Genomic DNA, 57,671 nt, shown 5'->3' with positions numbered 1-57,671 from the left:
ATTGTGGATATCATCATCCTATGAATGCATGGGAACGTCTTGATAGTATATTGGACGAAGGGTCATTCCGTGAGTATGACAAAGAAATGGTTTCATTAAATCCACTCGAGTTTCCAGATTATGAAGAGAAACTAGAGAGCGATCGTAAGAAGACTGACTTGAACGAAGCGGTTGTAACTGGTGAAGGAACAATTGATGACATGCTTGTTGTTGTTGCAGTAATGGATTCTCGTTTTCGAATGGGGAGCATGGGCTCTGTTGTAGGAGAAAAAATTGCCCGTGCGGTTGAAAAGGCATACGACTTACAAGTTCCATTTATTATCTTTACTGCTTCGGGTGGTGCCCGTATGCAAGAAGGGATATTAAGTTTAATGCAAATGGCAAAAACAAGCGTAGCTTTGAAAAAGCATAGTAATGCAGGAGGATTATTTATTTCTGTTATGACTCACCCAACGACGGGCGGGGTTTCAGCGAGTTTCGCTTCACTTGGTGATTATAATCTTGCAGAACCAGGGGCGCTGATCGGATTTGCTGGTAGACGTGTAATTGAACAAACGGTGCGTGAGAAACTACCGGAAGATTTCCAAACGGCAGAATTCTTACTAGAACATGGTCAATTAGATGCGGTGGTACATCGTGATGATATGAGAGAATCGCTTCGTAAGATTTTAGAAGTTCATCAAGGAGGGGAAATGGCTGTATGGCAGAGCTAGAATTTGAGAAACCAGTTGTTGAGCTAAGAAATAAGATTCGTGAACTGAAAGACTATACGAAAAACAGCCAGATGGACTTCAGTGAGGAGATTCGTATTTTGGAAGACAAGCTAGAAAATTTAGAGGAAGATATATACGGCAATATGAAAGTATGGGACCGTGTTCAAATTGCTCGTCATGCAGAACGACCGACAACGCTCGATTATATTGAGCACTTATTTACTGATTTTTTTGAATGTCATGGAGATCGTCTATTTGGCGATGATGCAGCGATTGTCGGCGGCATTGCGAAGTATAAAGGGATGCCTGTAACTGTAATCGGGCATCAACGCGGAAAAGATACGAAAGAAAATATTCGCCGTAATTTTGGGATGCCTCACCCAGAAGGATATCGAAAAGCATTGCGTTTAATGAAGCAGGCGGAAAAGTTCAATCGTCCAATTATTTGTTTTATTGATACGAAAGGAGCTTATCCTGGTAAAGCTGCTGAAGAACGTGGTCAAAGTGAAGCGATCGCCCGCAATTTATTTGAAATGGCAGGCTTAACGGTGCCTGTTATTTGTATCGTTATCGGCGAAGGTGGTAGTGGTGGTGCACTAGGTCTTGGAGTAGGAGATTACATTCATATGCTAGAAAATTCCACTTATTCTGTTATTACGCCAGAGGGTGCAGCGGCAATTCTTTGGAAAGATGCAGGAAAAGCAAAGGAAGCTGCAGAGGCGATGAGAATTACAGCAGCAGATTTGAAAGAATTAGGTGTAATTGACGAAATTATTCCAGAGGCAAAAGGTGGAGCACACCGTAATGTTTTGAAACAGTCAGAAAATATAGATTTAATGCTTAGAAAAACTTTTGAACAATTAAACGGAATTTCGAAAGATGAATTAATCGAAAAACGTTATGAAAAATATATGAAAATTGGGCAAGTTTCGTTTTCAAACGCTTCCATTTGGATAAAATAAGAAAAGCGTGCGTTCCACTTCGCGAATGCACGTTTTTATTATGAAAAGACACATCTTCTCCATTGTATTTTTATATTTTTTCGTGTTATTTTATTATAAGGCAAATAATCTTTATGAGGTGAGTACAAATGAAACGTATTGGTGTATTAACAAGTGGTGGAGATTCACCTGGTATGAATGCTGCCATTCGTGCAGTTGTTCGTAAAGCGATTTTCCATGATATTGAAGTATATGGTATTTACCATGGATACGCTGGATTAATTTCTGGTCACATTGAAAAATTAGAACTAGGTTCTGTTGGCGATATTATCCACCGCGGTGGTACGAAATTATATACAGCAAGATGTCCTGAGTTTAAAGACCCAGAAGTACGACTAAAAGGTATCGAGCAATTAAAGAAACACGGTATCGAAGGACTTGTTGTTATTGGTGGAGATGGTTCTTACCAAGGCGCTAAAAAATTAACTGAACAAGGATTCCCATGTGTTGGTGTACCAGGTACAATCGACAATGATATCCCTGGAACAGACTTTACAATTGGTTTCGATACAGCTTTAAATACTGTTATTGATGCAATTGATAAAATTCGTGACACAGCTACATCTCATGAACGTACATATGTTATCGAAGTAATGGGACGTCACGCTGGTGATATCGCATTATGGGCTGGTTTAGCTGATGGTGCGGAGACAATCTTAATTCCAGAAGAAGAGTATGACATGGATGAGGTTATCGCTCGTCTGAAACGCGGTAGTGAACGTGGTAAAAAACACAGTATTATCGTTGTAGCTGAAGGTGTTGGAAGTGCAATTGACTTCGGTAAGCACATTGAAGAAGCAACAAACTTTGATACTCGTGTAACTGTATTAGGTCACGTACAACGTGGTGGATCACCAAGTGCACAAGACCGTGTATTAGCAAGTCGTCTTGGTGCAAGAGCAGTTGAATTGTTAATTGCTGGTAAAGGTGGACGTTGTGTAGGTATTCAAAATAATAAACTTGTTGATCATGACATTATCGAAGCGTTAGCTCAAAAACATACAATCGATAAAGATATGTGTCAATTATCTAAAGAATTATCCATCTAATCGGCGTAATGTCGGATATTTGGGAACGGTTTCATAATTTTCGGAGGTGCAATATGCGTAAAACTAAAATTGTATGTACTATAGGTCCTGCTAGTGAAAGTATTGAAAAATTAGAGCAATTAATCGAAGCAGGTATGAACGTTGCTCGTTTAAACTTCTCTCATGGTAGCCATGAAGAACACGGCGCTCGTATTAAAAACATTCGTGAAGCTTCAAAGAAAACTGGTAAAACAGTTGGTATCTTACTTGATACAAAAGGTCCAGAAATCCGTACTCACGACTTCGTAGACGGACAAGCTGAGCTTGTGACAGGTGCAGAAGTAGTTATTTCTACTGAGCAAGTATTAGGTACTGCAGAGAAGTTCTCTGTATCTTATGCTGGTCTTTATGACGATGTAAACCCAGGTTCTCGTATTCTAATCGATGACGGTCTTATCGAGCTAGAAGTAATCGAAAAAGCTGACGGAAACATCCGTACAAAAGTTCTTAACAGCGGAACTGTAAAAAATAAAAAAGGTGTTAACGTACCAAACGTAAGCATTAAGCTTCCTGGTATCACTGAAAAAGACGTAAAAGATATCATCTTCGGTATCGAGCAAAAAGTTGATTTCATCGCAGCTTCATTCGTACGTAAAGCAGCTGACGTATTAGAAATCCGTGAATTACTAGAAGAGCATAACGCTCAATACATCCAAATCGTACCAAAAATCGAAAACCAAGAGGGTATCGACAACATCGATTCAATCTTAGAGGTTTCTGACGGTTTAATGGTAGCTCGTGGTGATATGGGTGTAGAAATTCCACCAGAAGAAGTACCATTAGTACAAAAACGTCTAATCAAAAAATGTAACGTGTTAGGTAAACCAGTTATTACTGCAACACAAATGTTAGATTCTATGCAACGTAACCCACGTCCAACTCGTGCGGAAGCAAGTGACGTAGCTAACGCAATCTTCGATGGTACAGACGCAATCATGCTTTCAGGTGAAACAGCTGCTGGACAATACCCAGTAGAAGCAGTAACAATGATGGCTAACATTGCAGTACGTGTTGAAAAATCATTACAATATGAAGATATGTTCAAAAAACGTATTAAAGAGTTCACTCCAACAATTACAGATGCAATTAGCCAATCTGTTGCGCATACAGCACTTGCTCTTGATGTAGCTGCAATCGTAGCTCCAACAGAAAGTGGATATACTGCGAAAATGATCTCTAAATACCGTCCAAAATCTCCAATCGTAGCTGTAACATCTGACGAGCAAGTAGGACGTCGTCTTGCACTTGTTTGGGGTGTACAAGCATTTATGGCTGAGAAGCGTGCAGCTTCTACTGACGAAATGTTAGATACAGCGATTCAAACAGGTATGGATGCAGGTCTAATCGGACTTGGAGACACTGTAGTAATCACTGCTGGTGTTCCAGTTGCTGAAACTGGTACAACAAACTTAATGAAAATCCACGTTGTTGGTGAAGAAGTTGCTAAAGGACAAGGAATCGGTCGTAAAGCTGCAAAAGGTAAAGTAGTTGTAGCGAAAACAGCTGCTGAAGCTGTAGCAAACGTAAACGAAGGTGATATCCTTGTTACAACAAGCACTGATAAAGATATGATTCCTGCAATTGAAAAAGCTGCTGCTCTAGTTGTAGAAGAAGGCGGCCTAACAAGCCATGCGGCTGTTGTAGGTGTATCAATCGGTATTCCTGTTATCGTTGGTGTAAACGGCGTAACAGCAACTTTAAAAAATGGCCAAGAAGTAACAGTTGATGCAGCACGCGGAATTGTTTATAATGGACATGCGGAAGTGCTATAAGTAATACGGAGAGAAGGATCGGAGTCCTTCTCTTTTTTTTTACACAAAAATGAGGTGAAACTAGCTTTAAACGTCTGAAATTGCTTTTAAAAGCTGTTTGTTATGAAGTTTGATGGGAAAGTGCGTTTAGCTTTTATATGGTGTATATGGACGTTGTGAGGGTGTTTAAAGTGATAGGATATGAAAGGAGTGTAGAACTATGAAGTGGTTACTATTCTTGTTTATATTAATACCGGCTATTGAGATTACAGTCTTAATTGGATCGAGTCATGTAATAGGTTTGTGGTCTACGTTCGCTATGATCGTATTTACAGGCGTTGTAGGTGTGTATTTGGCGAAAAGACAAGGGTTTAAAGTACTTGGAGAGATTCAATCTAAGTTGAATAGAGGAGAAATGCCAGGAGCAGCGGTTTTAGATGGTATTTTTATCTTTGTAGGGGGTATTCTTTTAGTGCTTCCTGGATATGTAACGGATATAATGGGTTTTATCTTTGTTATTCCTGTGACGAGGGCTTTGTTGAAACCGTTTGTTATGAAGTGGATGGAATGGAAGTTTAGAAAGAACTCTACTATTATTGTGCAGAAATAGTACTTAGATCATAGCGATCTAAGTACTATTTTTTTATCTGCAACAGGATGAGAGGGTGGTTAAAGTTCAGTTAACGAAAGATGTGTTTTAATATGCGGCGAATGTGACGGTTAATAATCGATGGGGATAGGATCCTTGTAGATTAAAGTTTTACTTTATTGTATTTGTTGTGTATTTTTTCGATTTGAGGAGTTATTAGCTCTTAATCAGTGTGTTTAAAGTGGGAATCTGAACTTAAGATTGTTTTTGTATGTAAAAGAATGAATTGGAACGAAAAAAGTTAAATAAGAGCAGGGAAATGGTCAGTTTAAGTCTTATTATGTGCTATTTTGTATATTTATTCATTTACATAAAAAGTAATAAATGTAAGTAATAATTATAAAATTAATAGAATAAATATGTAAAAACACCACGAAATATGCGTTTTTTATGCAAAAAAACAAGAGAATTATCTTTTTTGAGTGCAATTCTCTTGTTTTATGTAATGAGTATGAAAAATAAGTACAAGGAATAATCAGTGGGAATTTCCCACTGATTACATGTAAGTTTTTGGTTGTGTATGAATTAGAAACTATTATTTTGAAGGTGAGCCTTTAATATATTTCCACAAATCATGGAATACACGAGCTTTGTGCAATGTATTAAGTAGTACTAAGGTGACTGGACCGATGATTAATCCTAAGAAGCCAAAGAGCTTAAAGCCGACAAAGAGAGCAATCAGTGTTGCTAATGGATCAAGACCGATATTAGATGAAAGTACCTTTGGCTCCATAATTTGTCTTTGGACAATCACGACGATGTATAAAATGAGAAGACCGATGGCGAAAGCAGTGTCTCCAGTGAAAAATACGTATATAACCCAAGGAACGAAGACAGCTCCTGTTCCTAAATACGGGAGTAAATCTACAACCCCTGTAATAATCGCGATAGTAATGGCGTATGGTACGCGTAATATTAAAAGTCCGATTAGTACAATAACAGTTGTCATAGATACGAGTGTAAGTTGTGCTTTAACAAAACCGAATAAAGCTTTTCTTAAATCCACAAAAATAGTTTTTCCATAGCCATGAACACGGTTGGGCAAAAACTTTCTTACTTTCTGAGCAAGACGATGCCAATCGTAACTAATGAAGAAAGTGGCTAATAAAACGAATACAAGTACAGTTAAAGTAGTTGGTAGTGCACTAATGAAATTTGTTAACCCGCTTATAATAGCGGTTAAAAGTTCTTTCATTTGCGTCGTTGCTTCGGTTCCTAAGTTTTGAATGTTTTGTGTAATCGTATAGCGCTGCGGTTCCCCAAGATGATTAAATTTAGAGATTAAATCATCGTAGAGAGGCATAATATGATTAAGTGCAAACTGCTGAGCGAATGCAACGATATCCGGAAATTTTACTGTAACAAGTTGTAGTAAGTATGTTGTGGCAGATATTGCTTCTGTTACAAGATATGTAACGAGTCCGACGATAGCTCCAAATACGAGAATTAAGCTAACGAGTACTGCGAGTGCGCGAGGAAATTGTAGTTTTTGATTCAGGAAATTGACGACAGGATTAATTAAATAAGCAAATGCGAAAGCGATAATAAAAGGATAGATAAGTCCTGACATATATAGTAATGCATAGAACCCGGCTACCGTCGCTATAATGACAAATACGAGTCGCAATATCATATATAGTAAGTTTCGATTCAAAGATGTATACCTCCCATTCCAATTTGGATTATCCTAATTCGTTCAACTTATAACGAGTGTGCCCCACTGATTAAAGTTTCACTTTATGTTATAGTGGAATGATGGATTTTCCTGCTTTTTCAGTATGTGAGTGACTGTGAAAGCTTGGTGTTGATGCTTCTACTATATGGTAAAAACTTCATTTTCTCTTCTTTTTATTTTACCTGTTTCTAATTAGAAAAGAAAGGAGAGACGCCCGTTTTTTAAAATGTATACATGCTTACATTTGGATGGTGAAAGTCTCAGTTTGTCATTTTAAAATGCGTAAAAAAATGAAGTGATTCATGTTGAATAGGCATCGATATAGCATGTATAACGATAGGTTTAAAGGTATTTTTGTTTGGAAATGAGTTCATTATTTTCAGAAAGGAAGTGCAAACATGATTAGTCAGTCAACGTTATTTTTATTCATACTACTTATTATAGGACTTATTGCGAAAAACCAATCGCTTACTGTAGCTATTGGTGTGTTATTTCTATTAAAATTTACATTTCTAGGGGATAAAGTCTTTCCTTATCTACAAACGAAAGGGATTAACCTCGGTGTTACGGTTATTACAATAGCAGTACTCGTACCGATTGCGACGGGGGAAATAGGATTTAAGCAACTTGGAGAAGCAGCGAAATCGTATTATGCATGGATTGCTTTAGCTTCAGGGGTAGCAGTTGCTTTGTTAGCAAAAGGTGGCGTACAATTATTAACGACAGATCCTCATATTACAACTGCGCTCGTTTTCGGGACAATTATAGCAGTTGCTTTATTTAATGGGGTCGCTGTAGGTCCATTAATTGGGGCTGGAATTGCCTATGCAGTAATGAGTATTATACAGATGTTTAAATAAGGAATTTTATAGTAATATAAAATTTTTGAATTCTTTCTGTTCACAAAAGTCAGATAATTGTTTATAATAGGATTAGAAACTTTGAAAAGTTACATAACAGCAGAGACTTTACACCAGATAAAATAAAAACAACATAAAACAATTTTATAATGATATTGTTTTATGTTGTTTTTATCATAAAACTCTTCGGAATTCATTTTCCTCACTAACTTGTTGTTTTGAGCGTGAGGATTCGGGGAGACATTCACGCTCATGCTTTCCATGTAGACAATGGACAATAAGAGGGGAACATCGCAACAAATTTGCATGATCGTGCATTTTGCTTGCCTAAAGAGTGAACGGGCGTTCATAATTCAAAAGGGGAGCAAATAGATATAAGAAGCAAGGTTGGGAGAATTTTCAGGAAAAGGAGAGAATGTCATGACTGTTATTCGAGGTTTAGAAGGGGTAGTAGCAACAACATCATCTGTGAGCTCTATTATTGATGATACATTAACTTATGTTGGGTATAATATTGATGATTTAGCTGAGAATGCTACATTTGAAGAAGTAGTGTACTTATTATGGCATCGCAAGCTTCCTAACGAGCAAGAACTAGCGAAATTTAATGAGATTGTATCGGAATACTATAAAGTTCCAGGTGAGATTTTAGCATATTTGAAACAAGTAGATTTAAAAATCGCACATCCGATGTCTGTTTTACGAACTGCAATTTCCATGCTATCATTATACGATGAGAGCGCTGAAATTATGGATGAAAAGTCCAATTATTTGAAAGCGGTTAAATTACAGGCTCAAGTGGGTACTTTAGTTGCTGCTTACGCAAGAATCCGTAAAGGTTTAGATGTTGTTGAGCCTAGAAATGATTTATCATTAGCTGCAAACTTCTTGTACATGTTAAATGATCGCGAGCCAAATGAAGTTGAAATTGAAGCTTTTGATAAGGCGCTTGTACTTCACGCAGATCATGAGTTAAACGCTTCTACATTTACTGCACGCGTTTGTGTAGCTACACTTTCAGATGTATATTCTGGCATTACAGCAGCAATCGGTGCGTTAAAAGGTCCTCTTCACGGTGGGGCAAATGAAAATGTAATGAAGATGTTAACTGAAATTGGCGAAGAAGAAAATGTAGAATCATATATTCATAATGCTCTTCAAAATAAAGTGAAAATCATGGGCTTTGGCCACCGTGTATATGAGCAGGGTGATCCGCGTGCAAAACATTTACGCGAAATGTCTAAGAGATTATGCGTGCTTTTAGGAGAAGAGAAATGGTATAATATGTCTATCAAAATTGAAGACATTGTAACAAAAGAAAAAGGTCTTCCACCAAATGTTGATTTCTATTCAGCTTCTGTATACCATTGTTTAGGAATTGACCATGACTTATTTACACCTATTTTTGCAATTAGCCGTATGTCAGGCTGGTTAGCTCATATTCTAGAACAATATGAAAATAACCGTTTAATCCGTCCGCGTGCTGATTATAATGGACCAACACATCAAGTGTATGTTCCAATTGCACAACGATAAGCGAATAACACTATTTTGATAGTGAAAATACGCTTTCAAAAGTCTGATTTTTTCGGAAAGATGTAATGATTAGAATATTTTAATTTGACTAACGGTTTGAACTGAGGGGTTATTCCCTCAGTTTCATACATATGAAATTTCAAACATGGGGGTTATCACATTGACGACAGGTGAAAAAATTACTGTAACTAATGGTGTTATGAATGTACCAAACAATCCGATTATTCCATTTATCGAAGGAGATGGAATTGGTCCTGATATTTGGGCAGCTGCATCTCGTGTACTAGAAGCAGCAGTTGAAAAAGCTTATGATGGTGAGAAGAAAATCGTTTGGAAAGAAGTGCTTGCAGGGGAAAAAGCATTCAACCAAACAGGCGAGTGGTTACCAGAAGAAACTTTAAATTTAATTCGTGAATATTTAATCGCGATTAAAGGTCCACTTACAACTCCAGTTGGCGGTGGTATTCGTTCTCTAAACGTAGCACTTCGTCAAGAATTAGATTTATATGTATGTCTACGTCCAGTTCGTTATTTTGAAGGTGTTCCTTCACCTGTAAAACGTCCGGAAGATACTGATATGGTTATTTTCCGTGAAAATACAGAAGACATTTATGCTGGAATTGAATATGCGCAAGGATCTCCAGAAGCAGAAAAAGTTCTTGCTTTCTTAAAAGAAGCAATGGGTGTTAATAAAATCCGCTTCCCAGAAACATCTGGTATTGGTATTAAACCAATCTCAGAAGAAGGGACAAAGCGTCTTGTTCGTGCTGCAATTCAATATGCAATTAACGAAAAACGCTCTTCTGTTACATTAGTTCATAAAGGAAACATTATGAAATTTACAGAAGGTGCTTTCAAAAACTGGGGTTACGAAGTAGCGGAACAAGAATTCGGCGACAAAGTATTTACTTGGGCTGAATATGATCGTATCGTTGAGAAAGATGGCAAAGATGCAGCGAATAAAGCGATGGCAGACGCTGAAGTGGCTGGAAAAATCATCGTAAAAGATTCTATTGCAGACATCTTCTTACAACAAATTTTAACTCGTCCACGTGAGTTCGATGTTGTTGCAACAATGAACTTAAACGGAGACTACATCTCTGATGCACTTGCTGCACAAGTAGGTGGAATTGGTATTGCACCTGGTGCAAACATTAACTATGTAACTGGACATGCTATCTTTGAAGCTACGCACGGTACAGCTCCAAAATATGCAGGTTTAGATAAAGTAAACCCATCTTCAGTTCTTCTTTCTGGTGTATTATTATTAGAGCACTTAGGATGGAACGAAGCTGCGAAATTAGTAACTGCTTCAGTTGAGAAAACAATTGCTTCAAAAGTAGTAACTTATGATTTCGCACGCTTAATGGAAGGTGCAACAGAAGTGAAATGTTCTGAGTTCGCTAATGAACTTATTAAAAACATGGATGTAGCGATAATCAAAAACGCATAATTAAAGCGGGGGGTAAATTATGACAATCAAACGCAAGAAAGTTTCAGTCATCGGTGCAGGATTTACAGGAGCAACAACAGCATTCTTATTAGCACAAAAAGAACTTGCAGATGTTGTATTAGTGGACATTCCACAGCTGGAAAATCCAACAAAAGGGAAAGCGTTAGATATGTTAGAAGCGAGCCCAGTACAAGGTTTTGATGCTAACATTATTGGAACATCTGATTACGCAGATACTGCTGATTCTGACGTTGTTGTGATTACAGCAGGTATTGCGCGTAAGCCTGGTATGAGCCGTGATGATTTAGTAGCAACAAACTCCAAAATTATGAAAAGTATTACGCGCGACATTGCAAAACATTCACCAAATGCAATTATTGTTGTGTTAACAAATCCAGTTGATGCAATGACATATTCTGTATTTAAAGAAGCTGGATTCCCGAAAGAGCGTGTTATCGGTCAATCGGGCGTATTAGATACAGCTCGTTTCCGTACATTCATCGCACAAGAATTAAATCTTTCTGTGAAAGACATTACAGGATTTGTTCTTGGTGGACACGGTGACGATATGGTACCTCTTGTACGTTATTCTTATGCAGGTGGCATTCCGTTAGAAACGTTAATTCCGAAAGAGCGTTTAGAAGCAATCGTAGAACGTACCCGTAAAGGTGGCGGCGAGATTGTAGGCTTATTAGGAAACGGTAGTGCATATTACGCACCAGCTGCTTCTTTAGTTGAAATGACAGAAGCAATCTTAAAAGATCAACGCCGTGTATTACCGGCTATTGCGTACCTTGAAGGTGAATACGGTTATAGTGACCTTTACTTAGGGGTACCAGTAATTCTAGGTGGTAACGGAATTGAAAAAATTATTGAATTAGAACTTCTTGCAGATGAAAAAGAAGCGTTAGATCGCTCTGTAGAATCTGTACGTAATGTTATGAAGGTTCTTGTTTAATCATTAAATATAAGTAGAAAAAGATTCGGGGCCCCGAATCTTTTTCTACTATTTATACAAATGTTTTTTTGAAATAACATGAAAACACTATCATTTGTAATATCCTATAATGAAACTGTAGATTTATACTATACATTGCCCTCATCATAGTAAATGTCGGATCAAGTATCGCTTTTAGTAGGATAATAAGGTGAAAAAATCGGAGGGGGTTGTAACATGTTAAAGAAAAAAGTTCAAATTGGTCGTAAAATGGATGAAATTACAGTAGGAGAGAAATTATCTATCACTGAAAAAATTGAGGATAAAGATTTGTTATTGTACTTAGGGTTAACGAATGATGCCAATCCATTATATATTCAGCATGATTACGCATCCCAAACTCCGTATGAAAAGCCGATTGTACCAAGCATTATGCTAATTGGAATGATTACAACGGCAGTTACGAAATATTTACCAGGTCCAGGTAGTCATATTACGAGAAAGGACCTTACGTTCGTGAAGCATGTTCACCATTATGAAACGTTACAAATCCACTTTGAAGTTGTGGCTGTTTCTGAGGAGGAACATACAATTGATATGCTTGTATCTGCTCATGATGAAAAAGGGGATACTGTTGTGAAAGGCTCATTAACAGTAACACCACCTTACAAATCAGTCTCTATTATGGAAAAAGCATTAGATAATTTTTAAAACATGAAAATGTGAATAGCGCTAGCATACCTTTCATAAGGGGGCTAGCGCTATTTTTAGTTGAAGAATCCCTCTTTGAACCCTTCAGCAAAATCTGAACACCCCGTTTTAATCGTATCCCAGCTCGGTACGTTAAAAGTAAGGAAACATGTTACTAATAAAGTTAAAATAGATAGTAATATTCGCATAATAGCTCCTTTATTGCATTTATTAATATATTAAAAATAATAATATATTAATTGGTAATTAAAGTCAATTAAAGGTTTTTTTTAAGATGAAGTGGAAGAGAGAAGACGTTATCTTTGAAACGATAAGAGAAGCTGAAGTATGGGCGGACGGGGTTGCGAATGAAATGTATGGAAGACTATTTGATGGATATGAAACGCTAGATTATAAAATAGCGTACGCTGTATCTTTTTCTTAGCGCAAAGTCGAGAATATCATATCCATACGAGTATTGAATTTAATAAAGATATAGAAGTGTATAAAGTATGGATCACTACAAGTTAATTGCGCAATCCGAATCCATGAATAGACAATTATATTGAGAGGGACCTTGTTTTCTAGTATGATGAGAATAACGGGGAAAATACTAGGATGAAGAAGGTTTCAAGTCTATAACTTGGAGGAAAAGAATGAACAATCGTATTTTAGTAGTTGATGATGAGGAGTTTATCTTAACTTTAATCGAATTTAATTTACAACAAGCTGGTTTTGAAGTGATAACAGCGATGGATGGAGAAATGGCGCTTCAAAAAGCGACAACAGAACGTCCAGATTTAATTATATTAGATTTAATGCTTCCAAAAATGGATGGTATGGAAGTATGTAAAGAATTACGATTGCAGCGCGTTATGACGCCGATTTTAATGTTGACAGCAAAAGATGATGAGTTTGATAAGGTGCTAGGTCTTGAACTTGGGGCGGATGATTATATGACGAAGCCATTTAGTCCAAGGGAAGTTGTCGCGCGTGTGAAGGCAATTTTACGCCGCACGAAATTACAACAAGAAGAGCAAGTTACAGAATCGTCAGATGAAGAGAGCATTACAATTGCTGAACTTAAAATTTTACCGGAGTTTTATGAGGCTTATTTCCAAGGAAGAAAGCTTGAATTAACACCAAAAGAATTTGAACTACTTGTTTATCTTGCGAAAAATAAAAGTCGCGTATTAACGCGTGATCAATTATTAAGTGCTGTATGGAATTATGATTTCGCTGGTGATACACGAATTGTTGACGTTCATATTAGCCATTTGCGCGATAAAATTGAACAAAATACGAAAAAACCGACGTACATTAAAACGATACGTGGTTTAGGATATAAATTAGAGGAGCCAAAAGGGGATGAATAAATTTCGTTCCAGGCTTCTTTTTACATTTGTTTCTCTTATTGTTTTTATTTTAGTCGGACTCGGTTTATTGCTGGAAACCGTGTTTGAAAACTATTATATAGATCATGCGAAAGAGAGAATGGTAAAAGAGACAGAGTATGTTGCGGTATTAGCAGAAGAACAAGGTTTTGATGATGTTTTAAAAAATCCATATATATTTAAAAAGCTAGAAGAAAAAATTCAGGCTTCTATTGCCTTTGTAGATGAGAAAAAGAAAGTTCAATATAGCGGGGGAGAACCGTCTGCTTTTAGCCAAGGGATAATAAAAGAACTTTCCTCTGAAACAACGAAACAAAGAAATAAAGTCATTACGAAAGAAACAGATCAAAATAATGAATTTTACCATGCGGTGTTCGTGCAAGATGTAGCAGGGAAACAAGGATACATTTTTGTGAAGAGCACAATTGAGCCTTTGAAAGACGTTCATCAAAAAACGTGGGGATTATTAATTATCGGATTTGTTATTGCGTGTCTTGTAGTCGTATTTTTAGGTATGAAAATTACAGGGCAATATATTAGGCCGATTGAGTCCGTTACGAAAGTTGCCATCGAATTAGCGAAGGGTAATTATAAAGCACGCGCTTATGAAAGTCATTCGGATGAAACGGGAATGTTAAGTAAAGCGATTAATATTTTAGCTCGTAATTTACAAGAGATGACACTTGAGCAAGAAATGCAACAAGATCGTCTGCATACGTTAATTGAAAATATGGGAAGCGGAATGATTTTAATTGATAGCCGCGGTTATATCAACCTTGTAAACCGTTCGTATAAGGAAACTTTCCACGTCACAGATGAAGAATATTTAGATCGTTTATATTATGAGTCGTTTCATCATCCGGAAATTATAGAGCTTGTGGAAGAAATCTTTATGACAGAAGTGAAAGTGCGCAAACAAATGTTATTGCCACTTGGAATTGAGCGAAAGCATTTCGAGGTATATGGAGCACCGATTATCGGGACGAACCATGAATGGAAAGGGATTGTCCTTGTATTCCATGACATTACTGAGCTGAAAAAGTTAGAACAAATGAGAAAAGACTTTTTAGCGAATGTTTCTCATGAACTAAAAACGCCGATTACTTCTATTAAAGGTTTTTCAGAAACACTTTTAGACGGTGCTATGGATAATAAAAAATTCTGCGAACATTTCTTGCACATTATTTTAAAAGAAAGTGAACGTATGCAAGGATTAATTGAAGATTTATTAGATTTATCAAAGATTGAGCAACAAGGATTTAAATTGAATATGGGTACCGTTGATATGAAGGGACTTCTTGAAGATATTCATATGGTGCTTGATAATAAAGCGGGAGAAAAAGAAATCTCTTTACAAGTAAATGCATTAAAACGTGTCTCTGTCATTGGAGATCCAAGTCGTTTGCAGCAAATCTTTATTAATTTAATGAATAACGCAATCGTATATACACCGGCTGGAGGCGTTGTTTCTGTAGAATTAGCAGAAGATAAATATAATGCTTATATAAAAGTGTCGGATACTGGAATTGGTATTAGTAAAGATGAAATTCCACGTATTTTTGAACGCTTTTACCGAGTGGATAAAGCGAGGAGTAGAAATACTGGTGGTACAGGTCTTGGGTTATCAATCGTAAAGCATTTAGTCGAGGCCCATCACGGTACGATTACAGTGGATAGTGAAGTAGGAGAAGGGACAACCTTTACAGTTGTTTTACCAAAATCAGCAACTGAAAAATAGGATGAAGGATGTTTACAATATATTAACAATGGCTTAATTAAATATTAATAAAGCTCTGTTAATATAATACATGAAAACCCCTTCATCCAAGGAGTAATTTTGGACGAGAATAGTTAAGCTATTCTCGTCACTTCCCTTTATGCCAATATAAGTCTGTTTTATATATGAAAGAAAATATCCGTTATTTTTCTTCTCTCTATTAGTCGTGTTAATATAGAGAGAGGAAAGAAACGGTTTTTTTCTGTGAAAAAAATCATTTCAAATTTGTATGGGGAGGTTTCTGATTTGGAAAAAAAGGTCGTATTAGTAGATGGTAATAATATCGCGTATCGTGCTTTCTTTGCACTACCGCTTTTAAATAACGACAAAGGTATACATACGAACGCAATTTACGGTTTTACAATGATGTTAATGAGAATATTAGAGGAAGAAAAACCGACGCATATGTTAGTTGCATTTGATGCGGGTAAAACAACGTTCCGTCACAAAACGTATAGTGAGTATAAAGGAGGACGTCAAAAGACTCCGCCTGAGTTATCAGAGCAATTCCCATTTATTCGTGAGATGCTTGATGCATTCAATGTACCGCGTTATGAATTAGAAAATTATGAAGCGGATGACATTATGGGAACGCTAGCGAAAGAAGCGAGTGAACAAGGAGCTAGTGTAAAAGTTATTTCAGGAGATAAAGATTTACTTCAACTTGTTTCTGATAACACGCTTGTATGTATTCCTCGAAAAGGGATTACGGAAGTAGATGAATATACGAAAGAAGCTTTATTTGAGAAATACAGCTTATCACCGAAGCAAATTATCGATATGAAAGGTTTAATGGGAGACCAATCAGATAATATTCCAGGTGTACCAGGAGTTGGTGAAAAAACTGCGATTAAATTGTTAACACAGTTTGGAACGGTTGAAGAAGTGTATGAAAATATAGATCAAGTAAGCGGGAAGAAATTAAAAGAAAAGCTGGAAGCAAATAAAGACCAAGCTCTTATGAGTAAAGATCTTGCAACGATTATTACAGACGCACCGATTACTGTGCATGTGGATGATATGGAGTATAAAGGATATGAGCCAAGTGATGTCATTCCAATGTTCGAGAATTTAGGATTCACATCTCTTTTAAATAAATTAGGTGTTACTCCAGAAGAAACGGCTCCAGCTGAATTAGATGATATTACATTTGATATTGTGGAAGAAGTTACAGAAGAAATGCTTCAGCAAGATAGTGCGCTTATCGTTGAAGTACAAGAAGATAATTATCATAAAGCAGATATTCAAGGTTTCGGTATTCAAAATGAAAACGGATGTTACTTTATTCAGACAGACATTGCACTTAAGTCAGATGCTTTTAAAGAGTGGCTTGCAGATGGAGAAATGAGAAAGTATACATTTGATGCGAAGCGTGCGATCGTTGCACTGAAATGGAACGGTATAGATGTGCAAGGGATTGACTTTGATCTATTAATTGCTGCTTACTTACTTGACCCGGCTGATACAGATAAAGATTTCCGTACTGTAGCGAAAATGAAAGAAACACATGCTGTGAAATCTGATGAAGAAGTTTACGGAAAAGGTGCGAAGCGTGCTGTTCCAGAGTTAGAGATAGTAGCGGAGCATGTAGCTCGTAAAGTGCATGTATTATATGATGTGAAGCAAACATTCGTTGAAGAGTTAGAAAAGAATGAGCAATATGAACTGTTTACAGAGTTAGAATTACCACTTGCACGTGTATTAGCTGATATGGAAGTAAAAGGTGTAAAAGTTGATACAGAACGTCTTCGTAATATGGGAGAAGAACTTGCAGGTAGATTAAAGGAAATGGAACAGGAAATTTATAAGCTGGCGGGAACAGAATTTAATATTAATTCACCGAAGCAGCTTGGTGTTATTCTGTTTGAGAATTTAAACTTACCGGTTATTAAGAAGACGAAAACAGGTTATTCTACGTCAGCTGATGTACTAGACAAGCTGATGGATCACCATGAAATTATTCCAAACATTTTACATTACCGTCAATTAGGGAAACTAAATTCAACTTATATTGAAGGTTTATTAAAAGTTGTACATGAAGATTCATCTAAAATCCATACTCGTTTCAATCAAGTATTAACGCAAACGGGCCGATTAAGTTCAACGGATCCAAACTTACAAAATATCCCGATTCGATTAGAAGAAGGAAGAAAGATTCGTCAGGCATTCGTTCCATCAGAAGAAGGATGGATTATGTACGCAGCGGATTATTCACAAATTGAACTTCGTGTATTAGCTCATATTGCAAATGATAAAGGGCTAGTCGACGCGTTCCAACATGACATGGATATTCATACAAAAACAGCTATGGATGTATTTGGCGTTGAAAAAGATGAAGTAACTTCAAATATGAGACGACAAGCGAAAGCTGTTAACTTCGGAATTGTGTATGGTATTAGTGATTATGGTCTTTCACAAAACTTAGGAATTACAAGAAAAGCAGCAGCGGAATTTATTGAAAAGTATTTAGAAAGTTTCCCTGGTGTACAAGAATACATGGATGACATCGTAAAAGATGCGAAACAAAAAGGATATGTAGCTACATTATTAAATCGCCGCCGTTACATTCCGGAAATTACGAGTCGTAATTTTAACTTGCGTAGCTTTGCTGAGCGTACAGCTATGAATACACCAATTCAAGGTACTGCAGCAGATATTATTAAAAAAGCGATGATTATTATGGCAGATCGTTTAGAAGAAGAAGGATTACAAGCGCGTCTTCTATTGCAAGTACACGATGAATTAATATTTGAAGCACCAAAAGAAGAAATTGAAAAATTAGAGAAGCTTGTACCAGAAGTAATGGAGCATGCAATTGAACTCGCAGTTCCGTTGAAAGTTGATTATTCTTACGGTCCAACTTGGTACGACGCAAAATAAGGAAGTGATGAAATGCCTGAATTACCAGAGGTTGAAAACGTCAGACGGACACTTGAAAATCTTGTAACAGGAAAAACGATTGAAGATGTTATTGTTACTTATCCGAAAATCGTAAAACGACCGGATGATGCAGAAATCTTTAAAGAAATGCTAAAAGGCGAGACGATTGAAAATATAAAGCGAAGAGGAAAGTTTTTGCTTTTATATGTAACAAATTATGTCATTGTTTCACATTTGCGTATGGAAGGTAAGTTTTTACTGCATCAAGAGGATGAGCCAATTGATAAGCATACGCACGTCCGTTTCTTATTTACAGATGGAACTGAATTACATTATAAAGATGTGAGAAAGTTTGGTACGATGCATCTCTTTAAAAAAGGTGAGGAAATGAATCAAATGCCTCTTGCTGACTTAGGTCCGGAGCCATTTGATGCTGAATTGACACCACAGTATTTACAAGAGAGATTGCAAAAGACAAATCGTAAAATAAAAGTTGTATTGTTAGACCAGCGTCTTTTAGTAGGACTTGGAAATATATATGTAGATGAAGTTTTATTCCGTTCTCAAATTCATCCAGAACGAGAAGCGTCGTCTTTAACAGTAGAAGAAATTGAGCGAATTTATGAGGCGACTGTTACAACGTTAGGCGAAGCAGTGAAGCGTGGCGGAAGTACAATTCGAACGTATATCAACTCACAAGGGCAAATTGGCTCATTCCAAGAACTTCTAAATGTATATGGAAAAAAAGGAGAACCGTGTGTGACTTGCGGTACGATATTAGAAAAAACAGTTGTTGGTGGAAGAGGAACGCATTACTGCCCAATTTGTCAGCCAAGAATATAGAAAAGAGATAACATCGGATAGGCATTTGTCATATACATACAGCAGAGCTATGTATAAGGGAGGAGCTTACCGATGTACCTTTATTTATCTCTTATTTTATTAGCTTTTACATTAAGCTTAGATAGCTGTAGTGTAGGGCTAACATATGGTTTAAGAAGCGTAAGAATTCCACTAAGATCAATTGTAATTATCGGGATGTGTTCAGCGGCTGTTATGCTTGTTTCAATGGGAATTGGACATATGATCGCGAAAGTATTTTCACCCGTTATCGCAACGCGTATCGGTGGGCTTGTTCTTATTGGAATAGGAATTTGGGTATTATACCAATTTTTTCGAAGTGAGAAAAAAGAAGAACCGAAGCAAGAGGAGAAGGTATGGAAATTAGAGATTGCCTCGCTTGGGTTAGTCATTCAAATTTTACGGAAACCGACTGTAGCAGATTTCGATAAATCAGGCACCATTTCTGCAGGAGAAGCGTTACTTCTTGGTATCGCTCTTTCTGTAGATTCATTTGGTGCTGGAATTGGTGCATCTTTATTAGGGTATGCACCTGCTATGATGGCGATATTAGTTGCAGTGATGAGTTCTTTGTTTTTATTTATTGGAATGAAACTTGGAACGGTTTTATCAAATATGAAATGGTTGCAAAAATTTACATTCCTGCCTGGGGTATTACTCATTATTATTGGAATTTGGAAAATGTAAGTACGGGCGTGGAACATTAGTTTCGCGCCTTTTATTATGAGGAGGATTATATGATGACAGTAGTAATTGGATTAACGGGAGGTATTGCAAGCGGAAAAAGTACAGTATCTCAAATGTTTCGCGAGCTAAATATACCAGTTATTGATGCAGATATTATTGCGCGAGAAGTTGTAGAACGAGGAAAGCCAGCATATAACAAAATTGTAGAAGTGTTTGGAACAGAAGTATTACAAGAAGATGGAGAACTAGATCGTCCAAAACTAGGAAGTGTCGTTTTCTATAATGAAGAGAAACGATTGCAGTTAAACAAAATTGTTCATCCTGCAGTGCGTGAGGAAATGAATAGGCAAAAGGAAATGTACATAAAAGAAGGTATGCAAGCGGTTGTGTTAGATATTCCTCTCTTATTTGAAAGTAAATTAACAAGTCTCGTTGACCGCGTTTTAGTTGTAGCAGTTAAGCCACATACGCAATTAGAACGTTTAATGAAGCGAAATAATTTTTCAGAAGAAGAAGCGACAGCTCGTATTCAATCTCAAATGCCGTTAGAAGAAAAAGTGAAACATGCAGATGAAGTGATAAATAATGATGGCACAATTATGGGAACGAAAACACAATTACAGGGGATTTTAAAGAAATGGAACATTATTGACTAAAAAATTGTGAAATTAATGAAAATGCTTAGTGACATATCCCCTTTTTGTGTTATACTATTATTGGGATTGGAGATAAATAGTATAACGCATTCAAGGGGGATAACATATTATGACTCGTGTGGCAATTAATGGATTTGGACGTATTGGGAGAATGGTATTTCGTCAGGCAATAAAAGAAAGCGCATTCGAAATTGTAGCAATCAATGCAAGCTATCCATCTGAAACGTTAGCACATTTAATTAAATATGATACAGTTCACGGCAAGTTTGACGGAACAGTAGAAGCATTTGAAGATCACTTATTAGTTGATGGGAAAATGATTCGCCTTTTAAACAACCGCGATCCAAAGGAATTGCCTTGGACAGATTTAGGTGTTGAAGTTGTAATTGAAGCAACTGGTAAATTTAATTCAAAAGAAAAAGCAATTCTTCACGTTGAAGCTGGAGCGAAAAAAGTTATTTTAACAGCGCCTGGTAAAAATGAAGATGTAACAATTGTAGTAGGTGTGAACGAAGACCAATTAGATATTACAAAACATACTGTTATTTCAAATGCATCTTGTACAACAAACTGTTTAGCACCTGTTGTGAAGGTGTTAGATGAGCAGTTTGGAATTGAAAACGGTTTAATGACGACAGTTCACGCTTATACAAATGACCAAAAAAATATTGATAACCCACATAAAGATTTAAGAAGAGCACGTGCTTGCGGACAATCAATTATTCCGACAACGACAGGTGCTGCGAAAGCGCTAGCAAAAGTTCTTCCGCATTTAAATGGAAAACTTCACGGTATGGCACTTCGTGTACCAACACCAAACGTGTCTCTTGTTGACTTAGTAGTAGATGTAAAACGTGATGTGACAGTTGAAGCTATTAACGATGCATTCAAAACTGTTGCAAACGGTGCGTTAAAAGGCATTGTAGAATTCAGCGAAGAGCCTTTAGTATCTATTGACTTTAATACAAATACACACTCAGCTATCATTGATGGTTTATCTACAATGGTAATGGGTGATCGTAAAGTGAAAGTGCTGGCTTGGTATGATAACGAGTGGGGCTACTCTCGTCGTGTTGTAGATCTTGTAACGTTAGTTGTTGACGAATTAGCGAAGCAAGAAAATGTGCAACATATTTAAGTGAATAAGGGAGAGGGCAAGTGGAAGATTTGCCCTCTTTTTTTTATTTTTTTCTGAAAAGGAAAAAAATTATAGGAGTATATTTTTGAAAGTGGACATACCACGAAACGTTGGGGTTACTGTATTTGTGAATCATTTATTTTTTTTAGGGAAAAGTAAAGAGGAAAATATGACAGAAAATCGAAAAAACTGTTGTTGCAAAATGAAAATAAACAAAGTATACTAACACTCGTAAACTTAAGAGCTGAGGTACGTAGTCACTACTTAAAGGGTTAGGACCTCTCTGGACTAACTTTCCCCCGTGGTAGTGGAGCAAGCCAAATTGCAAATTAGTTTTCAATTCGAACAGTTAGAATAAATTTACAAGGGGGAACTGTAGAATGGATACTATGGATACGATGGGTCGTCACGTGATCGCTGAACTTTGGGATTGCGATTTCGACAAGCTTAATGACATGCCGTATATTGAACAATTATTTGTGGATGCAGCACTAAGAGCTGGTGCTGAAGTGCGTGAGGTTGCTTTCCATAAATTTGCACCACAAGGTGTAAGTGGAGTAGTAATTATCTCGGAATCACATTTAACAATTCATAGCTTTCCGGAGCACGGTTACGCAAGTATTGATGTTTATACTTGTGGGGATCGTATTGATCCAAATGTTGCTGCAGAATATATTGCAGAAGGTTTAAACGCGAAAACGCGTGAGAGCATCGAGCTTCCTCGAGGCACTGGTAGCTTCGAAATTAAGCAGAGAGAAACAAAAGCTCTTTAAAAAAGAACATAATTGATTTAAAATGTAAAGAGGTGTATAATGCACCTCTTTTTTAGTTTATAAAAAAGGGAAAATATAATGTACTCGTTAGTTGAATAAATGGAGCTCTTACGAATAAGTTAACAACGCATCTATCATCGTATTTTTTTAAACGAGATAATAATGCGCTTAAACTTAAAGTGGTAAGAGAGTTAAAATGAGTTATATAATAATGTATATATATTGTCAGATGAAGTAAGTAGAGAAAAAATAAAGAGTATAGTGTAAAGGAGTGAATATATTGCGTTGTCCATCCTGTTCTCATAATGGTACAAGAGTGTTAGATTCGCGTCCGGTAGACGAGGGGCGCTCTATTCGAAGAAGGAGAGAGTGTGAAAGCTGTTTAAGCCGCTTTACGACATTTGAAAGAGTGGAAGAGTCACCTCTTATCGTTGTAAAAAAAGAAGGAACACGAGAAGAGTTTAATAAAGAAAAGATTTTACGTGGCTTAATTAAAGCGTGTGAAAAAAGACCAGTATCTTTAAGACAATTAGAAGAAGTGACTCAAAGTGTGGAACGTGAACTTCGTAATTTAGGTATATCAGAAGTGAAAAGTGATATGATTGGTGAAATTGTTATGGAAGAACTACGTGATATCGATGATGTTGCTTACGTGCGTTTTGCTTCTGTATATCGCCAATTTAAAGATTTAAATGTATTTATTGAAGAATTAAAAGATATACTGCAAAAAGAAAGAGAGTAGAATCTGTATCGTATTCTCTTTACATACCGTAAGTAATGAGATAAGAGAGCTAGAAGCGAAAGCTAATAGCTCTTTTTCGCTAATAAATTATATAGTGAAGATTGGATGAGAGAAAGGAAAGCAAGAATGGAAAAACAGTCATGGATGGAGCTATTGCCGATTGATCGTTATAAAGTAAGTGCGAAAGGATTATTGCATAATTACGACCGAAAAGTGTTAACGATGTTATATCAGCCGTTAATAGGTAGTAGAGCTTTTAGCTTGTACATGACGCTATGGGGAGAGTTAGAACAAGATCGTGTATTTGGAAAAGAGAATACGCATCATTCCCTTATGGTGACCATGCAAATGCAACTTCCCGAAGTATATGAGGAACGAGTAAAGTTAGAGGCAATTGGACTTTTGAAAGTATATATTAAGAAAGAAAAAGATATTCGAATGTTTATATATGAGCTGCAACCACCTTTATCTCCGAAGCAGTTTTTTGATGATATTGTTTTATGTATCTTTTTATACAATCGATTGAGTCGGACAAAATATAATCAAGTAAAGCATTATTTCTTAGAAGAAGAATTTGATTTTGCATCTTATGAAAATGTTACGCGTTCTTTTAATGATGTGTTTGGTTCGTTTAATCCAGGGCAGCTTGAGCATGCGCAAGAAGACCTTCGTATTCCAAAAACGACAGCTATGCCAAGTAATGAAAAGGGAGACGCTCCAAAAGTTTGGAATGATTTCTTTGATTTCTCCTTATTTGTAGATGGCTTGTCCGCTCTTGTTCCTAAAAAGGCGATTACAGATCAAGTGCGAGAATGTGTCATTACACTTGCTTACGTGTATGATGTAGATGTGTTATCGATGCAAAATATCGTTCTTGGTGCGGTGACAGAGCTGCAGACAATTGATATCGAAAGGCTTAGAAAAGGAGCGCGTGATTGGTATCAGTTCGAAAACGGACAAGCGTTACCTGTATTAAGTGAAAGAGTACAGCCTCACGCTGCACGTATGATGAAAGAAAAAGAGCCTTCTACGCAAGAAGAGATGTTAATCAAACAGTTAGAGGAAATCTCACCAAAACAACTATTGAAAGAAATCTCTGGCGGTGCAGAGGCAACGAAGGCTGACTTGCAAATCGTTGAAGATGTAATGATCAATCAAAAATTAACGCCAGGTGTTGTGAATGTACTTATTTATTACGTTATGCTACGCTCAGATATGAAACTTGCGAAAACGTATGTGGAGAAGATTGCTGGACATTGGGCACGTAAAAAGGTCGGCACAGTAGCTGAAGCAATGGCGTTAGCGAAAGAAGAAAACCGTCAATATCAAGAATGGGCTGAGACGAAGAAGAAAGGCCGTACGTCGAAGAAAACGGTACGAAAAGAAATGGTACCAGATTGGCTGAAAGAAGAGCCGAAAGAACAAGAGAAAGAAACTGTGAAAAAAGATGTAAGTGCTGAAAAAGGTGCAAGTACGTTAGAGGACGAACGAAAACGATTAGAAGAAGTGTTAAAAAAATATAAGCGTGATTAATAGAAGAGAATGAACGCTCTTTGAGGTGAAAAAATGGAGCATATTCAAAATTCATTTGCAAAGTTAATGGAAAATGAAAATTTTAAAAATAGATATGAAGTATTAAAGGCGGAAGTAATGGCACATCCGCGTGTGAAAGAATTTATAGACGAACATAAAGGGGAAGTAACAACGTCTATGATTGAACGCAGTCTTGTGAAATTATACGAATATATTGGACAAAGTGTAGGTTGCGCGGATTGTCCGGATCTAGGTTCGTGTAAAAACATGCTGCAAGGATATGAGCCAAAACTCGTTATCCAAGGGAAGATGATTGATATTCAATATGATCGTTGCGTTAGAAAAGTAGCATATGACGAGAGGAAGAAATATGAAAAGCTCGTTCAAAGTGTATATATGCCAACTGATATTTTACAAGCAACGATGGAAAACTTAGACCCTTCAGATTTAGATGCGCGTATTGATGCAATTGGTGCAGCTAATGAATTTTTAAGTACATATGAACCTGGTAAAAAAGTACAAGGTTTATATTTGTACGGTAAATTTGGTGTAGGGAAAACGTATTTATTAGGAGCAATTGCGAATGAGCTTGCTCGAAAGAAAATAAGTTCAATGCTCGTATATTTCCCTGAATTTTTACGTGAAATTAAAAGTTCAATTCAAGATAATTCGATTGGGGAAAAGATTGATGCGGTGAAACGCGTACAAGTTTTAATGTTAGATGATATTGGAGCAGAAGCGATGTCAAGCTTTGTGCGTGATGATGTACTCGGTGCAATTTTGCAATTCCGTATGTTAGAAAACTTACCGACGTTCTTTACGTCTAACTTTGATTTTAAACAACTAGAACATCATTTAACATATACGCAGCGCGGTGAAGCGGAAGAAATGAAAGCAGCTCGTATTATGGAGCGAATTAAATATTTGGCGAAACCAATACCGATTGGCGGGAAAAACCGTCGTCATAAGTAAAGAGCAAGCTGAGAAGCTTGCTCTTCTTTTGTAGTTAAACGCTTTTTAAAGTAGCCGAATGATAAAATGAAAAGTTCTTATTGAAAATTCCTAGTAGCTTGTATCATTTTTTTCTCCCTCCCTTAATATATATAAAATTAGCAAGCCATATCGAGTGGATTTTCTAACGATAAGAAATGTAATTCTACTAAGAGTGAACTTTCACGCGGGACGGACTCTTATAGGATTTGTAACGTATAGATACAGTCCTTTAGAGCAGGGATAAAAGGGGGGACAAAAGTGATTGAAATTTGCTTCGAAGAAAAAAATGATGCTATGCACGTATATAGACAACTATTGAAAAGAGCGGAACTGTTATATAAGGAAACGAGTGTGTATTTACAGGAACAAAAAGTGGTGATTCACATACCAGTATGTGAATCAAATTATATTGAAAAGATTTTATTGCCAGTAATGGTATATTTCATTGTGAATGTGAAACAAAATGAGTGGATATATACAATCTTAAAAGAGAAGTTTTTTTATGAAGAAGAGGAAGAATGCCATCAAATATTGCATATGGCACAAGAGATTTTAAAAGGAAGAAGAAAAGGAATTGCTCGTGAATTAACACGTCACACATTTGAATCATATATTAAATCCTCTTTAAATAACTGGCTTTGTGATCCGCTTTCATTCTCGTTTTCATCATATGTTCGTTTTCGTCTTCGTACATATAGGGAAATGGTAGCTAAGCTTGCTGAAGTGGCAATTGATGAGTATAAGTTAGAACAAGAATATCAAATGTTTATTGAGACGCTCCGGCAACAAGTCCGTAGCCGGAAATCACGTTTGTCATGTGTACATCTTATTTTTGATGAAAGTTTTATTTTCTATGATGATAAAGGTAGACGTTTAAAACAAGAGAAATTGGTTCAATATATAGATGAAGACTTATTAAAACAAAAGGATGTATATATTGATACGAAAGTAATTGCACCACTTCTTTCTATTTCGCCGAAAAAAATTTATTTGTATACGAAAGAACAAGACCATAATATGATTATTACTTTGCGAAATGTATTTCAAGAACGGGTACAATTACATGGATTACATGAGTTTGAGCGCAATGTGAAAAATTTAAAAAATAAAGGTAACGCCCTTGATTTTCTAAGTTTTTGAGCATATAATTACCTACATAAATGAAATATATTGAAATGTCATGATGAGGACATGAGTAGTTTTCTACGATTTTCAGAGAGGGAAGCCTTAGGGTGTGAGCTTCCTAGTACGGGATTATTACTTACCACCTCTAAACTTTAGCAGTGAACGGTTTTTCTAGTAATTGCTAACGGACAACACCGTTATGTTGAACTTGAGCAATTAACAATTATGTTAATTGGAACAAGGGTGGAACCACGAATTCAACACTCGTCCCTTTTTACGGGATGAGTGTTTTTTATTTTGAGAAAAAGAGGAGTGACCAGTGATGGCAGATGTAGTTAAAATTACTTTCCCTGATGGAGCTGTGAAGGAGTTTCCAAAAGGCGTAACAACTGAAGAAATCGCAGCTTCTATTAGCCCAGGCTTAAAGAAAAAAGCTGTGGCTGGAAAATTAAATGATGAGATGATTGATCTTGTTACACCAATCGAAGAAGATGGTGCAGTTTCTATCATTACATTAGATTCTGAAGATGGCTTATATATTTTACGCCACTCAACAGCTCACCTTTTAGCGCAAGCGTTAAAACGTTTATATAAAGATGTTAAGGTTGAGCTTGGCATTGGTCCAGTAATTGAAAATGGCTTCTACTACGATATTGATATGGAAGAAGCAATTACAGTTGAAGACTTCAAGAAAATCGAAAAAGAAATGCAAAAAATTGTGAACGAGAACTTAGAAATCGTTCGTCATGAAGTACCACGTGCAGAAGCAATTCGTCGTTTTGAAGAAATCGGCGATGAGTTAAAATTAGATTTAATTAACGATCTTCCAGAAGATGCAGTTATTTCAATCTATGAGCAAGGCGAATTCTTCGACCTTTGCCGTGGTGTCCACCTTCCATCTACAGGGAAAATTAAAGTATTTAAATTATTAAGCGTTGCGGGTGCTTACTGGCGCGGCGATAGCAATAATAAAATGTTACAACGTATTTACGGTACTGCATTCGTTAAGAAAGCAGAATTAGATGAGCATTTACGTATGCTTGAAGAAGCGAAAGAGCGCGATCACCGTAAATTAGGTAAAGAATTAAAACTATTTACTAATAGCCAAAAAGTAGGACAAGGTTTACCACTTTGGTTACCAAAGGGTGCAACAATCCGCCGCATTATCGAGCGTTACATCGTTGATAAAGAAGCAAGCTTAGGCTATGATCACGTATACACTCCAGTACTAGGAAGCAGAGAGCTTTATGAAACTTCTGGTCACTGGAACCACTACCGTGATGGTATGTTCCCATCAATGGAAATGGATAATGAAGAGTTAGTTCTTCGTCCGATGAACTGCCCTCACCACATGATGGTTTATAAAAACGATATTCACAGCTACCGTGAATTACCAATCCGTATTGCGGAACTTGGAACAATGCACCGCTACGAAATGTCAGGTGCGTTATCTGGATTACAACGTGTACGCGGAATGACTTTAAACGATGCGCACATTTTCGTACGCCCAGATCAAATTAAAGAAGAATTAAAACGTGTTGTAAACTTAACTCTAGAAGTGTACAAAGATTTCGGTTTAGAGAACTACTCATTCCGTCTATCTTATCGCGACCCAGCAGATACTAAAAAGTACTATGCTGATGATGAGATGTGGGAAAAAGCACAGGGTATGTTAAAAGAAGCTATGGATGAAATGGGTCTTGATTACTATGAAGCTGAAGGTGAAGCGGCATTCTACGGTCCAAAACTTGACGTTCAAGTTCGTACTGCTCTTGGAAAAGACGAAACACTTTCAACTGTACAATTAGACTTCTTACTTCCAGAACGCTTTGAACTATCTTACGTTGGTGAAGACGGTAAACAACACCGTCCAGTTGTAATTCACCGTGGTGTTGTATCTACTATGGAACGTTTCGTAGCCTTCTTAATTGAAGAATACAAAGGTGCATTCCCAACTTGGTTAGCTCCAGTTCAAGTACAAGTAATTCCAGTTTCTCCGCAAGTACATTTAGACTATGCGAAGAAAGTACAAGACGAATTACGCCGTGCTGGTATCCGTGTTGAATTAGATACTCGTGAAGAGAAAATTGGTTACAAAATCCGTGAAGCACAAATGCAAAAAATTCCGTACATGCTTGTAGTAGGTGACAATGAAGTAACTGAAAACGGCGTAAACGTACGTAAATACGGTGAACAAAAATCAGAAACAATCTCATTAGATGCTTTTGTTGATATGATTAAAGTAGAAGGAAAACGATAAGAAAAAGCCGCGGTATACCGCGGCTTTTCTATGTAATATGAGTAAGGGAAATTAGAAAAAAAAACCATGTAACACTTATCGTAAAAAAGTATTGCAAGTATGTTAGTTGTTTGTTACAATATTTCTTGTTGTTAGTAAAACACATCGCGTCTTCTTGACAGACGTCATGTCCTATGATAAACTCATCAAGGATAATAGAATATTGTTTTGTGGAACAAGTAGAAGCACCCGCTTCTCACCTGATGGACGCATTCGCAGTTTACAGGTAAATGTATTTCTTACTTAAGATTTTACAAGTGTGGGTGTCGTATGCCCGCACTTTTTTTGTCGGGTTCTATGACTACAAACTATGTTCTGAGAAAACCTTGGAGGTGGCTTACTATTAGCAAGGATATGATGATTAACGAGCAAATTCGTGCACGTGAAGTACGTTTAGTTGGTGCAAATGGCGATCAACTTGGAATCAAGTCTCGTAATGACGCTTTAGACTTAGCTGCAAATCTTAATCTTGATTTAGTATTAGTTGCTCCAAATGCGAAACCGCCAGTATGCCGCATTATGGACTACGGTAAATTCCGCTTTGAGCAACAGAAGAAAGAAAAAGAACAGCGCAAAAATCAAAAAGTAATTAGCATGAAAGAAGTTCGTTTAAGTCCAACAATTGATGAACACGACTTTAACACAAAACTTCGTAATGCTATCAAGTTTTTAGAGAAAGGTGACAAGGTTAAAGCGTCAATTCGCTTTAAAGGACGTGCCATTACTCATAAAGAAATCGGTCAACGTGTTTTAGATCGCTTCTCAGAAGCTTGTGCTGAAGTTAGTACAATCGAATCTAAGCCTAAAATGGAAGGACGCAGTATGTTCTTAGTTTTAGCACCGAAAAACGATAAGTAATAGATAGAGGAGGAAATACCTATGCCTAAACAAAAAACTCATCGCGGCGCTGCAAAGCGTTTCAAAAAGACTGGATCAGGTAAACTGAAACGTTCTCACGCTTACACAAGCCATTTATTCGCTAACAAATCTACAAAAGCTAAACGTAAACTACGTAAAGCTGGTGTAGTAAGCGCTGGTGACTTCAAACGCATTCGTCAAATGCTTGACAACTTAAAATAAGTTCGGCTGATATATAGAACAATTAGGAGGTAATATTATGCCAAGAGTAAAAGGTGGTACAGTTACTCGTCAACGTCGTAAAAAAGTAATTAAATTAGCAAAAGGTTACTACGGTTCAAAAAATACATTATTCAAGGTTGCTAACCAACAGGTTATGAAATCTCTAATGTATGCATTCCGTGACCGCCGTCAAAAGAAACGTGACTTCCGTAAATTATGGATTACACGTATCAACGCAGCAGCTCGTATGAATGGTCTTTCTTACAGCCGCTTAATGCACGGTCTTAAAAATGCTGGCATCGAAGTTAACCGCAAGATGCTTGCTGACTTAGCTGTTCATGACGAAAAAGCTTTCGCTGAATTAGCAACAGTTGCAAAAAACAACATTAACTAATTAATTAGTTGAAACCTTAGAAGATTTTTCTTCTAAGGTTTTTTTATTTGTATGCAAAGAGAAGTGTGTCGTTATCGATATGACAAAATCAATATAAAAGTTATAGCAATATAGAAGAATATGCATATGAAGTCAGGAGAATCCTTCTGGCTTTTTTTTATTATACCGCTTTGGAAAGAAGAGTATCTTTCCTAGGTGAAACGACACTGCTATAATGGAAAGATGATATGGAACTTTCATCAGATAAAATAACATTTTTATTAGTGGACAATACACGGATAATGATTATCTATCACCAATCGGAGTGAACAATCTAATCGTGATGATTGAAACGTATTTGTAAATTAAGGACAAGCTATTTTGTAAAGAGGTAAATGGCTGACTTATTAATAAGAAACGAAAAATAATAATGAACTTTGAGATGAAACAACATTGTTGCGTAAAATGCGATGTTGGAGGAGGACAATAGAGTGGACTTACTACAACTATTTAAATTACAAAAAGAATTAGATGACCGTATTGCGAAAGAACATGACTTACAACCGAAAAAATTGTTAAAAGAAAAAATGTTAGCTCTTCTTGTAGAAATTGGAGAACTTGCAAATGAAACACGTTGTTTTAAATATTGGAGCAACAAACCAGCATCAGAACGTGAAGTCATACTAGAAGAATACGTAGATGGCTTACATTTTATTTTATCAATCGGAATTGATTTAGGTATTGATAAAAACTTCTTATTCTATAAGTGTGCACAGACGAATAAAACACAAGTAGAAATTTTCTTAGACACGTATGCGAAGGTGATTCGTTTTACAGATCAACCATCTATTACGAACTATATTGAATTATTTACAAGCTACCTTCGACTTGGACAAGCACTTGAGTTTGAACAAGAAGAGATTGAAAAGGCATATTTAGATAAAAACGAAGTAAATCATCAGCGTCAAACACAAGGATACTAAGTTAATTTTTGAATATTTCAATTTCCTTTTGTATAATGAAGTGACTGAAGAAAAAGGAGGGTGTTGGCAATGACAAAATTAGACGAGACATTGACAATGCTAAAAGAATTAACAGATGCACGTGGTATTGCGGGTAACGAGCGTGAACCACGCGAAGTAATGAAGAAATATATTGAGCCGTTTGCGGACGAACTTTCTACTGATAATTTAGGAAGTTTAGTTGCGAAAAAAGTAGGGGAAGAAAACGGCCCGAAAATTATGGTTGCAGGTCATTTAGATGAAGTTGGCTTTATGATTACGCAAATTGATGACAAAGGTTTCCTTCGTTTCCAAACAGTTGGTGGCTGGTGGTCACAAGTTATGCTTGCACAGCGCGTAACAATTGTAACGCGTAAAGGAGATGTAACAGGTGTTATCGGTTCAAAACCACCGCATATCTTACCTCCAGAAGCGCGTAAAAAGCCAGTTGAAATTAAAGACATGTTCATCGATATTGGTGCTTCTAGCCAAGAAGAAGCAATGGAGTGGGGCGTACGACCAGGAGATCAAGTTGTACCTTACTTTGAATTCCAAGTAATGAAGAACGAAAAAATGTTACTTGCAAAAGCATGGGATAACCGAATTGGTTGTGCAATTGCAATTGACGTATTAAAACAATTAAAAGATGAAAAGCATCCAAACGTTGTATATGGCGTAGGGACTGTACAAGAAGAAGTTGGTCTTCGTGGTGCAAAAACATCTGCAAATTATATTAAACCAGATATCGCGTTTGCAGTAGATGTTGGTATTGCTGGTGACACACCGGGTGTAACGTCAAAAGAAGCGCAAAGTAAAATGGGTGATGGACCACAGATCATTTTATATGATGCTTCTGTTATTGGTCATACAGGTTTACGTGACTTTGTAGTTGATGTTGCTGATGAATTACAAATTCCATACCAATATGATTCAGTAGCGGGCGGTGGAACGGATGCAGGCGCAATTCATATTGCTGTAAATGGTATTCCGTCTATGGCAATTACGATTGCAACCCGTTACATTCATTCTCATGCGGCAATGTTACACCGTGATGATTATGAAAATGCAGTGAAGTTAATTGTAGAAGTTATTAAACGTCTTGATAAAGAGGCTGTACATAACATTACATTTAATTAATAGAAAAAGCGAAGGAGCCTCTCCTTCGCTTTTTTGTGTTTTAAAAAGGTCGTTCTAATCCTGCGGCAGTATGAGCCCCTAAAATGATTAAACGAGTTAATTGCATGGCCATAAAATGCGGGGTATATATCATCCCTTTTTTTAGCCATGACATAATCATGCCGAGATGGGCACCAGTAACATAACTAAGGAGAATGTCACGTGGAACCATTAGTTTTTCATCGTTAGGCTGTGCAATAGAGAGGCTTAATGTTAAATGTGTTTGAATGGCTTTCATCATTTTATACGTAAAGTTTCCGGCAGCTTTATCACCAAGCATGACGTTATAGAAGTTCGCATTTTCTGCGATATGTTCAAATAAAGACAAGAAATTTGGATGTGGTGAATCAAATGTAAGTTGAAAATCTTCTTTATTTCTATTTTTCGGTTTAATAACTTCTGTTAGCTTCTCTAACATTTCTTCAATGCTTTTGTCTAGTAAGTCATATTTATCGTGGTAATGGCTATAAAACGTAGCGCGATTTACAGGAGCACGTTCTGCAATATGTTGAACAGTTACATTTTCAAACCCTTTTTCGCCTACTAAAGCGACAAAAGCATCCTGTATGAGTTGTCTCGTCCGTTTTACACGTGGATCATTTGTATTTTTAATAGACATTTTTATTTCCCCTCGTTTAATTTTCTGTATTTAAACAACATATTGGTATTATATTGTTGTTTAAGCGACATTTCATACGTAAATTGTCGGTTGTAGATTTGAAATAATTATTTATAATTATAAACGATAGTCCTTCAGAAATCAGCACCGCTTGCAGGTAGATAAATTTCGATTTACACCGCAGATGGTGTGATTTTTTTGTTTAAAAGTTAATATAATTAACAATTAGACAATCTAAACAATAAGGACGTAAATAGTCTAGAAAAAAATTATATGCGATATAAGGAGAGGAATGCAATGAATCAGTTTCGAAGAATGGTGATTATCAACATTATCACATTAATTGTACTAGTTGGTGGCGGTATTGGCGGTTATTACTATTACAATCAAGCGGAAAATTACTTAAAAACAGACAATGCAAAAATTGATGGAAAGGTAATTCCGATTGCATCACCAGTAGCAGGGAAATTAACTGACTGGAAAGCTGAAGTAGGTAAGAACTACAACGAGAATGATAAATTAGGTGCTGTCACTGTAGCGGCAGCGAATGGAGAACAAACAGTAGATGTAACAATTCCACAAAATGCAACAGTTGTACAATCAAACGCAACAACAAATGCTTTCGTTGGAGCAGGTAGCCCAATCGCTTATGCATTTGATATGAACAATTTATGGGTAACAGCAAATATTGAAGAAACAGATGTTGATGATGTTCAAAAAGGTCAAGATGTAGATGTGTATGTAGATGCATACCCAGATACAACGTTAACAGGAAAAGTAGAACAAGTTGGCTTAACAACAGCGAACACATTCTCTATGTTACCATCAAGCAACGCAACAGCGAACTATACGAAAGTAACACAAGTAGTACCAGTTAAAATTTCTTTAGATCATAGCAAATCAGTAAATATTGTTCCTGGCATGAATGTGACAGTTCGTATTCATAAGTAAGGGGGAGATGAGATGTCCTCAATTGTAATTGCAGGATATGCACTATTTTGTATAATCGTCTTCTTCCTTGTAAATCGTCTTTTACGAAAGAAAAAAACGAAAATGGGAGAAGAACAAGTCCCAGCCGTAAGTAAAATAGAAGTAAGTAAAGTTGAAACAGAAGAGAAAGACATTGAACGAAAGCAAGAACCGGAAATTTCTAATGTAGTTGAGTTGGAAACAGGAAAGCAAGAAGAAGTAAAACAAGAAAAAGAAGTGCCGAAAAAACAAATGTCTATGCCTGTAGAGAATGTGAACGTAAAAGCAGTGGTAGCTGTATTAATTCTCGGCATGTTCGTTTCTATTTTAAACCAAACAATCATTAACGTTGCATTGCCTCCGTTAATGAATGAATTTAACGTATCAACTTCAACAGCACAATGGTTAATTACAGGCTTCATGCTTGTAAATGGTATTTTAGTACCGATTAGTGCCTTTTTAGTTTCACGATTTACGTATCGTAAATTATTCGTAGCAGCAATGTTATTCTTTACGGTAGGATCTATCATTTGTGCTACTTCAGGAAACTTTACAATGATGATGACGGGCCGCGTTATTCAAGCGGTTGGTGCGGGTATTTTAATGCCGGTTGGTATGAATATCTTCATGACATTATTCCCGCCTCATAAGCGCGGAGCTGCAATGGGATTACTAGGTGTAGCAATGATTTTAGCACCAGCTATCGGACCAACTGTAACAGGTTGGGTAATTGAAAATTACAGCTGGAACTTAATGTTCTATGCGATGTTTATTATCGGTTTAATTATTACGTTCCTATCTTTAAAATTCTTTACACTAGCTCAGCCAGTGTCTAAAACAAAATTAGATATATTCGGTGTTGTTAGTTCAAGTATTGGACTAGGAAGCTTATTGTACGGATTTAGTGAAGCTGGAAATAATAGTTGGACTAGTGCAGAAGTTGTTATTTCACTTATTATCGGTGTAATTGGTTTAGCGTTATTTATTTGGAGAGAGTTAACAACGGACAATAAAATGCTTGATTTACAAGTATTTAAATATCCAGTATTTACTTTCACTTTAGTAATTAACGCAATCGTTACGATGGCATTATTCGGAGGTATGTTATTACTTCCTGTATATCTGCAAAACATTCGTGGCTTTACGCCAATTGAATCTGGTTTACTACTTCTTCCAGGATCATTAATTATGGGGATCATGGGACCAGTAGCGGGTAAATTATTCGATAAATATGGCATTCGTCCATTAGCGATAATTGGATTGGCAATTACGACGTATGCGACATATGAATTTACAAAATTATCGATGGATACACCGTATAGCGTTATTATGACGGATTATATTATACGTTCGATTGGTATGTCATTCATTATGATGCCGATTATGACAGCTGGTATGAATGCACTGCCGATGAAATTAATTTCTCACGGTACGGCAACGCAAAATACGTCAAGACAAGTAGCGGGTTCAATCGGAACAGCGATTTTAATTACACTTATGACGCAACAAACAACTGCCCACGTAGCAGATTATGGAAATATGTTAACAACGTCAAACCCAATTTTAGTTGATAAAGTACACGGCATGGGGCAAAGCTTAGCAGCGATTGCTGGATCAGCACAAGCAGGAGATGCGATGAGCACGCAACTATTATTCGGACAAATTTCAAAGTTATCTGCAATTAACGGTATTAACGATGCCTTCTTAATTGCAACGATACTCGCAGGGATTGCTTGGGTGTTATCGTTCTTCTTACCATCAGGCAATAAACCAAATAGAAAAGCAGGGAATTAATTTCCCTGCTTTTTTGTGCTTTTTATGCAGTTACATATAAAAGATGATAACCAGTTACGGAGCAAAGCCCTGCTATAAACAAAATCGTCCCCATAGAACGAATACTCGATATTTGTCTTCCGCTTATAATAGCTAATAGTCCAGCTAAAGAGAAGAAGCACCAATATAAAGTTCCCGAAATTGGAACCATCCCCTCTAAATCTATTCCAGAACCTATACAAATGATAGGAACAACGATAAGGAATATGCTAATGAAACCAGCTATAGTGGTAAGTGATTTCCGATGTTTCATGCCACCAATAATTAAAAAAATACCGACGATGAATTGGCATAACATCAAAGTAAGAGCTAAAATCATCCAAGTTAATATTCCGAACACTTCTGTACTACCTCCGATTTGTGAGTTTCAAAAAATATTATATATAGTATGAATCACCCACAGTCATGAGTAACCAGAAGATAACCCCTAATATACCAGCGATAAAAATAATGAATCCCATATTACGGATACTTTTAATTTTTGCTTGTAATCCACTTACTCCAGCTAATAATCCAGTTAAAGAAAACAGTATCCAATATAAAGTAGTTGAAATAGGAAGGATTGTATTGCCCTCCATTCCCATGCCCCAAAAAACAAAAGGTAGTGTGACAAAGGAAAAGCTAAGTAGCCCCATTAAACCGACAAATAATTTACGGTGTTTCACGCTAGTAACAATTAAAAAAATACCACCAAAAAATCCGCATAAAACAAGAAGTGGCATATAAATAACCCAAAGTAAGCTCAACATATGTAATCTCCTTCTGTGTAATCAGTTATATTTTACTACATGAGGTTTATTTTGGATATTATTAATAAATATGTATAATTTGATAGAAATGAGTAGTGGTCATACGAATTAATAAAAGAGGTATCGCGATGATACCTCTTTTTAACTCAAGAACGCCAACATATTATTCATAATATGAAATAACATAGCTGGAATAATGGATTTTGTTTTTTTACATAAAATAGCCATTAATAATCCCATGAAGAAAGTAATTACCATAACCCCAAGTGAGTATGTATGAGCGATACCGAAGAAGAAACTTGTTACGATGGCTGCGATCCAAAATGGAAAGCGTTCTGAGAAGAAGCGAAGTATAAAACCACGGAAAATAAGTTCTTCAAAAATGGGTGTGAGTATGGCGAAGCTGAGAAGCAATAATATTTGATATTGCTTAAAGACGTCTAAGCTTAGTGCGGAAGATTGCTGCTTCGTTGCATTTTGGAACACATAATTTAACAGTATGTAATTGAGTACGATGTTTATAACGAAGAAAAGAAGTAAATATACGTATGTGCGCCATTCTTTCAGTGCTTTAAAGTTAAAAGATTTTAGTAGTAATTTTTTTGCGGGTTCGAATTTAAAAATGAAGAATAACAGTACGGCTAGTTGTAATACGGTACTTGCGGTATTGGCAATAGATTCGTACAGTGCAATTTGTTTTTTATTTGTGAGACCAGCTGTATAAATTGTTAATGGCATTGCGAGGAACACAGTAATAAGTCCGGTTCCGAAAAAAGCGAATAAAACGGAGCTAATAAATTGTAACCATGACATAGAGTATTTCTGTTCATTAGAAAGTTGTGTAGCGGGTTGCATTTGTAAAATCACCTCTTTATATTTGTATATTTAATTATAAAGTATTTGTTTTTTGAATGTAACATTTAAATATTACATATAAAGGTGTATTTTCCATAAAATAATAAAAGAGGTATCACCCTATAGTGATGCCTCTTTCTTATTGGTAACTATGTTCTGCTTTGTTGTTGGATTTTGATTGCTCTATTTGTAATTCACGTTCTACCAATCGGTCTAACTGTTGAATTGCTTTTAGTGCTTTTTCATAAGAAATTGTTCGATAATGATGCGCCCCGCCCGGTTCTTCATCTGCTTCGTCTGCCCATTTAATAATGTTTTGCAGAGATGATCTTTCGATTTCTTGCTGTACTAAGAAAGAATCTGTATGAAGAAGAATGGCGATAGAAATTTCTTTTGCTAGTTTAGGATGCTCTCCTAATCTAATAAGCAATTTATGAGCTCTTTCTGCTCCTTTAATTGCGTGTATATCATTCTTTTTATATAAATCATAGTCCCATTCGCCGCCTGTGTACCACGTATGATGTCCGATATCATGAAGGAAACCAGCTTTTGTCGCAGCATCGACTGAGGCGTGATGCTTTTTAGCTAAGTGAAACGCATGGTAAGCGACAGCGATCGCGTGGACCATCCCAGAACGATTTACGTATTTTTGTGTAATGTGGTGTTTAAAAATTTGTTCAAGCGTAATACGGTTCATAAAACATTCACTCCTTTTATCCCGCTTTAACGGGCAGTAAGATTCCTACTTCAAAATTCGGCGAATACGAGGAAGTTAGGTGGGGAATCAACTGCCCGTAAAAGCCCGATTGGTTCAACTAATAATTAGTGGGGATGAACACCGCTCCCCACTAATTAAAGTTTCACTTTATCTAATGGTGTCTATAAAGAAAATCGATCGGTTTAAATGTATTTTGAACATTGTACTCCATCATAGTTCGTTAGTAAAGTAGAAATGTTTAGGAGAAGAAAAAATTTTCCCACAAAAAATCACCTTAGCTTATGCAAAGGTGATTTTTAAATTGCTTATTTTTTTAATCCTTGCTCTAGTGTTTCTAACATTTCATGCTTTTCATTTTCATCAGCGTTTTTCCAAATGACTTCAAATAAGACACCAAGACCTGGAAGCATTTTCTCTTCACCGCTTTGAATTGCATCGACAATTGTTTCTTGTAATTGATCTTGTGTATTACCAGATACATTTGCTAATACAGCACCGCGTAAATTAAAACTCATTGTTTTCACCTCTTCTTCAGAATTGAAACTGACGTTAGTTTTTGTTCTTTTTTATGTAAATATGTATGAAAAATAGGCTATAATGATAAGACAAGAAGAGAGGGAAATACATATTATGAAAAACATTGATTCAGTACAAAATCCGCGTGTGAAGCAGTGGAAAAAGCTGCAAACGAAGAAAGAGCGCGATAAAAAAGGTTTATTTTTTGTAGAAGGATTCCATTTAGTGGAGGAAGCTTTAAAAGCAGGAGTTGTAACAGAACTTATCGTTTCAGATCAGACAGACCTTCCGAAAGATTGGACAGTTAATGATGTAGAAATGTATATCGTACCGGAAGCAATCGTAAAAGTACTTCGTGAAACAGAAACGACGCAAGGTGTATTTGCTGTTTGTGAAAAGCATGAGAAGGAAGTAGCTCTTGCTGATGGGAAGTTTCTTTTATTAGATGGCCTGCAAGACCCAGGTAACTTAGGGACAATTATTCGTACAGCTGATGCAGCTGGTATTCATGCCGTTGTGCTTGGAGAAGGTTGTGTTGATGTTTATAATAGTAAAGTACTCCGTTCTACACAAGGTTCTATTTTTCACTTACCAATTGTAAAAGGGAACTTAGAAGAATGGGTAGACAAGCTAAAAGAAAATAACGTTCCTGTATATGGAACAGCTCTTGAAAATGGAGTTCCGTACGGGGAAGTAACACCAGCTGGTAGCTTTGCATTAATTGTAGGAAATGAAGGAAACGGCGTACGCCAAGAAATTCTTGCAAAAACGGATCGAAACTTGTATATTCCGATTTACGGCGGGGCAGAATCATTAAATGTTGCAGTTGCAGCAGGGATTTTAACGTATTATTTGCAAAGCCCGGTTGCGAACAAATAAAAAACTTCTTATAATAAGTTGAAGTACATTATATTAAAAGTTAAATAACGAAAAACGTTGATAGAGAAGAGTAGCTTACAAAATCGCCATATAGGGAGAGAATGCCGTAGACTGAAAGCATTCTTATGGTAGACGGAAGTGAATTCACCTCTGGAGTTGACGCCAGGACCATGTATATGTAAAGGCGTTCCGGTCAGAATTGATCGTTATAACTAATGAGTGGGCAGACATGTTCTGTCAATTTAGGGTGGTACCGCGAATTTACCTCGTCCCTTTTTGGGAGCGAGGTTTTTTTATTTTTAAAATTAGGAGGGTTCCAAATGGAAGCACGTTTAAAAGAGCTAAAGCAAAAAGCGTTAGAGCTTATTGAAGAAGCGAAAGAGCTAAAAGGCTTAAACGACGTACGCGTAGCGTATTTAGGAAAAAAAGGTCCAATTACAGAAGTATTACGCGGCATGGGAAAATTATCAGCAGAAGAGCGTCCACGTATGGGAGCATTAGTAAATGAAGTACGTGAAGCGATTCAAACGCGTCTAGACGACAAAATCAGCAACTTAGAAAAAGCAGTAATTGAAGCGAAATTAGCAACTGAAACAATTGATGTTACATTGCCAGGTCGTCCTGTTGAAACAGGTTGTCACCATCCGTTAACAGCTGTTGTTGAACAAATTGAAGATGTATTCATCGGTATGGGTTATGAAGTAGCGGAAGGAACAGAAGTAGAAAAAGACTACTACAACTTCGAAGCATTAAACTTACCGAAAGATCACCCAGCGCGTGATATGCAAGATACATTCTACATTACAGAAGAAACGTTACTACGTACACATACATCTTCTGTGCAAGCACGTACGATGGAAAATAATAAAGAAAAAGGCCCAATTAAAATTATTTGTCCTGGTAAAGTGTATCGCCGTGATGACGATGATGCGACGCATTCACACCAGTTCATGCAAATTGAAGGTCTTGTAATTGATAAAAATATTCGTATGAGTGACTTAAAAGGTACACTGCAAGTATTCGTGAAAAAGATGTTCGGTGAAGATCGTGAAATCCGTCTTCGTCCAAGTTTCTTCCCATTCACAGAGCCATCTGTAGAGATGGATATTTCTTGTATGATGTGTCATGGCAAAGGTTGCGGCACTTGTAAAGGAACTGGTTGGATTGAAATTTTAGGTGCAGGTATGGTTCACCCGAATGTACTTGAAATGGCTGGTTATGATTCAAAAGAATATCAAGGTTTCGCATTCGGTATGGGCGCAGAGCGTATCGCAATGTTGAAATACGGCGTAGATGACATTCGTCATTTCTATACAAATGATGTACGTTTCTTACAACAATTCAAACGAGCGTAAGGGAAGGAGAGGATAAGTATGTTCGTATCATATCGTTGGTTACAAGAGTATGTAGATATTAAAGATGTAACAGCACAAGAACTAGCAGACAAAATCACGAAAAGTGGTATTGAAGTAGAAGGCGTTGAAGTATTAAATAAAGGTGTAAAAGGTGTTGTAGTTGGTCACGTATTAGAATGTGAAAAACACCCAGAAGCTGATAAGTTAAGCAAATGTTTAATCGATATCGGTGAAGAAGAACCAGTTCAAATTATTTGTGGTGCTGCTAACATTGCAAAAGGTTTAAAAGTACCAGTTGCAAAAGTTGGCGCTGTACTTCCTGGTAATTTCAAAATCAAAAAAGCAAAACTACGTGGTGAAGCTTCTCACGGTATGGTTTGTGCTCTTCAAGAGCTTGGCATTGATGGAAAGTTAGTTTCAAAAGAATATGCAGATGGTATCTTCATCTTCCCAAGTGACGCTGAAGTTGGTGCAGATGCACTTGAAATTTTAAACTTACATGATGAAGTACTTGAGCTTGGTTTAACACCGAACCGTGCAGATTGCTTAAACATGTTAGGTGTTGCATATGAAGTAGCTGCTATTTACGGCCGTGAAGTAAAACTTCCAGCTATCGACTTACAAGAAACAGCAGAAAAAACTGCCGATTACATTTCTGTAAGTGTAGAAGCGAAAGAAGAAAATCCATTATACATTGCAAAAATGGTGAAGAACGTAAAAATTGGTCCATCACCAATGTGGATGCAAACTCGCCTTATGGCAGCTGGCATTCGTCCAATTAGCAACGTAGTTGATATTACAAACTACATTCTAATGGAATACGGTCAACCGTTACATGCATTCGATTACGATAAATTAGGTTCAAAAGAAATCGTTGTTCGTCTTGCAAAAGAAGGCGAAAAAATTGAAACGTTAGATGATCAAGAACGTACGTTACAAAGCCACCACCTTGTTATTACAAACGGCACAAAAGCGTTAGCTGTTGCTGGTGTAATGGGCGGAGCGGATTCAGAAGTTACAAATGAGACAGTAAACGTTCTAATTGAGTCTGCATACTTTGCAGGTCAAACAGTACGTCGTACATCAAAAGACTTAGGTCTTCGCAGTGAATCAAGTGCACGTTTCGAAAAAGGAATCGATCCAACACGTACATTTGAAGCAATTCAACACGCAGCTGCGTTAATGGCGAAATACGCTGGCGGTGAAGCACTTGAAGGTGTCGTAGAAGCTGACAACTTACAAGTACAAGAGCGTACAGTATCTGTTACTGCTGAAAAAGTAAACCGAGTATTAGGCACAAATATTTCTGCGAGTGAAATGGGTACAATATTCACAAACTTGAAATTCCCATTCACAGAAGTAGAAGGAACATTCCACGTGAATGTACCAGCACGTCGTCCTGATATTACAATTTCAGAAGACTTAGTAGAAGAAGTGGGCCGTCTATACGGTTATGACCACATTCCAGTTACATTACCTTCTGGAACAATGACTCGTGGTAAATTAACAGCAGCGCAAACGAAACGTCGTAAAGTACGTCGCTTCTTAGAAGGTGCTGGTTTATATGAAGCAATTACGTATTCATTAACAAGCGCTGACAAAGCGAAACAATATATGGTGGAGCCAAACGAAAAAGCGCCTGTAGCTCTTGCACTTCCAATGAGTGAAGAACGCAGCCAACTTCGTTTAAGCTTAGTGCCACAATTGTTAGAAGCAGTTTCATACAATGTCGCTCGTAAAAACGATAGCGTTGCTTTATACGAAGTAGGTTCTATCTTCTTACCGACAGAAGAAGGAGAACTTCCGAAAGAAGAACAACATCTTGCGGGTGTTATGACAGGTCTTGCTCTTCACCATGCATGGCAAGGTGAGAAAAAAGTAGTAGACTTCTTCGTTGTGAAAGGTGTACTAGAAGGTCTATTTGACGTACTTGGCGTTTCAAACCAAATCACATATGCACCAGCAAAACGTGAAGGTATGCACCCAGGTCGTACAGCTGACATCGTATTAGAAGGCGAAGTAATTGGTTTCATCGGTCAATTGCACCCAGAAGCAGAAAAACAATTAGATGTGAAAAATACATTCGTATTCGAACTATCTCTTGTAAAAGTATTCGGTGCAGACGCTGAAGAAACTTACTACTCAGCAATTCCACGTTTCCCATCTATGACACGTGACATGGCTGTTGTCGTAACGAAAGAAACAAAAGCTGGCGAAATGAAGCAAGTTATTGCTGAAGCTGGTGGAGAACTTCTGAAAGACGTAACACTATTTGACTTATACGAAGGTGAAAAAATGGAAGAAGGCAAGAAATCACTTGCATTCTCTATGAACTACTTCGATGCAGAGCGTACGTTAACAGACGAAGAAGTAACAGAAGCACATAACCGCGTGTTAACAGCGGTAGAAGAGAAATTTGGTGCGGAGTTACGTAAATAATAAGAAATTGCCGGATCTATTCCGGCAATTTTTTTAGTGGATTGGTTGTCGGAAAATGTCGGTAAGTCGATATATTACAAAAATCGCCGATATATTTGGAGTTACGGTCGATATATTACAAAAATCGCCGATATATTTGGAGTTACGATCGATATATTATAAAAATCGCTGATATATTTGGAGTTACGATCGATATATTACAAAAATCGCTAATATATTTTCCGACATCTTGCATCTTTCTCTCGAATGTAGTACATTAATTTTAGTTTAACAAAATGAAAGACGATGATAAGGAAAAGTAGTATATACTATAATCCAAAGCGAGTCAGGGACGGTGAGAGCCTGATGAGGCGGTATATGTGAAGAACACCTTGGAGTTGCTAACCGAAATTGAATCTTGTATTCAAGAGTAGACTTAGACGGGAATCCGGCCTGTTACAAACCGGGAAGTATGTATTACATACGAGTTAAAGTTGGTCTTTATGACAAATTGGGTGGTACCGCGAAGTTTAACCTTTCGTCCCTTTATGGATGAAAGGTTTTTTTGTATTTAAATATATCAGCAAAGGAGAATTTCACTATGGAAAACACATTAGTAAAAAGTCTGTATAGAGATACAGATAAATACGCAGGTCAAACAGTACAAGTATCAGGGTGGATTCGTAACTTACGTGATTCAAAAGCATTTGGCTTCATCGAATTAAACGACGGTAGCTTCTTCAAAAGCGTTCAAATCGTTTTCGATACAGAATTAGATAACTTTAAAGAAATTGCAAAGCTTCCACTTAGCTCTTCAGTTAAAGTAGAAGGTAAAGTAATTGTAACGCCTGGAGCGAAACAACCATTTGAAATTAAAGCAGAAAAAATTGATATTGAGGGCTTATCAGATTCTGATTACCCACTTCAAAAGAAACGTCATACGTTTGAATACTTACGTACAATTGCTCACTTACGTCCAAGAACAAATGCATTCTCTGCAACGTTCCGCGTACGTTCTATCGCAGCATTTGCGATTCACCAATTCTTCCAAGAGCGTGGATTCGTACATGTTCACACACCAATCATTACTGGTAGTGATACAGAAGGTGCGGGCGAAATGTTCCGTGTAACAACGCAAGATTTAAACAACGTACCAAAAGGCGAAGACGGACAAGTTGATGAATCAAAAGACTTCTTCGGCAAAGAAACAAACTTAACAGTAAGTGGACAGCTGAACGCTGAAGCTTATGCATTAGCATTCCGTGATGTATACACATTCGGACCTACATTCCGTGCAGAAAACTCAAACACAACTCGCCACGCTGCTGAGTTCTGGATGGTTGAGCCTGAGATTGCATTCGCTGAACTAGGTGACGTAATGAACCTTACAGAAGATATGCTGAAATATGCAATGAAATACGTATTAGAGCATGCACCAGAAGAAATGGAATTCTTCAACAGCTTCGTTGATAAAACAGTTTTAGAGCGCATGAACAACGTAATTAACTCTGACTTCGGTCGCATCACTTATACAGAAGCAATTAAAGTACTTCAAGAATCAGGTGCTGACTTCAAATACCCAGTAGAATGGGGTATTGACTTACAAACAGAGCATGAAAGATACTTATCAGAAGAAATCTTTAAACGCCCTGTATTCGTAACGGACTATCCGAAAGACATTAAAGCATTCTACATGCGCTTAAATGACGACGGTAAAACAGTAGCTGCTACTGACCTTCTAGTTCCTGGCATCGGTGAATTAATCGGCGGAAGTCAACGTGAAGAAAGAATGGACGTTTTAGTAGACAGAATTAAAGAATTAGGCATGAAAGAAGAAGACTACTGGTGGTACTTAGAACTTAGAAAATACGGCGGTACAAAACACGCTGGATTCGGTCTAGGTTTCGAGCGCTTCCTAATGTACATCACTGGCATGGCTAACATCCGTGACGTAATTCCATTCCCAAGAACTCCAGGTTCTTCTGAATTCTAAAATATGAAAAAAGCGAGAGGATTTCCTCTCGCTTTTTATTTTGTATAGTTTACTGCCTCGTAGCAAAAAGTAACGCGAAGGGGTGAATATAAATGAGTAAAAAAGTGAAAAAAGATCATTCAAGATCGGGCCTCGGTTCTCCAGAAGTAGAAGGACAAGGAACGACGACGCATGAAACAGGTTCTCATAAAGTATCTTCATCTAATAAGAAGCAGAAACAAAGCTAACATAAAAAGGAGAGTCTTGGCGACTCTCCTTTTTATGTGTTACATCTTTTTATCATGAATCTCTTTTGTAATGTTATCTACATCTTTGTCTAATCGATCGAAATAGAAAAACCACAGTAAACTCATGAACACGTAATAGATGGGCATCACGCCAAGATTATCAGATATATTTTCAAATGTAGATTTAGTAGTGAAAAAAGCGCCCCAAATGGTAGAAATAGTGAGGTAAGATAGAGGACCTACGATGTGTACGAAAGCATATAATACCTTTTTAACTTTTATAGCGTTCATATGAAAAACCTCCTTTTTCTAATCATACATTCAAGTTCCTCACAGAAGTGTTGTAGTTTTGCTGGATTATGTATTAACAAGCGGGCATCGTGTTTCCCGATAAATCTTCGAATCCGAAAGTTTAATAAGAAAGATCGACCATAGCGCTCTATTAAATCGTTGAACTCTCGTTGTTCGCTTAGTAGATGAATGTTTTCCCTAATTTCGAACTGTCTTTCGTGTGGATTACCTAGTAAAATATTTAGAATCATTTGTAGAAGTAGCAATAGGGATCCCCTCCTATGTTAGAATAATCTGTATATTATAATTATAACAAAACTATAAGGATAATAGTAGGATGAAACAAAAAACAGGAGTTTGTAGGCTCCTGTTTTTGTCGATACTATTTTAGTAAGCGAAACGCCTTTTCCGTATTAGCAAAATGCAGTTTCACAAACTCAGGTAATCGTTCTTTACCAAGCTTTTGAATTAATTTAGCGGCGGCGATATCAACTTGTTTACCTGCACCTTTTGGAAGGGGCATACCAGCTTTTTTGCTTAGTTCGTTAAATTGTTTTACGAATGAGTAACGAGCTAAAATGGAGGCGGCGGCTACTGCTAAATGGACGCTTTCGCCTTTCGTTGCGAAGTAAACATTTTCACGTTGTACCTGTTTTTGTTTTGCTAAATATTTGTAGTATGTATCAGGCTGTGTGAATTGGTCGATTAAGACGCCTTCAGGTTTTATAGGTGCCATTTTAGCTAATAAGTTTGTAATAGCTTTATTATGTAGCAAAGCTTTTAGTTTACCTTGGTTGTTTCCTTTATCAAATAGCTCGTTATATTTTTCGTTATGAAGAACGAGAGAGCTGTAAGGAACAACGTGTAGAAGTTGTTTTGCAATGGCAGTAATTTGTTCGTCATTTAAGTTTTTAGAGTCTTTTACACCAAGTTCTTTTAGTAGTGGAATTTGCTTCGCATCCACATATACAGCAACGACTGTCATCGGTCCGAAGAAATCACCAGTCCCCACTTCATCTGACCCTACGATCGACATTGTACCGATGGAAGCAGGCGGTGCATAACGGTGTGAATCAACAGATCTTTTTACAGCTGTTTTCGGTGTTTGAGAGACAGTTTGCCAACGAGAAGCTTCTGCTTCAGCACGTCCACCTTGGAACATTACTTTTCCAGATTTATACGCTGTGATTGTGCAAGATGGCACTTTTGCCATGAAGATTCCGCCTTGTGGAGTTTTCGGGCTAAGCGAATGTTTATATTGTTGTTTCATGTCTTCAATTACTGTAGAATTTGTTTGAATTACGATAGAATTTGACATAATGGTCACCCCTTTTTTTATATTGTTATTTTTATCATATCGGATTGTTCTTTCTGTTTCCATATTATGAAGGTTCATGGTATGATAAACTTTAGGATTCTGTACGTGATTGGAGGCCGGTGAGTTGTCACAACAAAAGGGAAAGAAAAGTCGAATTAATGTAGAAATCTATGGTCAGCAATATTCAGTTGTTGGCGATGAAAGTACAAGTCATATCCGCATGGTAGCAGCGATTGTGGATGATAAAATGCGCGAACTCAATGCCAAGAATCCTTCGCTTGACACGAGTAGACTAGCGGTATTGACGGCGGTAAACGTCATACACGATTACATAAAATTAAAAGAAGAACATGAGAAATTGAAAGAAAGTATGACAAAAAAAGGAATGGAATAACATGATTGATATTATTATCATTTTACTGCTTGTTATGGGATTTTTCCTCGGCTTACGCAGAGGGTTTATTCTGCAACTTGTAAAGTTAACAAGCTTTATTATCGCATACCTTGTTGCATACTGGTACTGTAAAGATTTAGCACCAGCACTTGCGAAATTTATTCCGTATCCATTTGATAAAAATGTATCTGTTCCAGAATGGATTGATGCAAATAATATTGAGACAGTATTTTATCAAGCGCTTGCGTTTATCATATTGTTTATTATCACAAAAATTGCACTTTCATTACTTGGTAATTTGTTAAATATGTTTGCAGAAATACCGGTTTTAAAGCAAGTAAATGCGTTTGCGGGGGCACTCCTCGGATTTTTAGAAGTATATATTATTTTGTTTGTCTTAATTATCATTGGAAACATTCTTCCGATTGAACAATTACAAACACCATTACAACAATCATCAATTAGCAAAATAATTGTAGACGATACACCGATTCTCTCTGAAAAGGTGAAGGAACTATGGCAGACAGGTAGCAGAGTATAACTTCTCTTTTTTCGGAAAGAGAAGTTTTTTTCTATGAAAGAAAGGCGGGGTAATGATGAAAGTAAATAAAAAACAAGTTATCAAATTATTAGAGACAATCGGGCTTTTTATGGAACTAAAGGGCGCGAATCCATTTAAAATATCTGCATTTCGTAAAGCGGCAGCAGCATTAGAAAGTGATGATCGTAGTCTTTCTGAGATTGAAGATTTCACGAAGATTCCGGGCATTGGAAAAGGAACAGCAGCAGTTATTCAAGAATATATAGAGTCGGGAACATCTGAAGTATTACAAGAGCTTGAACAAGAAGTGCCAAGTAGCTTATTACCGTTATTAAAATTGCCAGGCCTAGGTGGTAAAAAGGTAGCTAAGTTATATAAAGAACTTGGTGTTGTTGATATGGAATCGCTAAAAGCGGTTTGTGAGGAAAATAAAGTACAAGCTTTAGCTGGTTTCGGCAAAAAAACAGAAGAGAAAATATTAGAAGCAATCGATCAAGTAGGATCTCGTCCAGAGCGTTTACCAATCGCGATGGTATTGCCTATTGCCGGGGAAATAGAGGAGAAATTGTCGAATATTGCTGAGGTAATTCGTTTCTCTCGCGCTGGTAGTTTGCGCCGTGTTCGTGAAACAGTAAAAGATTTAGACTTTATTATTGCAACGACAGAACCAGCTGCAGTACGTGAGCATTTACTACAATTTGATAATATGATTGAAGTAATCGCGAGCGGGGATACGAAAGTTTCTGTTCGTCTTCAATATGAATATGATATTTCAATTGATTTTCGCTTAGTAAAACCAGAAGAGTTTATTACAACTCTTCACCATTTCACAGGATCAAAAGACCATAACGTAAAAATGCGTCAAATCGCAAAAGATAAAGGCGAGAAAATTAGTGAGTACGGTGTAGAGAACTTGGAAACAGGTGAAGTGAAAACATTTGAGACGGAAGAAGAATTCTTTGCTCATTTCGGTCTTCCATTTATCCCGCCAGAAGTGCGTGAAGATGGAAAAGAAATTGAATTAATTAAAGAGTATCCTAACTTAATTCAGTTCTCTGACATACAAGGTGATTTACATATGCATACAACATGGAGTGACGGTGCCTTTTCAATTGAAGAGATGGTACAAGCGTGCCGTGCTCGTGGATATAAGTTTATGGCAATTACGGATCACTCACAATACTTGAAAGTGGCGAACGGTTTAACGAAAGAGCGCCTTCGTGAACAAGCGAAAGAAATTGAACGTATGAATGAAAAGTATCCAGACATTACAATTTTACGTGGAATTGAAATGGATATTTTACCGGATGCCTCGCTTGATTTTGATGATGAAGTATTAGCTGAATTAGATTATGTCATTGGAGCAATTCACTCTAGCTTCTCACAAGACCGTGAAACGATTATGAAACGTCTTCGTGCTGCGCTAGAGAATAAACATGTCACAATGATTGCTCATCCGACAGGACGTCTTCTTGGACGCCGTGAGGGTTATGATGTAGATACAGATTTATTAATTGAGCTCGCAAAAGAAACAAATACAGTTTTAGAATTAAATGCGAATCCAAACCGTCTAGATTTAAGCGCAAAATTATTAAAACAAGCACAAGATGCTGGTGTAAAAGTAGCGATTAATACGGATGCTCATACACTTGAAATGTTAGAAGATATGGAAACAGGTGTAGCGGCAGCTCGTAAAGGGTGGATTCAAAAAGATAACGTGATTAACACGTGGGATATTGAACGTTTATTAGACTATATTAAACGTAATAAGTAACACAAGGGGGACCAGCAACATGTTAGAAAGAACGTTGCGTGTATTAGAATACAATAAGGTAAAAGAACAATTACTTGAACATACAGCCTCTTCACTTGGTCGTGACAAAGTGAAGCATTTAGTGCCGAGCACTGATTTTGAAGAAATTGTAGAAATGCAAGATACAACGGATGAAGCAGCGAAAGTTATTCGTTTAAAAGGTAGTGCACCATTAGGTGGTATTACGGATATTCGCTCTAATGTGAAGCGTGCAAAAATTGGAAGTATGTTAAGTCCAAATGAATTACTTGATATTGCGAATACGATGTATGGTAGTCGTAATATGAAACGTTTCATTGAAGATATGGTTGATAACGGTGTCGAGCTTCCGATTTTAGAAACTCACGTCGCTCAAATTGTATCTTTATATGATTTAGAAAAGAAAATTACAAATTGCATCGGTGATGGCGGTGAAGTAGTCGATAGCGCAAGTGATAAACTGCGTGGTATTCGTACTCAAATTCGTACTGCGGAAAGCCGTATTCGTGAAAAGTTAGAAAACATGACGCGTTCTTCAAACGCGCAAAAGATGCTGTCTGACTCGATTGTAACGATTCGTAACGAACGTTACGTAATCCCAGTAAAACAAGAATACCGCGGCGTATATGGCGGTATTGTTCATGATCAATCAGCTTCGGGACAAACGTTATTTATTGAACCGCAAGTCATTGTAGAATTAAATAACGCGCTCCAAGAAGCACGTGTGAAAGAAAAACAAGAAATCGAACGCATCTTATTAATGTTAACAGAAGAAGTGGCAGTAGAAGCCGATATCGTTTTATCTAACGTAGAAGTAGTTGCGAATCTTGATTTCATTTTTGCGAAAGCTTTCTATGCGAAGCGTATTAAAGCAACGAAACCAATCGTAAATAACGAGCGTTACATGGATTTAAGACAAGCACGCCATCCGCTCATTGATCCAGAAATTATCGTGCCAAATAACATTATGTTAGGTAAAGATTTCACGACAATTGTTATTACAGGACCGAATACAGGTGGTAAAACAGTTACGCTGAAAACAGTCGGTATTTGTGTATTAATGGCGCAATCTGGTCTTCACATTCCAGTAATGGATGAGTCAGAGATTTGTGTATTTAAAAATATATTTGCTGATATCGGTGATGAGCAATCGATTGAACAAAGTTTAAGTACGTTCTCCTCACATATGGTGAACATTGTTGATATTTTAGAAAAAGCTGATTTTGAAAGCTTAGTTTTATTCGATGAATTAGGTGCTGGAACAGACCCGCAAGAAGGGGCTGCACTTGCCATTTCAATTTTAGATGAAGTATGTAATCGCGGTGCTCGCGTTGTTGCTACGACGCATTACCCAGAATTAAAAGCATACGGATATAATCGTGAGCAAGTTATCAATGCGAGCGTTGAGTTTGATGTAAATACATTAAGTCCAACGTATAAATTATTAATCGGTGTACCAGGACGTAGTAATGCCTTTGAAATTTCGAAACGCCTTGGATTATCTGATCGCGTCATTGAGCAAGCACGCAATCACATTAGTACAGATACAAACAAAATTGAAAATATGATTGCGAAGTTAGAAGAAAGTCAAAAGAATGCAGAGCGTGACTGGAACGAAGCAGAAGCACTTCGTAAGCAATCTGAAAAACTGCATCGTGAATTACAACGTCAAATTATTGAATTTAACGAAGAGCGTGATGAACGATTATTAAAAGCGCAAAAAGAAGGGGAAGAAAAAGTCGAAGCTGCAAAGAAAGAAGCAGAAGGCATTATTCAAGAACTTCGTCAATTGCGTAAAGCACAGCTTGCAAACGTGAAAGATCACGAGTTAATTGAAGCGAAGAGCCGTCTAGAAGGCGCAGCACCAGAGCTTGTGAAGAAACAAAAAGTAAACGTGAAAAATACTGCGCCGAAACAACAGTTACGCGCAGGTGATGAAGTAAAAGTATTAACGTTCGGTCAAAAAGGTCAATTGCTTGAAAAAGTAAGCGATACAGAGTGGAGCGTACAAATTGGTATTCTGAAGATGAAAGTAAAAGAATCTAATATGGAATACATTAATACACCGAAACAAACAGAGAAAAAAGCAGTTGCAACAGTAAAAGGTAGAGATTATCACGTTTCATTAGAACTTGACCTTCGTGGTGAACGATTTGAAAATGCAATGGCGCGCGTCGAGAAATATTTAGACGATGCCCAGCTTGCAAGCTATCCTCGTGTATCAATCATTCACGGTAAAGGAACAGGAGCACTTCGCCAAGGTGTTCAAGATTACTTGAAGAAGCATCGTGGTGTGAAAACATTCCGTTACGGTGACATGGGCGAGGGAGGCCTAGGCGTAACAGTTGTCGAATTAAAATAGAAAACAACGAAACAAAGGGGAAACCATTATATGTTTATGGACAAACTTGCAAAAGTATTGTTAGCTTGTTGCGGAATATTTTTGGTGATTGGGGTTATTTATTTAGTTGTTTTTGCGAAGTAAACGAGCGTCAATCGTGGCATAATGATATTGCCATAGATTGACGCTTTTAATATATATGAAAAGGAATAAGCTATGAAAATCAACCAATACATAAGCGAAGCAAAATCATGCTCCAGACGTGAAACAGATCGCCTTATTAAAGCTGGACGCGTGGCTATTAACGGCGAAATATGTACGCACGGTGCACTCGTAGGCGATGGTGATGTAGTAACGATTGATGGACAGGTTCTTGCAAAAGAAGAGAAAGAAAAGGTGTATATCGCCTTTCATAAGCCAGTTGGCATTACTTGTACAGCAGCTGATCATATTGAAGATAATATTATTGATTATATCAATTACCCAGAGCGAATCTTTCCAGTTGGGCGATTAGATAAAGCGTCAGAAGGCCTTATTTTATTAACGAATGACGGTGCGATTGCGAATCAAATTTTACATGGTGATCATGAGCACGAGAAGGAATATGTTGTCACAGTCGATAAACCTTTTACGGACTGGTTTATTGATGAGATGTCCAGCGGTGTAAAGATCAAAGATAGAATGACGAAGCCATGTAAAGTGACGAGAGTGGATCAGTCTACATTTCGCATCGTTTTAACGCAAGGAATGAACAGACAAATTCGTAGAATGAGTCGAGCTTTCGGGTTTACTGTAACAAAGTTAAAGCGAGTACGCATTATGAATATAGAGCTAAATGAGCTTGAAGTTGGAAAGTGGCGGAGCGTTACAGCTGAAGAGTTAGAAATTTTAATAGGGCAGTTATAGGGAGGGGGAATTTTCTCCCTATATTTTTTTGTCAGAAAAAATAAAACTATTGATTTTTTAAAAAATAGCCCATATAATAAAAAACAACAAGTTTCGACAAGATATTTTATAAAAGTAATGATGAGGACATGAGTTGTTTTTTACGATTCTCAGAGAGGGAAGCCTTAGGCTGTGAGCTTCCTAATACGAAAAGACAAGCTTACCACCTCTAAACTTCAAGAGTGAACTGCATACATGATGCATTGTAATTCTTGGCGGATAAAACCGTTATCAATTTACACGAGCTATAAAATGAGCTTATTTCGCTATAAATTCATTTTATTAGAATAAGGGTGGAACCACGATTTCAACACTCGTCCCTTTGTTAGGGACGGGTGTTTTTTGCGTTCTTTTACGGGGAAGTATGCTTGAAAGAGGATATATGACGGATTTTAATTCAGAATATTTTGTTAATTTATAATTATGTAGGAGGTTAGTAGAAATGAAATCATCTTTAAAGTTTTCTGAGATGTTTGCAATAAGTTTAATGTTATTTGCACTATTTTTCGGTGCGGGTAATATGATTTTTCCACCAGCATTAGGACAAGGCGCTGGAACAGATGTATGGATCGCGCTATTTGGTTTTGTCGTAACAGGCGTTGGATTGCCTTTATTAGGAGTTATCGTTATAGCTTTAAAGGGAGATATTAATGAGCTAGCAGGGCGTGTACACCCTATATTCGCACTAGTTTTTATTACTGCAATTTATTTATGTTTAGGCGTATTCGTAAGTGTGCCGCGTACAGGAACGGTTGCTTATGAAATGAGTGTTGCACCATTTTTACCAAGTGAAATAGCTGGTCAATCGTATCCACTTGTTATCTTTACATTTATTTTCTTTGCTCTCACTTTCTATTTAGCTTTAAACCCATCAAAATTAGTGGGTCGCATCGGTAAAGTATTAACTCCGATTTTATTAGCTGTTATTGCAATTATTGTAGGTAAAGCACTTATTACACCAATGGGTGAATTTGGTGCACCGACAGAAGCATATAGTGCTCCGCTATTTAAAGGTTTTATTGACGGATATTTAACTTTAGATGGACTTGCAGCACTTGTATTCGGAAATGTTGTTATTCATGCGTTAAAAGAAAAAGGTATTACAAATAAAAATAGCATTGCAAAAGTAACAATTTTTGCAGGATTTATTGCAGCACTTGGTTTACTACTCGTTTACTTAGCGCTTGCTTATCTCGGAGCTTCTAGTGTCTCTCTTGGAATGGGGGCAAACGGCGGAATTATTTTAACAAACGTTGTAAATCATTTATTCGGTAGTTACGGAACTTTATTATTAGGAATCGCAATTTCAGCAGCATGTTTAACAACTTCAGTAGGGATTGTCGCAGCTTGCGGAGAATATTTCTCTTCTTTATTACCGAAGCTTTCTTATCAAAAAGTTGTTTTCATTTTCTGTGTATTAGCATTTATGGTAGCGAATCTTGGTTTAACTCAGTTAAATGCATTAGCATTACCAATCTTAATCGCAATTTACCCAATTGGTATCGTGCTAATTATATTATCACTGGTTGAAAACTATATTCGTCTTCCTTTAGTCATGTATGTAGGTGGTATTGTAGGAGCATTCATGATTAGCTTCTTTGATGGATTACACAATGCAAATCTTGAGATTGCAGCATTAACACCAATTTTAAATAAAATTCCATTATATAGTGTTGGGATTGGTTGGTTCGTTCCTGCTCTAGTAGGTATTGTAATTGGATATGTCATTTCATTGTTTCAAAAGCAAGAAGTTGCTGTAGAAAAATAGAGAAAAGAGGCTTTCTATGAAAGAAAGCCTCTTTTTTTTGTAGAAAAAGCCACATATAAGGAAATTCAGATATTTAAAGTTTTATACGTAATATAGTTGACAAAAAAATTATGAGTAGGCTAAGATTGACTTAGTTGTGGAAATATTGGAAGGAAAGTGAGGAGTGAAAGGTATAAGGTTTTCTATAACAATATTATTTTTGTAGATAGAGGTGATCAAGTAGGAAGATGGATAGTTTTATTTTTTTTGAGATTCATTGAGAATGATAATCAACAAAATAAATAGAGACTTATGTTAAAATAAGAATCGCTCTTTATAAAGAATAGAGAGGGATATTATTTTTAACATGAATTGAGAATGATAATCAATAATATCTGTATTACATAAACAAATTACAATTAAATAAGGATAGAAGATTATTATTTTTTTCTAATATAATGAGAATAATTATCATTTTCAAAGAGTATGGATGAAAGATAAACAAGGAGGAAGTAAGCCAAATGAGAAAGATTTCTGTATTACCCGCTTTTATTATAACGTTCGTATGTATGCTAGCTTTTCTTATCATGCCATATGGGAAAGTTTCAGCACAACTAGCTGACGGTACGTATGACATTAACTATGTCATTCAAAAAGCAGAAAATGATTCAGCTTCAATGGCAAATGATTATTTTGAAAAACCAGCTAAGCTAATTGTGAAAAATGGTGAGATGAGAGTGCAAATCCCGATGAATCATAGTGCTTGGATTACAGAATTTAAAGCACCTGAAAACGGGAATTTTGTTGATGCAAAAGTAGTTAGCAAGGACGAGGCTGCTGATAAAAGAACGGTTGAATTTAAAATTGATGATTTATCAAAACCATTAGGAGTAAAAATTCATGTTGTCGTACCAAGTGCAAACTATGACCACCACTACATAATTCGTTTTGCTTTTGATGCAAATGTAAAAGCTGTAGGTGGAGATAACGGCGCGGCTGCTACAACAAAAAACAATGATCAAACGAAAACAGGTACACAAGTTAAAGAAGAGAAAGCAAAAGTAGAGAATAAAGAAACAACAAAAGAAGCGAACAAAGAGACAAATAAAGATACAAAAAATGAAAATGGTAAAGCTGAAAAAACAGATAATCCTAAAACAGGCGATGAAGCACGTATCGGATTATTTGCGGTGTTAATTCTTATTTCAGGTGTTTTCTTAATTCGTAACGTGAAGTTTAATAAATAAATAAATAAATAAAAAGGAGCGTTATTTCATTGAACAGGTATCTTAAGATTGTTGTTGCTATGTTTTTAATGATATTTACATTCGTATCAACACTACAACCACTTGCAGTTCAAGCAGCTACTCAATTAGCTGACGGTGAATACTCAATCGGTTTTAAAGTTCTTAAAGACGCATCGGATGAAGTATCCATGATGAATGAATACTCTGTAAGTCCAGGAACTTTAAAAGTGAAGGATGGGAAAAAGAAAGTGTCCTTTACATTAAAAAATAGTTCATGGATTACGAAATTTGAAACAGACAAAGCAGGTCAACTTGTTGAGACAAATGTAATTAGTGAAGATAAAGAAAAAGATACAAGAGTAGTAGAATTCGATGTGGAAGATGTAGAGAAGATATTAAAAGCGAAAGTAAAAGTAGATATTGATTTTCTGAACTATCATCATGAATATGATGTTCGTATTGCATTTGATCAAAATAGCATTACACCAATTCATGTAGAAAAACCAGATGAAAAAGAGGACCCAGCTAATAAGCCAGATCCAAATGAAACTACGGATCCAGGTCAGAAGCCCGACCAAAAGCCTGACCCAGATCAACAACCAAATTCTAACACAATTGAAGATGGTGCGTACAGCATTCCTTTCAAAGTGTTAAAAGATCAAACAGATGAAGAATCTAAAATGAATAGTTACATGGAAAATCCAGGAGTATTGAAAGTAGAAAATGGTAAGAAAAAAGCGGTTGTAACGTTAAAAAGTAGCTCATTAATTAAAAATTTCCAAACGGAAAAAGATGGTGCATTTGTTGATGCAAAAGTAGTGAGTGAAGATAAAGAAAAAGATACAAGAGTAGTAGAGTTTGAAGTAGCTGATTTATCGAAAAAACTTAATACAAAAGTATTTATTGAGATGGCATCAAGAAATTATAAACAAACGCATGACGTACAACTTGTATTTGAACAAGACAAATTGGAAGCTATTAAAAGTGAAGACAAACAACCAGACGGAGACAAACAACCAGACGGAGACAAACAACCAGACGGAGACAAACAACCAGACGGAGACAAACAACCAGACGGAGACA

At 36.8% G+C, this 57,671-nt stretch carries 54 protein-coding genes, 1 pseudogene and 5 other annotated features (1 of these 60 running past the window's edge); of the genes and pseudogenes, 44 read left to right on the top strand and 11 right to left on the bottom strand.

Annotation, left to right across the window (positions count from 1 at the left end):
- The 5 genes from accD to PDQ33_RS10915 all read left to right on the top strand — a co-directional run.
- Positions 1 to 713: the 3' portion of an acetyl-CoA carboxylase, carboxyltransferase subunit beta gene (gene accD, locus PDQ33_RS10935; protein ID WP_000942861.1), read on the top strand. The gene continues 157 nt to the left of window position 1, outside the view; the window shows 713 of its 870 coding nt (coding positions 158–870); its start codon lies off the left edge, out of view; its stop codon occupies positions 711 to 713.
- Complete coding sequence (gene accA / locus PDQ33_RS10930) at positions 701 to 1,675, top strand: acetyl-CoA carboxylase carboxyl transferase subunit alpha (RefSeq protein WP_000818794.1); 975 nt, start codon at positions 701 to 703, stop codon at positions 1,673 to 1,675. The genes accD and accA overlap by 13 nt, the downstream gene beginning before the upstream one ends.
- 128 nt (positions 1,676 to 1,803) lie before the next feature.
- Complete coding sequence (pfkA, locus tag PDQ33_RS10925) at positions 1,804 to 2,763, top strand: 6-phosphofructokinase (protein ID WP_000821160.1); 960 nt, start codon at positions 1,804 to 1,806, stop codon at positions 2,761 to 2,763.
- Between the two features lie 53 nt (positions 2,764 to 2,816).
- A complete protein-coding gene (gene pyk, locus PDQ33_RS10920) occupies positions 2,817 to 4,574 on the top strand; it encodes a pyruvate kinase (protein ID WP_001232661.1) in 1,758 nt (585 codons plus the stop codon).
- Positions 4,575 to 4,773: 199 nt separating this feature from the next.
- Positions 4,774 to 5,163 carry an FxsA family protein gene (locus PDQ33_RS10915; RefSeq protein ID WP_000871627.1) on the top strand — a complete coding sequence of 130 codons (390 nt, stop codon included), beginning with the start codon at positions 4,774 to 4,776 and terminating at the stop codon, positions 5,161 to 5,163.
- Positions 5,164 to 5,737: 574 nt separating this feature from the next.
- On the opposite strand, the gene ytvI is transcribed toward PDQ33_RS10915, so the two are convergent.
- On the bottom strand, positions 5,738 to 6,856 hold the full coding sequence (ytvI, locus tag PDQ33_RS10910) for a sporulation integral membrane protein YtvI (protein ID WP_001081394.1): 1,119 nt from the start codon (positions 6,854 to 6,856) through the stop codon (positions 5,738 to 5,740).
- A gap of 419 nt (positions 6,857 to 7,275) precedes the next feature.
- Between ytvI and PDQ33_RS10905 the strand changes: the two genes are divergently transcribed.
- The 5 genes from PDQ33_RS10905 to PDQ33_RS10885 all read left to right on the top strand — a co-directional run bounded on the left by PDQ33_RS10905 (position 7,276) and on the right by PDQ33_RS10885 (position 12,374).
- Entirely contained in the window at positions 7,276 to 7,737 is a 462-nt protein-coding gene (locus PDQ33_RS10905) for a DUF441 domain-containing protein (protein WP_000625507.1), read from the top strand.
- Positions 7,738 to 8,124: 387 nt separating this feature from the next.
- On the top strand, positions 8,125 to 9,273 hold the full coding sequence (citZ, locus tag PDQ33_RS10900; RefSeq protein WP_000503660.1) for a citrate synthase: 1,149 nt from the start codon (positions 8,125 to 8,127) through the stop codon (positions 9,271 to 9,273).
- A 160-nt stretch (positions 9,274 to 9,433) separates the two neighbouring features.
- Positions 9,434 to 10,726 (top strand): NADP-dependent isocitrate dehydrogenase, encoded by a 1,293-nt coding sequence (gene icd / locus PDQ33_RS10895; RefSeq protein ID WP_000206898.1) that lies wholly within the window; start codon positions 9,434 to 9,436, stop codon positions 10,724 to 10,726.
- Between the two features lie 19 nt (positions 10,727 to 10,745).
- Positions 10,746 to 11,684, top strand: coding sequence for a malate dehydrogenase (mdh, locus tag PDQ33_RS10890; protein ID WP_000153232.1), 939 nt, complete (start codon positions 10,746 to 10,748; stop codon positions 11,682 to 11,684).
- A 216-nt stretch (positions 11,685 to 11,900) separates the two neighbouring features.
- The gene (locus PDQ33_RS10885; RefSeq protein WP_270755627.1) at positions 11,901 to 12,374 is read left to right on the top strand and encodes a MaoC family dehydratase; all 474 of its coding nucleotides are present in this window, start codon (positions 11,901 to 11,903) and stop codon (positions 12,372 to 12,374) included.
- 56 nt (positions 12,375 to 12,430) lie between these two features.
- Here the strand turns inward: PDQ33_RS10885 and PDQ33_RS10880 are convergent, their stop codons facing one another.
- Positions 12,431 to 12,562 carry a hypothetical protein gene (locus tag PDQ33_RS10880; RefSeq protein WP_002022497.1) on the bottom strand — a complete coding sequence of 44 codons (132 nt, stop codon included), beginning with the start codon at positions 12,560 to 12,562 and terminating at the stop codon, positions 12,431 to 12,433.
- Between the two features lie 86 nt (positions 12,563 to 12,648).
- On the opposite strand from PDQ33_RS10880, the pseudogene PDQ33_RS10875 reads away from it, so the two are divergent.
- From PDQ33_RS10875 to PDQ33_RS10785, 19 genes and pseudogenes are all read left to right on the top strand, one after another.
- A pseudogene (locus PDQ33_RS10875) lies at positions 12,649 to 12,884 on the top strand (hypothetical protein).
- 125 nt (positions 12,885 to 13,009) lie between these two features.
- The gene (gene phoP / locus PDQ33_RS10870) at positions 13,010 to 13,729 is read left to right on the top strand and encodes a two-component system response regulator PhoP (protein ID WP_001065225.1); all 720 of its coding nucleotides are present in this window, start codon (positions 13,010 to 13,012) and stop codon (positions 13,727 to 13,729) included.
- Positions 13,722 to 15,485, top strand: a complete 1,764-nt coding sequence (gene phoR / locus PDQ33_RS10865; RefSeq protein WP_001032115.1) for a sensory box histidine kinase PhoR — start codon at positions 13,722 to 13,724, stop codon at positions 15,483 to 15,485. Before phoP ends, phoR begins: the two co-directional genes overlap by 8 nt.
- 285 nt (positions 15,486 to 15,770) lie before the next feature.
- The gene (polA, locus tag PDQ33_RS10860) at positions 15,771 to 18,404 is read left to right on the top strand and encodes a DNA polymerase I (RefSeq protein ID WP_000412815.1); all 2,634 of its coding nucleotides are present in this window, start codon (positions 15,771 to 15,773) and stop codon (positions 18,402 to 18,404) included.
- A gap of 12 nt (positions 18,405 to 18,416) precedes the next feature.
- Positions 18,417 to 19,247, top strand: coding sequence for a DNA-formamidopyrimidine glycosylase (gene mutM / locus PDQ33_RS10855; RefSeq protein WP_001114483.1), 831 nt, complete (start codon positions 18,417 to 18,419; stop codon positions 19,245 to 19,247).
- Positions 19,248 to 19,319: 72 nt separating this feature from the next.
- Complete coding sequence (ytaF, locus tag PDQ33_RS10850; protein ID WP_000281751.1) at positions 19,320 to 19,952, top strand: sporulation membrane protein YtaF; 633 nt, start codon at positions 19,320 to 19,322, stop codon at positions 19,950 to 19,952.
- Positions 19,953 to 20,005: 53 nt separating this feature from the next.
- Entirely contained in the window at positions 20,006 to 20,608 is a 603-nt protein-coding gene (gene coaE / locus PDQ33_RS10845; RefSeq protein ID WP_000219295.1) for a dephospho-CoA kinase, read from the top strand.
- Between the two features lie 109 nt (positions 20,609 to 20,717).
- Positions 20,718 to 21,746 (top strand): glyceraldehyde-3-phosphate dehydrogenase, encoded by a 1,029-nt coding sequence (locus PDQ33_RS10840; protein ID WP_000198972.1) that lies wholly within the window; start codon positions 20,718 to 20,720, stop codon positions 21,744 to 21,746.
- Positions 21,747 to 22,135: 389 nt separating this feature from the next.
- Entirely contained in the window at positions 22,136 to 22,519 is a 384-nt protein-coding gene (gene speD / locus PDQ33_RS10835; protein WP_002003660.1) for an adenosylmethionine decarboxylase, read from the top strand.
- A 280-nt stretch (positions 22,520 to 22,799) separates the two neighbouring features.
- The gene (nrdR, locus tag PDQ33_RS10830) at positions 22,800 to 23,261 is read left to right on the top strand and encodes a transcriptional regulator NrdR (protein WP_001203687.1); all 462 of its coding nucleotides are present in this window, start codon (positions 22,800 to 22,802) and stop codon (positions 23,259 to 23,261) included.
- 126 nt (positions 23,262 to 23,387) lie between these two features.
- Positions 23,388 to 24,794, top strand: coding sequence for a replication initiation and membrane attachment family protein (locus PDQ33_RS10825; RefSeq protein ID WP_270755633.1), 1,407 nt, complete (start codon positions 23,388 to 23,390; stop codon positions 24,792 to 24,794).
- Positions 24,795 to 24,827: 33 nt separating this feature from the next.
- Positions 24,828 to 25,766, top strand: a complete 939-nt coding sequence (gene dnaI, locus PDQ33_RS10820; protein ID WP_000400101.1) for a primosomal protein DnaI — start codon at positions 24,828 to 24,830, stop codon at positions 25,764 to 25,766.
- A 279-nt stretch (positions 25,767 to 26,045) separates the two neighbouring features.
- On the top strand, positions 26,046 to 26,927 hold the full coding sequence (gene ytxC / locus PDQ33_RS10815) for a putative sporulation protein YtxC (RefSeq protein ID WP_000569618.1): 882 nt from the start codon (positions 26,046 to 26,048) through the stop codon (positions 26,925 to 26,927).
- A gap of 31 nt (positions 26,928 to 26,958) precedes the next feature.
- Positions 26,959 to 27,187 (top strand) — a binding site (T-box leader).
- A 47-nt stretch (positions 27,188 to 27,234) separates the two neighbouring features.
- Entirely contained in the window at positions 27,235 to 29,172 is a 1,938-nt protein-coding gene (gene thrS, locus PDQ33_RS10810) for a threonine--tRNA ligase (RefSeq protein ID WP_061132070.1), read from the top strand.
- Between the two features lie 210 nt (positions 29,173 to 29,382).
- Positions 29,383 to 29,503: a sequence feature (ribosomal protein L20 leader region), on the top strand.
- A gap of 62 nt (positions 29,504 to 29,565) precedes the next feature.
- Positions 29,566 to 30,069 carry a translation initiation factor IF-3 gene (gene infC / locus PDQ33_RS10805; RefSeq protein ID WP_000973214.1) on the top strand — a complete coding sequence of 168 codons (504 nt, stop codon included), beginning with the start codon at positions 29,566 to 29,568 and terminating at the stop codon, positions 30,067 to 30,069.
- Between the two features lie 21 nt (positions 30,070 to 30,090).
- Entirely contained in the window at positions 30,091 to 30,291 is a 201-nt protein-coding gene (gene rpmI / locus PDQ33_RS10800) for a 50S ribosomal protein L35 (protein WP_001125945.1), read from the top strand.
- A 37-nt stretch (positions 30,292 to 30,328) separates the two neighbouring features.
- The gene (gene rplT / locus PDQ33_RS10795) at positions 30,329 to 30,685 is read left to right on the top strand and encodes a 50S ribosomal protein L20 (protein ID WP_001138362.1); all 357 of its coding nucleotides are present in this window, start codon (positions 30,329 to 30,331) and stop codon (positions 30,683 to 30,685) included.
- Positions 30,686 to 31,155: 470 nt separating this feature from the next.
- Complete coding sequence (locus PDQ33_RS10790; RefSeq protein WP_000365050.1) at positions 31,156 to 31,647, top strand: dUTP diphosphatase; 492 nt, start codon at positions 31,156 to 31,158, stop codon at positions 31,645 to 31,647.
- Positions 31,648 to 31,716: 69 nt separating this feature from the next.
- Entirely contained in the window at positions 31,717 to 32,802 is a 1,086-nt protein-coding gene (locus tag PDQ33_RS10785) for a M42 family metallopeptidase (protein WP_000163568.1), read from the top strand.
- Positions 32,803 to 32,842: 40 nt separating this feature from the next.
- Here the strand turns inward: PDQ33_RS10785 and PDQ33_RS10780 are convergent, their stop codons facing one another.
- Positions 32,843 to 33,460: a TetR/AcrR family transcriptional regulator gene (locus PDQ33_RS10780; protein WP_000023670.1), complete on the bottom strand. Its 618-nt coding sequence runs from the start codon at positions 33,458 to 33,460 to the stop codon at positions 32,843 to 32,845.
- A 297-nt stretch (positions 33,461 to 33,757) separates the two neighbouring features.
- On the opposite strand from PDQ33_RS10780, the gene PDQ33_RS10775 reads away from it, so the two are divergent.
- Positions 33,758 to 34,411, top strand: a complete 654-nt coding sequence (locus tag PDQ33_RS10775; RefSeq protein ID WP_001071404.1) for an HlyD family secretion protein — start codon at positions 33,758 to 33,760, stop codon at positions 34,409 to 34,411.
- A gap of 12 nt (positions 34,412 to 34,423) precedes the next feature.
- On the top strand, positions 34,424 to 36,223 hold the full coding sequence (locus PDQ33_RS10770) for a DHA2 family efflux MFS transporter permease subunit (protein WP_000095286.1): 1,800 nt from the start codon (positions 34,424 to 34,426) through the stop codon (positions 36,221 to 36,223).
- Positions 36,224 to 36,245: 22 nt separating this feature from the next.
- On the opposite strand, the gene PDQ33_RS10765 is transcribed toward PDQ33_RS10770, so the two are convergent.
- From PDQ33_RS10765 to sspI, 5 genes are all read right to left on the bottom strand, one after another.
- Positions 36,246 to 36,602, bottom strand: a complete 357-nt coding sequence (locus PDQ33_RS10765; RefSeq protein WP_000467061.1) for a hypothetical protein — start codon at positions 36,600 to 36,602, stop codon at positions 36,246 to 36,248.
- A 37-nt stretch (positions 36,603 to 36,639) separates the two neighbouring features.
- Positions 36,640 to 37,011 carry a hypothetical protein gene (locus PDQ33_RS10760; protein WP_000950045.1) on the bottom strand — a complete coding sequence of 124 codons (372 nt, stop codon included), beginning with the start codon at positions 37,009 to 37,011 and terminating at the stop codon, positions 36,640 to 36,642.
- A gap of 141 nt (positions 37,012 to 37,152) precedes the next feature.
- Complete coding sequence (locus PDQ33_RS10755; RefSeq protein ID WP_001182127.1) at positions 37,153 to 37,866, bottom strand: CPBP family intramembrane glutamic endopeptidase; 714 nt, start codon at positions 37,864 to 37,866, stop codon at positions 37,153 to 37,155.
- Positions 37,867 to 38,005: 139 nt separating this feature from the next.
- Positions 38,006 to 38,563: an HD domain-containing protein gene (locus PDQ33_RS10750; RefSeq protein WP_270755642.1), complete on the bottom strand. Its 558-nt coding sequence runs from the start codon at positions 38,561 to 38,563 to the stop codon at positions 38,006 to 38,008.
- A 326-nt stretch (positions 38,564 to 38,889) separates the two neighbouring features.
- Complete coding sequence (gene sspI, locus PDQ33_RS10745) at positions 38,890 to 39,099, bottom strand: small acid-soluble spore protein SspI (RefSeq protein ID WP_000009513.1); 210 nt, start codon at positions 39,097 to 39,099, stop codon at positions 38,890 to 38,892.
- An 82-nt stretch (positions 39,100 to 39,181) separates the two neighbouring features.
- Between sspI and PDQ33_RS10740 the strand changes: the two genes are divergently transcribed.
- The 5 genes from PDQ33_RS10740 (at position 39,182) to PDQ33_RS10720 (ending at position 45,972) form a co-directional block, all read left to right on the top strand.
- Positions 39,182 to 39,979, top strand: coding sequence for a TrmH family RNA methyltransferase (locus PDQ33_RS10740; protein ID WP_001993769.1), 798 nt, complete (start codon positions 39,182 to 39,184; stop codon positions 39,977 to 39,979).
- Between the two features lie 48 nt (positions 39,980 to 40,027).
- Positions 40,028 to 40,256 (top strand) — a binding site (T-box leader).
- Between the two features lie 43 nt (positions 40,257 to 40,299).
- Positions 40,300 to 41,334, top strand: a complete 1,035-nt coding sequence (gene pheS / locus PDQ33_RS10735) for a phenylalanine--tRNA ligase subunit alpha (protein WP_000388219.1) — start codon at positions 40,300 to 40,302, stop codon at positions 41,332 to 41,334.
- Positions 41,335 to 41,352: 18 nt separating this feature from the next.
- Positions 41,353 to 43,773 carry a phenylalanine--tRNA ligase subunit beta gene (pheT, locus tag PDQ33_RS10730; RefSeq protein ID WP_000498166.1) on the top strand — a complete coding sequence of 807 codons (2,421 nt, stop codon included), beginning with the start codon at positions 41,353 to 41,355 and terminating at the stop codon, positions 43,771 to 43,773.
- A gap of 276 nt (positions 43,774 to 44,049) precedes the next feature.
- Positions 44,050 to 44,301, top strand: a binding site (T-box leader).
- A gap of 52 nt (positions 44,302 to 44,353) precedes the next feature.
- Positions 44,354 to 45,745, top strand: coding sequence for an asparagine--tRNA ligase (asnS, locus tag PDQ33_RS10725; RefSeq protein ID WP_000432166.1), 1,392 nt, complete (start codon positions 44,354 to 44,356; stop codon positions 45,743 to 45,745).
- Between the two features lie 92 nt (positions 45,746 to 45,837).
- Positions 45,838 to 45,972, top strand: a complete 135-nt coding sequence (locus PDQ33_RS10720) for a YuzL family protein (RefSeq protein ID WP_000039589.1) — start codon at positions 45,838 to 45,840, stop codon at positions 45,970 to 45,972.
- 39 nt (positions 45,973 to 46,011) lie between these two features.
- On the opposite strand, the gene PDQ33_RS10715 is transcribed toward PDQ33_RS10720, so the two are convergent.
- The 3 genes from PDQ33_RS10715 to rnhC all read right to left on the bottom strand — a co-directional run bounded on the left by PDQ33_RS10715 (position 46,012) and on the right by rnhC (position 47,581).
- Entirely contained in the window at positions 46,012 to 46,263 is a 252-nt protein-coding gene (locus tag PDQ33_RS10715) for a hypothetical protein (RefSeq protein WP_270755646.1), read from the bottom strand.
- Positions 46,260 to 46,529, bottom strand: coding sequence for a hypothetical protein (locus tag PDQ33_RS10710; protein ID WP_046198149.1), 270 nt, complete (start codon positions 46,527 to 46,529; stop codon positions 46,260 to 46,262). Before PDQ33_RS10710 ends, PDQ33_RS10715 begins: the two co-directional genes overlap by 4 nt.
- 116 nt (positions 46,530 to 46,645) lie before the next feature.
- Positions 46,646 to 47,581, bottom strand: a complete 936-nt coding sequence (rnhC, locus tag PDQ33_RS10705) for a ribonuclease HIII (protein WP_000071600.1) — start codon at positions 47,579 to 47,581, stop codon at positions 46,646 to 46,648.
- A 124-nt stretch (positions 47,582 to 47,705) separates the two neighbouring features.
- Here rnhC and zapA point away from each other — a divergent pair, with 124 nt between their 5' ends.
- From zapA to PDQ33_RS10665, 8 genes are all read left to right on the top strand, one after another.
- Positions 47,706 to 47,975 carry a cell division protein ZapA gene (gene zapA, locus PDQ33_RS10700; protein ID WP_000082701.1) on the top strand — a complete coding sequence of 90 codons (270 nt, stop codon included), beginning with the start codon at positions 47,706 to 47,708 and terminating at the stop codon, positions 47,973 to 47,975.
- A 1-nt stretch (position 47,976) separates the two neighbouring features.
- On the top strand, positions 47,977 to 48,516 hold the full coding sequence (locus PDQ33_RS10695) for a CvpA family protein (RefSeq protein WP_000565413.1): 540 nt from the start codon (positions 47,977 to 47,979) through the stop codon (positions 48,514 to 48,516).
- A 55-nt stretch (positions 48,517 to 48,571) separates the two neighbouring features.
- Entirely contained in the window at positions 48,572 to 50,290 is a 1,719-nt protein-coding gene (polX, locus tag PDQ33_RS10690; protein WP_000867555.1) for a DNA polymerase/3'-5' exonuclease PolX, read from the top strand.
- 19 nt (positions 50,291 to 50,309) lie between these two features.
- Complete coding sequence (locus tag PDQ33_RS10685) at positions 50,310 to 52,670, top strand: endonuclease MutS2 (protein WP_000893729.1); 2,361 nt, start codon at positions 50,310 to 50,312, stop codon at positions 52,668 to 52,670.
- Positions 52,671 to 52,865: 195 nt separating this feature from the next.
- Positions 52,866 to 53,555 (top strand): 23S rRNA pseudouridine(2604) synthase RluF, encoded by a 690-nt coding sequence (locus PDQ33_RS10680; RefSeq protein WP_270755651.1) that lies wholly within the window; start codon positions 52,866 to 52,868, stop codon positions 53,553 to 53,555.
- Positions 53,556 to 53,663: 108 nt separating this feature from the next.
- Positions 53,664 to 53,919 (top strand) — a binding site (T-box leader).
- A gap of 117 nt (positions 53,920 to 54,036) precedes the next feature.
- Positions 54,037 to 55,362, top strand: coding sequence for a branched-chain amino acid transport system II carrier protein BrnQ6 (gene brnQ6, locus PDQ33_RS10675; protein WP_061132074.1), 1,326 nt, complete (start codon positions 54,037 to 54,039; stop codon positions 55,360 to 55,362).
- A gap of 500 nt (positions 55,363 to 55,862) precedes the next feature.
- Positions 55,863 to 56,588: a heme uptake protein IsdC gene (gene isdC / locus PDQ33_RS10670; protein ID WP_270392838.1), complete on the top strand. Its 726-nt coding sequence runs from the start codon at positions 55,863 to 55,865 to the stop codon at positions 56,586 to 56,588.
- A gap of 59 nt (positions 56,589 to 56,647) precedes the next feature.
- Positions 56,648 to 57,671: NEAT domain-containing protein (locus PDQ33_RS10665; RefSeq protein WP_270692566.1), on the top strand; the 1,024-nt coding region annotated here is incomplete at its 3' end.

It is taken from the genome of Bacillus cereus group sp. Bc031, assembly GCF_027716265.1.
Classification (GTDB): Bacteria; Bacillota; Bacilli; order Bacillales; family Bacillaceae_G; genus Bacillus_A; species Bacillus_A paranthracis.
The sequence above is the reverse complement of the archived record's forward strand: the minus strand, read 5'-3'. Positions and strand labels throughout refer to the sequence as shown.

What these genes read in the sequence shown, in the direction of transcription:
- accA (WP_000818794.1), top strand. Translation starts at nt 701, where the DNA reads ATGGCAGAGCTAGAATTTGAGAAACCAGTTGTTGAGCTAAGAAATAAG.
- pfkA (WP_000821160.1), top strand. Translation starts at nt 1,804, where the DNA reads ATGAAACGTATTGGTGTATTAACAAGTGGTGGAGATTCACCTGGTATG.
- pyk (WP_001232661.1), top strand. Translation starts at nt 2,817, where the DNA reads ATGCGTAAAACTAAAATTGTATGTACTATAGGTCCTGCTAGTGAAAGT.
- PDQ33_RS10915 (WP_000871627.1), top strand. Translation starts at nt 4,774, where the DNA reads ATGAAGTGGTTACTATTCTTGTTTATATTAATACCGGCTATTGAGATT.
- PDQ33_RS10905 (WP_000625507.1), top strand. Translation starts at nt 7,276, where the DNA reads ATGATTAGTCAGTCAACGTTATTTTTATTCATACTACTTATTATAGGA.
- mdh (WP_000153232.1), top strand. Translation starts at nt 10,746, where the DNA reads ATGACAATCAAACGCAAGAAAGTTTCAGTCATCGGTGCAGGATTTACA.
- PDQ33_RS10885 (WP_270755627.1), top strand. Translation starts at nt 11,901, where the DNA reads ATGTTAAAGAAAAAAGTTCAAATTGGTCGTAAAATGGATGAAATTACA.
- PDQ33_RS10880 (WP_002022497.1), bottom strand. Translation starts at nt 12,562, where the DNA reads ATGCGAATATTACTATCTATTTTAACTTTATTAGTAACATGTTTCCTT.
- phoP (WP_001065225.1), top strand. Translation starts at nt 13,010, where the DNA reads ATGAACAATCGTATTTTAGTAGTTGATGATGAGGAGTTTATCTTAACT.
- phoR (WP_001032115.1), top strand. Translation starts at nt 13,722, where the DNA reads ATGAATAAATTTCGTTCCAGGCTTCTTTTTACATTTGTTTCTCTTATT.
- mutM (WP_001114483.1), top strand. Translation starts at nt 18,417, where the DNA reads ATGCCTGAATTACCAGAGGTTGAAAACGTCAGACGGACACTTGAAAAT.
- ytaF (WP_000281751.1), top strand. Translation starts at nt 19,320, where the DNA reads ATGTACCTTTATTTATCTCTTATTTTATTAGCTTTTACATTAAGCTTA.
- coaE (WP_000219295.1), top strand. Translation starts at nt 20,006, where the DNA reads ATGACAGTAGTAATTGGATTAACGGGAGGTATTGCAAGCGGAAAAAGT.
- PDQ33_RS10840 (WP_000198972.1), top strand. Translation starts at nt 20,718, where the DNA reads ATGACTCGTGTGGCAATTAATGGATTTGGACGTATTGGGAGAATGGTA.
- speD (WP_002003660.1), top strand. Translation starts at nt 22,136, where the DNA reads ATGGATACGATGGGTCGTCACGTGATCGCTGAACTTTGGGATTGCGAT.
- PDQ33_RS10825 (WP_270755633.1), top strand. Translation starts at nt 23,388, where the DNA reads ATGGAAAAACAGTCATGGATGGAGCTATTGCCGATTGATCGTTATAAA.
- dnaI (WP_000400101.1), top strand. Translation starts at nt 24,828, where the DNA reads ATGGAGCATATTCAAAATTCATTTGCAAAGTTAATGGAAAATGAAAAT.
- thrS (WP_061132070.1), top strand. Translation starts at nt 27,235, where the DNA reads ATGGCAGATGTAGTTAAAATTACTTTCCCTGATGGAGCTGTGAAGGAG.
- infC (WP_000973214.1), top strand. Translation starts at nt 29,566, where the DNA reads ATGATGATTAACGAGCAAATTCGTGCACGTGAAGTACGTTTAGTTGGT.
- rpmI (WP_001125945.1), top strand. Translation starts at nt 30,091, where the DNA reads ATGCCTAAACAAAAAACTCATCGCGGCGCTGCAAAGCGTTTCAAAAAG.
- rplT (WP_001138362.1), top strand. Translation starts at nt 30,329, where the DNA reads ATGCCAAGAGTAAAAGGTGGTACAGTTACTCGTCAACGTCGTAAAAAA.
- PDQ33_RS10785 (WP_000163568.1), top strand. Translation starts at nt 31,717, where the DNA reads ATGACAAAATTAGACGAGACATTGACAATGCTAAAAGAATTAACAGAT.
- PDQ33_RS10780 (WP_000023670.1), bottom strand. Translation starts at nt 33,460, where the DNA reads ATGTCTATTAAAAATACAAATGATCCACGTGTAAAACGGACGAGACAA.
- PDQ33_RS10775 (WP_001071404.1), top strand. Translation starts at nt 33,758, where the DNA reads ATGAATCAGTTTCGAAGAATGGTGATTATCAACATTATCACATTAATT.
- PDQ33_RS10770 (WP_000095286.1), top strand. Translation starts at nt 34,424, where the DNA reads ATGTCCTCAATTGTAATTGCAGGATATGCACTATTTTGTATAATCGTC.
- PDQ33_RS10760 (WP_000950045.1), bottom strand. Translation starts at nt 37,011, where the DNA reads ATGTTGAGCTTACTTTGGGTTATTTATATGCCACTTCTTGTTTTATGC.
- PDQ33_RS10755 (WP_001182127.1), bottom strand. Translation starts at nt 37,866, where the DNA reads ATGCAACCCGCTACACAACTTTCTAATGAACAGAAATACTCTATGTCA.
- PDQ33_RS10750 (WP_270755642.1), bottom strand. Translation starts at nt 38,563, where the DNA reads ATGAACCGTATTACGCTTGAACAAATTTTTAAACACCACATTACACAA.
- sspI (WP_000009513.1), bottom strand. Translation starts at nt 39,099, where the DNA reads ATGAGTTTTAATTTACGCGGTGCTGTATTAGCAAATGTATCTGGTAAT.
- PDQ33_RS10740 (WP_001993769.1), top strand. Translation starts at nt 39,182, where the DNA reads ATGATAAGACAAGAAGAGAGGGAAATACATATTATGAAAAACATTGAT.
- pheS (WP_000388219.1), top strand. Translation starts at nt 40,300, where the DNA reads ATGGAAGCACGTTTAAAAGAGCTAAAGCAAAAAGCGTTAGAGCTTATT.
- pheT (WP_000498166.1), top strand. Translation starts at nt 41,353, where the DNA reads ATGTTCGTATCATATCGTTGGTTACAAGAGTATGTAGATATTAAAGAT.
- asnS (WP_000432166.1), top strand. Translation starts at nt 44,354, where the DNA reads ATGGAAAACACATTAGTAAAAAGTCTGTATAGAGATACAGATAAATAC.
- PDQ33_RS10720 (WP_000039589.1), top strand. Translation starts at nt 45,838, where the DNA reads ATGAGTAAAAAAGTGAAAAAAGATCATTCAAGATCGGGCCTCGGTTCT.
- PDQ33_RS10715 (WP_270755646.1), bottom strand. Translation starts at nt 46,263, where the DNA reads ATGAACGCTATAAAAGTTAAAAAGGTATTATATGCTTTCGTACACATC.
- rnhC (WP_000071600.1), bottom strand. Translation starts at nt 47,581, where the DNA reads ATGTCAAATTCTATCGTAATTCAAACAAATTCTACAGTAATTGAAGAC.
- PDQ33_RS10695 (WP_000565413.1), top strand. Translation starts at nt 47,977, where the DNA reads ATGATTGATATTATTATCATTTTACTGCTTGTTATGGGATTTTTCCTC.
- polX (WP_000867555.1), top strand. Translation starts at nt 48,572, where the DNA reads ATGAAAGTAAATAAAAAACAAGTTATCAAATTATTAGAGACAATCGGG.
- PDQ33_RS10685 (WP_000893729.1), top strand. Translation starts at nt 50,310, where the DNA reads ATGTTAGAAAGAACGTTGCGTGTATTAGAATACAATAAGGTAAAAGAA.
- PDQ33_RS10680 (WP_270755651.1), top strand. Translation starts at nt 52,866, where the DNA reads ATGAAAATCAACCAATACATAAGCGAAGCAAAATCATGCTCCAGACGT.
- brnQ6 (WP_061132074.1), top strand. Translation starts at nt 54,037, where the DNA reads ATGAAATCATCTTTAAAGTTTTCTGAGATGTTTGCAATAAGTTTAATG.
- isdC (WP_270392838.1), top strand. Translation starts at nt 55,863, where the DNA reads ATGAGAAAGATTTCTGTATTACCCGCTTTTATTATAACGTTCGTATGT.